This window comes from Bacillus cereus group sp. MYBK14-1 (assembly GCF_051916885.1).
Classification (GTDB): Bacteria; Bacillota; Bacilli; order Bacillales; family Bacillaceae_G; genus Bacillus_A; species Bacillus_A cereus.
This window is the reverse complement of sequence record NZ_JBQAHM010000002.1, coordinates 633,995-690,724: the sequence shown is the minus strand read 5'-3', so window position 1 is coordinate 690,724 and position 56,730 is coordinate 633,995. Positions and strand designations below refer to the sequence as shown.

Sequence of the window (56,730 nt, the reverse complement as noted above, 5' to 3'; positions counted from 1 at the left end):
ATTTTTAGAAGCTTTAAAAGAGGCGAAGAAAAACGTTGTTTCGTATCACGAAAAGCAAAAGAAGCACTCAATATTCGATTGTGAAAGTAAAGGGATAATTAGAGGGCAACTCATTCGGCCGTTAGAAAATGTAGGTGTATATGTACCGGGTGGGATAGCCTCATATCCTTCTTCAGTATTAATGAATGTATTGCCGGCGAAACTCGCAGGTGTGAAAAAGATTGTAATGGTAACACCGCCGAGGAAAGGAGGAATTGATCCACATATATTAGCTGCTGCAGATCTTGCGGGAGTAGATGAAATTTATACGATAGGTGGCGCACAAGCAATCGCTGCTTTAGCATACGGGACGGAATCGATTCCGAAAGTGGATAAAATAGTTGGACCGGGAAATTTGTACGTCGCTCTAGCGAAACGAGAAGTATACGGAATAGTAAATATCGATATGATTGCTGGTCCATCAGAAATTGTAGTTGTCGCGGATGAAACAGGTAATGCAAAATATATCGCAGCGGATTTATTATCGCAAGCAGAGCATGATGAGAGAGCAACGGCGATTTGTATTACAACGAATATGGAACTAGCTAAAGAAGTAGAAAAAGAGGTAGAAAGACAGTTAGAAACGTTACCAAGAAGTGAAATTGCACGTGAATCAATAAATAGAAATGGAGCCATCTTTATCGTTCCTTCTTTAGAGGAGGCGCTAAAGTTATCAAATGAAATTGCTCCAGAACATTTAGAGTTACATATAAAAGAACCAATGAATGCTCTAGATTATGTGAAACATGCAGGCTCTATTTTCCTTGGGCCATATTCACCTGAACCGCTCGGGGATTATTTAGCGGGACCGAATCATGTATTACCAACGAGCGGAACGGCAAGATTCTTTTCTCCGTTATCAGTCGATGATTTCGTGAAAAAATCAAGTTTTATTTCTTATACGGAGGAAGCATTAAAAAATGTACAGCATCATATTGTAGAGCTTGCAAATAAAGAAGGGTTACATGCACATGCGAGAGCAATCCAAATAAGGTTTGAGGAGGAAAAATAATGCGTCAGTCCAGTCAAGCACGTGAGACGACAGAAACAAAAATTAAATTAAATTTGCAGCTTGATGAAAGTACAAATGTATCTATTCAAACAGGGGTTGGTTTTTTCGATCATATGCTTACTTTATTTGCTAGACATGGAAGATTTGGATTGCAGGTTGAAGCAGAAGGTGATGTATTTGTCGATGCACATCACACCGTTGAAGATGTTGGAATTGTACTCGGAAATTGCTTGAAAGAAGCATTGCAAAACAAAGAGGGAATTAATCGTTACGGTTCTGCGTATGTACCGATGGATGAATCTTTAGGATTTGTCGCAATTGATATAAGTGGACGCTCATATTGTGTATTTCAAGGGGAATTAACAAATCCGAAGCTCGGGGATTTTGATACAGAATTGACGGAAGAATTTTTTAGAGCAGTTGCACATGCTGCCAATATTACATTACATGCGCGCGTTCTATACGGAAGTAATACACATCACAAAATTGAAGCATTATTTAAAGCTTTTGGTAGAGCGCTTAGAGAAGCGGTCGAAAAAAATGCCAACATTACTGGTGTAAATTCAACGAAAGGAATGTTGTAATTGATTGCCATTATAGATTATGGAATGGGGAATATTCGCAGTGTAGAGCAAGCATTAAAATATATTGGCGCAGAGTACATTGTAACGAGTGATAAAAAAGAGATATTGAGAAGCGATGGCGTGATTTTACCGGGAGTAGGTGCATTTCCGAAAGCGATGGACGTATTAGAAGAAAGAGATTTAGTGTGTGTACTAAAAGAGGTTTGTGATATAGGAAAACCACTCCTCGGTATATGTTTGGGCATGCAGCTTTTATTTGAACGAAGTGAGGAACTAAAAGATTGTAGCGGGTTAGGTTTACTACCAGGGGAAATTCGTAAGTTAAAAGTTTCGTATAAAATTCCTCATATGGGATGGAATGAATTAAGGAAGGAAAGAGAATTTCCGCTTTGGAATGGATTAGTGGATGGTTCTTTCGTGTATTATGTTCACTCATATTACGCGGATTGTCCAGATGAAATTGTATGCGGAGTAAGTGATTATGGCATGCAAGTACCAGGGTTTGTCGCGAAAGGAAATGTATTTGGTGCACAGTTTCATCCAGAAAAAAGTGGCGAAATTGGCATGCAAATATTAAAAAATTTTCAAGGGGTGGTAGAAGCATGGAAATCTTCCCAGCTATCGATTTAAAAGAAGGACGATGCGTTAGACTTTATCAAGGAGAGTTTAGTAAAGAAACGGTGATGAATGAAGATCCAGTAGCGCAGGCGATCATATTTGAAAAGCTTGGAGCGGAAATACTACACATTGTTGATTTAGACGGTGCAATTGCTGGCGAGTCTTTAAATTTGCCCGTCATTGAAAAAATCTGCAAGGCGGTACGTATTCCTGTGCAAGTGGGAGGAGGAATTCGTTCACTTGTAACGGTGGAGAAGTTATTGTCAGCAGGTGTAGAAAAAGTGATTTTAGGAACAGCAGCTCTTTATGATAAGTCATTTTTAGAGGAAGCAGTTCGTCTATATAAAGAGAAAATCATTGTTGGAATTGATGCGAAAAATGGTTTCGTAGCAACGAGAGGTTGGCTTGATCTATCTGAAATTTCTTACGTTAGTTTAGCGAAACAAATGGAAAGTTTAGGTGTTCAAACGATTGTGTTTACAGACATTTCGAAAGACGGGACGCTTGCAGGTCCAAATTTTGAACAATTAGCGATACTTCAAAAAAGTGTGGGCATTCGTCTCATCGCCTCTGGAGGAGTGGCATCTATTCAAGATGTGAAAAAGTTAAATGATATGAATATATATGGTGTCATAATTGGAAAGGCGCTTTACGAGAAAACGATTGATTTAGAAGAAGTATTACAGGTAACGAAGTTATGTTAGCGAAACGAATTATTCCATGTCTAGATGTGAAAGAAGGGCGAGTCGTAAAGGGTGTAAATTTTATAGGATTACAAGATGTCGGTGATCCGGTTGAAATAGCTGAAGCATATAACGAGGCAGGGGCAGATGAAATCGTATTTTTAGATATTACGGCGACTCATGAAGGAAGAAAAACGATTATAGATGTTGTAGAAAAAACAGCAGCAAAAGTATTTATTCCTCTTACGGTTGGCGGGGGGATATCAAGTGTGAAAGATATGTACAATTTACTAAGAGCTGGGGCAGACAAAGTTTCAATAAACTCAGCGGCAGTGCGAAACCCGAAGTTAATAGAAGAAGGGGCAGAACACTTTGGATCACAATGTATTGTCGTGGCAATTGATGCTAGAAAAGTAGCAGAAGGTAAATGGAACGTATATGTCAACGGCGGAAGAGTTGACACAGGAATGGATGCCATAGAATGGGCGAAGCGTGTTGTTAAACTTGGGGCAGGTGAAATTTTGTTAACGAGTATGGATGCAGATGGAACGAAAAGCGGATATGACCTTCGTTTAACAGAAGAAATTTCAAAAAGTGTTTCTATTCCAGTCATCGCATCAGGAGGCTGTGGTCATACGGATCATATTATAGAAGTTTTTCAAAAGACAACGGTTGATGCAGCGTTAGCGGCATCCATCTTTCATTATGGTGAGGCGACAGTGCAGAGTGTAAAGCGAAAATTAAGAGATGCAAATATTGAGGTGCGGTTATGAAACCTAATTTTTCAAAAGGATTAATACCGGCAATTGTCATCGAAGAAGGTACGAAAGACGTTTTAATGCTAGCTTATATGAATGAAGAAGCATATAAAAAAACGTTAGAGACGAAAAGAACATGGTTTTATTCTCGTTCGAGGCAGTCGTTATGGAATAAGGGGGAAACATCAGGGAATGTTCAATATGTGCAATCTTTATATTTAGATTGTGATCAAGATTCAATTGTTGTGAATGTGAAACAAGTAGGACCTGCTTGTCATACGGGAGAGAAGACATGTTTTCACTATCAAATTATATAGGGGGATACATATGGAAAATGCCTTTAAGTTGCTGTATAAAACAATTGAAGAACGAAAGGGAAGCCCACTTCCTGAATCGTATACAAATTATTTATTTTCAAAAGGAGAAGATAAAATTTTAAAGAAGATTGGTGAAGAGTGTGCTGAAGTAATTATCGCATGTAAAAATAATGATAAAGAAGAAGTAGTGAAAGAAATGGTTGATGTATTTTATCACTGTTTCGTTTTATTAGCTGAAAAAAATATTGCATTGGAAGATGTGATGCGAGAGGTGAAAGAACGAAATGGAAAGCTTTCGAGAGTTGGGGATAGAAGGGAAATAGATACATTATAAGGGGGAATGTATATGAAAGTAGATTATCATCTTCACTTAGAAGAAGGACCGTATTCAATAGGATGGCTTGCTAAAATAAATGAAGCGTTGGAATGTTATGAACCGCTTCAAGAAAGACATTCTATTAATTGGCTTATGAAAACACAAGAGCGTTTGCAAAAGCGTGTGAAGGAAGGGCCATTTACAACAGAATGGATAGATCTATATTTAGAAGAAGCTGTGCGAAAAGGAATAAAAGAAGTGGGAATTGTTGATCATCTATATCGTTTTCATGAAGCAAAAGGATATTATGAAAAATATGTAGATATTAGTGATTCTAAGCTCGGTCGTATACAGAAAGAATGGTTAGATCAAGTAAGGGTAGTTTCACTGTATGATTTTACAAAGGCAATTGAAGAGGCGAAAGAACGATGGGGGAAAAGAGGTGTCACACTTAAACTTGGAATTGAAGCGGATTATTTTATTGGTTGTGAAGGAGAGTTAAAAGAATTATTAGAGCTAGGAGACTTTGATTATGTAATTGGTTCCGTTCATTTTCTAAATGGCTGGGGATTTGATAATCCAGATACGAAAGAATATTTTGAGGTGCATGACCTATGCGCATTATATGATATGTTTTTTAAAACAGTTGAGAGTGCGATTCGTACCGAGTTATTTGATATTATCGCTCATCTTGATAATATAAAGGTATTTAATTATCGATTGGATGAGAATGAACAGCTTTCTTATTATGAGGAAATTGCCTGTGCATTAGTAGAAACGAATACGGCAACAGAAATAAATGCAGGATTATACTATCGTTATCCTGTTCGTGAAATGTGCCCAAGTCCACTATATTTACAAGTATTAGCTAAGTATGGTGTTCCAATTACGATTTCTTCGGATGCCCATTACCCAAATGATTTAGGGAATTATGTACAAGAAAATGTACAAACATTACGAGCTCACGGTGTTACTCAGGTTGCAACATTTACGAAGCGAGCAAGAGTAATGAGGTCGCTTGAAGAAGAAGTAACAAATTCAAAATGAAACGCAATTTTTTGATGAAAACTGTCCTTTTTGTTCAAAATAAGAAAGAATGAAAAGGAGGGTAAGAAATGGCGAAACAACAAAACAAACAAAATGTACAAGGTGCACAGCAACAAGCTTATACTTCTGAAACGAATGCTGCATCTCAATCGGTTATTGAGGAGCAAATTAGCGATACGGTTGCAGAAGGAACTATTGATGTGAAGCTTGGAAAAGAATCGCAGGAAAAAGCGTAAGAAGAGGGGAGAGTTGCATCTCCTCTTTTTTCATGGAAAAGTGTCGATTTTCAAAACTATAATCAAATTCCTTGGTTTTTATATGTGGATTTCTTACAATGAAATATAAGAGATGTCTTATTTTCTATAGAAGAGGTGTTAGTAGTGGCAAAAATATTAGTAGCGGGAAAAATTCCGGAAATTGGATTAGAACTATTAAAAGATCATAATGTAGAAATGTACAATAAAGAGGAGTTAATTTCTATAGATGAATTAACAGAGCGTGTAAAAGATAAAGATGCATTGTTAAGTTTACTTTCGACAAAGGTGCCAAAAGAAGTTATTGATGCAGCGCCTCATTTAAAGATTGTTGCAAACTATGGTGCTGGTTACGACAATATTGATTACACGTATGCGGGCGAAAAAGGAATTGCAGTTACGAATACACCGAAAGTATCAACGGAAGCGACTGCAGAATTAACATTTGCACTTCTTTTAGCAGCGGCGCGTAGAATTCCTGAAGGGGATACGTTATGTCGTACGACTGGATTTAACGGATGGGCACCGTTATTTTTCTTAGGACGAGAAGTCCATGGTAAGACAATCGGAATTATAGGTCTTGGAGAAATCGGGAAGGCTGTTGCAAAACGTGCGAAAGCATTTGGAATGGATGTTTTATATACAGGGCCAAATCGTAAGCTTGAAGCTGAAAGTGAACTGGGAGCAACGTATGTGACGTTGGAAGAATTATTACAAACAGCAGACTTTATTACAATTAACTGTGCTTATAATCCGAAATTACATCATATGATTGATGAAGAGCAGTTTAAAATGATGAAGAAAACAGCGTATATTGTAAATGCTTCACGTGGACCAATTATGAATGAAGCAGCACTTGCTCATGCATTAAAAACGAATGAAATTGAAGGAGCAGCTCTTGACGTGTTTGAATTTGAACCGAAAATTACAGAAGAGCTAAAAGAATTAAAGAATGTAGTACTTGCTCCACACGTAGGGAATGCAACATTTGAAACTCGTGATGCGATGGCTGAAATGGCTGTCAGAAATATTTTAGCTGTATTAAACGGCGAAGAGCCAGTAACACCTGTAAATCAAAAGGTATTAGTTACAAAATAAAAAGAAACCTTCCGGACTCGGAAGGTTTTCTTATTTTTCTTTATTGGCTTTTTTAGACGGTCTTTGTCTAATGAATTGAGATAACATGTACAAAATATATAGTGGAATGGCAATGAATAAGAAAACAGAAAAATTTCCAAATCCTGTTTGATACATTGTAATAATGATTCCAACTAAAAATAGTGTAATAATGATGCTATATCGTGGAATTGGTACATCTTTTAAACTTGGGATACGAATGCGGCTCACCATTAAAAATGCGAACGTTACAAATACGGTAATAAGAACGATTTTTGGAATGGTATGTGAAAATAATGTTAAGAAAGCAACAAGCCCTCCCGCTGCTGTAATCGGTACTCCAGTGAAATATTTCATTGAAGTAGAAGATGGTGTTACATTAAATCGTGCTAAACGATATGCTCCGAAAAGAGGGAATAATCCCGCTATGTATAATCCGATGATTCCGTAGTTTGAGAAAGATGTGTAATACATTAAAACAGCTGGTGCTGCACCAAATGTTACGACATCTGCAAGCGAGTCGAGCTCTTTTCCCATTTGTGAATCAACACGTAATAAACGAGCAACACGACCATCAAGACTATCTAACATCATCCCGATAAGTACTAAAATAGCAGCTGATTTATAATATCCTAAAGATGCATAGCCGATTGATAAAAATCCGCTATATAAATTTCCGAGCGTAAATAAGTTTGGAATAGCTGCTCTATACAAAATCTGATCCCTTGCTTTCTGTAATAAATTCTTAATTAGTGTATGAAAGTTTACTTATTTTATCATACCATAAATTTATTCCTCATACGAAAGAAATTACCAATTTGTGAAAGATTTCATAGAAGGATGGTTCGAAAATTAAGTGAAAATAAAAAGAGGAAGCAACTTGTATAAAGTTGCTTCCTTTACTATTCAAATTTCGTTGTCATCGTTCCGGTTTTATATCGATTATTAGGATCGAAGCGTAATAAATCTCCATAAATTAATTTATCGGAGAGTTTTAATTCTGTTTTTGCTTTTTCAATATACGGCTGACATAACGTCATGTCAGCTTCTTCACCCGTACTTCTTTTGTAGCACATATTTTTTGTATAAACATACTCTTCAGAAACAAAGCTACCATCACGCATTACCATAAGCGGGTCTTTCTCTTTAATAAATAAGTCAGTTCCAAATTCAACGGATTTATTTGTTTTAATACCAAGTAAATGAAGGAGCGTTGGCTTAATATCAATTTGACCGGATACTTTAGAAACAACTTTTCCTTCTTGGCCAGGCACATGAATAATAAGAGGGACTCGTTGTAATTGCATAGAATCGAATGGTGTAATAGTATCTTTTCCTAGGAACTGTGCCATAGCTGCGTTATGGTTTTCGGAAATACCGTAATGATCACCATAAATGACAATAACGGAATTATCATATAATCCTTCTTCTTTTAATTGTTGAATAAATAATTTAAGAGCTTCATCTGTGTAACGAACAGTTGGGAAGTAGCGGTTTACAACACCACTTTCCGAGTTGAATTCATCAACATATTGATCTTCCGGATTTAGAAGAAACGGAAAATGATTTGTTAATGTAATAAATTTTGTATAGAACGGTTGCGGTAAAGATTTTAACTTTGGAATAGATTGTTCAAAGAACTCTTTATCTTTTAATCCCCAACCGACAGACATTTGCTCCGTTCCTGCGTAATCATTTAAATTAAAATAACGATCATATCCAAGCGCAGGATACATTACATCCCGATTCCAAAACGTTTTATCGTTTGAATGGAAGACGGCAGAAGAATATCCGTATTTCTTTAATTGTTCTGGTGTCGCTGTGTATTCATTTGTTGCATGAGTAAAGAATACAGAACCACGATCTAGTGGATAAAGTGAGTTTTCAACGATAAATTCAGCATCAGAAGTTTTGCCTTGTCCAGTTTGATGATAGAAGTTATCGAAATAGAAACTATCCTTAATAAATTCATTTAAAAATGGTGTAATTTCTTTTCCATTTATTTTTTTATTAATAACAAAGTTTTGTGTAGATTCCATTGAAATTAAAATTACATTTTTACCTTTTGCAGCTCCAAATAAGTTCTTATCAACTTGTTTGTCTTTTGAGTCTGTATAGTTTTTAATTTCAGAAAACCCATCCCCACTTGCAAATACACGCTCAGCTGAAGACTTGGATTGAAGCGTAATGTCAAATAGATGGTATGTGTATAAACCTAAATTCTTCACGACAGTTTGACGGTCAAATGAGCGCGAGAACATTTGTGGTTTATAAATAACTGATACAACAATTTGTAGTGCTAATAAAGCTGTTACACCGCTAAAGAAAGTTCGCTTCTCTGAGCGGGAAAGTGGTGTTTTGTCGCCAAATGATGGGAATTTACGTGAAATAAACATTAAAATAATTGCATCTGCAAATAAAAGTAATGTTTTGTACGTAAAGAGTTCTTTTATACTTGTCCCTAAATCAGCCATATTGTTTGTTTGGAATAAAACCGGGAAAGTAACGAAATCGTTATAGAACCCATAAAACATTGCGTTTCCAAATAAAATAAATGACAGTATAAAACTGATTCCAATTATAATTCGGTTTCGGTGCTTAGATGCAAGTAAAGCTAAGCCGAAAAATAAAAGTAACGCAGCTAGTGGATTGATAAAAAGCATGAATTCTTCAAAGAAATTATCAATTTTAATATCAAATGCTAGCTTGTACACAATATATGTTTTAATCCATAGTAAAACGACTGCAACGAGTGCAAATCGCAGTTTTGGAAACAGATGTTGTAGCATAATATACTCCTCTCCTAAAAAGCATGACAGTTCTTGTGAGTCAGTTTGCTTAACGACTCATTTTATATATACGAACAGTCCTTTGTTATTATGATTATTATACTATGAGTATCATTATACGAAAATAAAAGAAGGTTGTGGGCTTTTTTATAATAATCGAGTAGAAAAAGAGTGGTGGGAGACAATAAAACAGAATTTCTATGTATGATAATTATCGTACGCAGAAAGAATCGCGTGATAATACGGAGGTTATAATGCGAAAATTATTATATTTTATAGCATGCAGTAGTGTTATACTTTTTACTTCACCGAGTGTGTCGGTAGCCCAATATGATGCACCTCTTATGGAAGATGCACTTTATTCTGTTTTATTTCCAAAAATAAATAAAGCAATTGAAAAACAATATGGAAGTTTGAAACCTTATCAATGTCCTAAAATTATTAGTTTAAAAAAAGTGTATAGCGGTACATATTTATTTCAAGCAAGTATTGAAGTGACAAAGTATGAACGTGTTGCTGGGAAAATTGCTCCACCATTTGAGAAGGTAACGATTACATTTAATAACGAAGAAGGCGAATGGGAAGTGACAAAGATTTCAGTAAAGCGCTTACCAAATGATACGAAACTAAACTGTAAAAAAACAATATAAAAAATTGTTTGACAAATAAAATGGTCCTTTGGTATTGTTAATAGCAACAATTAGATGTTTGAAAATTAAATAGACTTACCTCATCTAATCTCAAAGGTAGAGGCCGCGATAGGAAAGAGTAAGCTATGGGAGATTTAATGGAATCTGTGATCATAGGTTGAAAGGGACTATTGCCGAAATATAAGAATAACCATCTTATTCATATATTGGGACTGCATTGAATAAATGTAGTACTGTCATAAGATTTATTTTATGGAGAGCTATTTGGAGATGTTGATGCGGTTTCTTATTTTGAGGAGATAACAACTCGTTTATTTTTTCAATATATATTTTTCCTAATAAGAAACGCGTGTGAACATTGTTCCGCGCGTTTTTTGTCTATCTAAAAGCGTGCTGCAATGAATAGAAGATTGGGGTTATGAGTTTTAGAGGAAATAAGGGAGGAATTTAAATGTATTTACACGGCACAAGCCGAATTAATGGGCAAGGACACTTAGAAATTGGAGGGTGCGATACGACGCAGCTAGCAAAGCAATACGGAACACCACTTTATGTATACGATGAAGAGTCTATTCGAGGGAAATGCCGAGCATTTCATCGTGCTTTTAAAGAAAGTGGTTTCTCTTATCAAGTAGCATATGCAAGCAAGGCGTTCTTGTGCATGGAGATGTGCCGAGTAGCTCGTGAAGAGAATATGTCATTAGACGTTGTTTCTGGGGGAGAATTATATACTGCGCTCCAAGCAGGATTTCCGGCATCACGTATTCATTTTCATGGAAATAATAAAACAGAAGAAGAAATAGTGATGGCTCTTCAGGCGAATATCGGTTGTTTTGTCGTAGATAATTTCTTTGAATTAGAAGTTTTACACGATTTAGCGATGCAACATGGGAAATTTGTGAACATATTAATTCGTGTAACGCCTGGAGTAGAGGCGCACACACATGAATATATTACAACAGGTCAAGATGATTCGAAATTTGGATTTGGTGTTTCAAACGGTCAAGCGATGCAGGCAATTGGATTTGCTTTACAAAAATCAAATTATAATGTGCTAGGGATCCATTCACATATTGGGTCGCAAATATTTGAAACAGCTGGTTTTGTTCGAGCAATTGAAGTTCTTCGCCAATTTTTAGAAGAAGTGAGAGAGCAAACAAACTATGTAGTAAAAGTGTTAAATGTAGGCGGGGGATTTGGAATACGTTACACAGAGTCAGATACACCATTAACTCTTGAGACATATGTGCGAGCTGTAACAAGTGCAGTGAGAGAACAATTTACTGTATGTGAATATCCATTGCCAGAAATATGGATTGAGCCAGGCCGTAGCATTGTAGGTGATGCTGGGACAACAATTTATACAGTTGGATCTGTGAAAGATATTCCTGGTATTCGGAAATATGTATCAGTCGATGGTGGAATGACAGATAATTTAAGACCTGCTTTATATAATGCGCGTTATGAAGCGATGTTAGCGAATCGAGCGAATGATGAGAATGAGGAACTCGTTTCGATTGCCGGGAAATGCTGTGAGAGTGGAGACATGTTGATTTGGGATATTCATTTACCGAAAGTCGCTGCTTCTGATTTACTAGCAGTTTCCTGTACAGGAGCATACGGGTACTCGATGGCGAATAATTACAATCGGATTCGAAGACCAGCCGTTGTCTTTGCAAAAGGCGGAACATCGCAAGTAGTTGTGGAACGCGAAACATATGAAAATATTATTGGGAACGATCGCATACGTATTAAAGAGCTTGTCTAAATAGGAAAAGGAGTTGTTCGAATGGGCAATTCCTTTTTTATAAAATAAAATAATTAAAATATATCGGAAAACTAGGATTGAAAAAAATCAGAATTGTGATAAAATACAAATACAAAGCTTATCAAGAGAAGCGGAGGGAACTGGCCCGAAGAAGCTCGGCAACCTGCTTATAGAAAGCAAGGTGCTAAATCCAGCAAAATGGGATCCATTTTGAAAGATAAGGTAAAATATATTACCGAACAGTCTTTTCGAAATGGGAAAGATTTTTTTTATGAATAAAAAGGGGGGCTGTTCGCGTGAGTGTACGGGAACATTTTGATGAAGTATCCGAGAAGATTGAAGCGATGCTTGCTGATATGAAATATGGTTCAATTACAATTGTTGTGCAAGATGGGAAAGTAATTCAGTTAGAGAAAAGTGAAAAAGTACGTTTAAAGTGAAAAGCGCTGACTAGAAAAACTAGAGGCGGTTTTAACCTATTTTCATTAGGTTAAAACCGTCTTTTTGCTTTTACAGGGGGAAAAAACATGTTGACGTATGAAACGTGGGAAGAAAATGTTGTTTCGTTTTCGGAAGAAGATGAAACAAAAGGTGCGTTATCAGTATTAAATTGGGCTTATAAAGAATATAAAGATGAGGTTGTCTACGCATGTAGCTTTGGGGTGGAAGGTATGGTATTGCTGCACATTATAAACCAAGTAAATCCATCTGCTAAAGTTGTATTTTTGGATACAAATGTTCATTTTCAAGAAACGTATGAATTAATTCGAAAAGTGCGGGAACGATTTCCTTCATTGAATATTATAGAAAAACAGCCAGAACTTACACTTGATGAACAGGCGAAGTTGCATGGTGAAAAACTGTGGGAGAGCAATCCGAATCTTTGTTGTAAGATTAGAAAAATTTTACCTTTAGAAAAATCATTAGTCGTGGAAAAAGCATGGATATCGGGCTTAAGAAGGGAACAATCAGAAACACGTAAGCATACAAAGTTTATAAATCAAGATCATCGTTTTCAATCTATTAAAGTTTGTCCACTCATTCATTGGACGTGGAAAGAAGTTTGGCGATATGTATACAAACATAGCTTGCCGTATAACCCGTTGCATGATGTTGGCTATCCAAGTATTGGGTGTGAGAAATGTACGTTACCTGTAGGGGATGGTGGCGATTCAAGAGATGGTAGATGGGCTGGAAAAGTGAAAACTGAATGTGGTCTTCATTACCAATAAGATGAATCTTGAAATAAAGCTAAGAGAGGATATAGAAAAATGAGCATAGTAAACGAATTAGTAAACCGTATAGATGAGACATATGACGTATCACAAATTGAAAAAGAAATTAAATTAGACAATATTGCGTTAAGTGATTTAGAACTATTGGCGACAGGTGGATATAGCCCCCTTACTGGTTTTTTAGGGAAGGAAGATTATGATTCTGTTGTAGAAACGCTTCGTTTAGCAAATGGTAGTGTGTGGAGTATACCGATTACATTACCGGTAACAGAAAAAGTCGCAGAAAGCCTGAAGGCTGGAGAGGAAGTAAAGCTTGTCAACAATGGAAATATATACGGTGTCATTCAAATAGAAGATATTTTTGTACCAGATAAAGAAAAAGAAGCGTTACTTGTATATAAAACAACGGATGAGGCTCATCCAGGAGTGAAAAAATTATATGAACGACCAAACGTTTACGTTGGAGGAACTATTATTCTAACAAAACGCTTTGAAAATAATCAATTTCCTTCTTATCATTTAGACCCAATTGAAACGAGGGAAGCATTTAAAAAACGTGGGTGGAAAACAGTGGTCGGATTTCAAACGAGAAACCCGGTACATCGTGCCCATGAGTATATTCAAAAATCTGCTCTTGAAATTGTAGATGGTCTCTTTTTAAATCCGCTCGTTGGAGAAACGAAATCGGATGATATTCCTGCTGATGTAAGAATGGAAAGCTATGAAGTACTTCTTCAAAACTATTATCCGAAAAATCGTGTCTTTTTAAGTGTATTTCCTGCTGCCATGCGTTACGCAGGACCAAGGGAAGCGATATTTCATGCGTTAGTAAGAAAGAATTTTGGATGTACCCACTTTATAGTAGGGCGTGATCATGCTGGAGTAGGAGATTATTACGGAACGTATGAAGCGCAAGAAATCTTCACAAATTTTACGATAGAAGAGTTAGGAATTACACCACTATTCTTTGAGCATAGTTTTTACTGCACGAAATGTGAAGCGATGGCTTCAACGAAAACATGTCCGCACGGAAAAGAAGATCATGTTATTTTATCGGGTACGAAAGTAAGAGAATTATTAAGAAACGGTGAGATTCCGCCAAGTACATTTAGTCGTAAAGAAGTAGTGGAAGTGCTAATTAAAGGCTTGAAAAAAGAAGTAGTAACAGAATAGGGAGAGAACGAGATGGATACGAATATTACTTGGCATACAGCTTCGGTTTCAAAAGATGAGAGAAGAGTGAAGAATGGACATCATAGTTTTGTAATTTGGTTTACTGGTTTATCAGCTTCGGGTAAATCTACAGTAGCGAATGCGGTCGCTCGTAAACTGTTTGAAAAGAATATTGGAAATTATGTGCTGGATGGGGATAACATTCGCCACGGTTTAAATAAAGACTTAGGATTTTCTGAAAGTGATCGCATGGAAAATATAAGACGTATTGGCGAAGTGGCAAAGTTATTTGTAGACCAAGGAGCAGTTGTCCTTACAGCATTTATTTCACCATTTCGAGTAGACCGCAAACAAGTAAGAGATTTATTAGCGGCAGATGAATTTATTGAAATTTTTGTGAAGTGTCCGATTGAAGAGTGTGAGAAACGTGATCCGAAAGGACTTTATAAAAAGGCAAGAAAAGGTGATATTAAGGATTTCACAGGTATTGATTCGCCTTATGAAGAGCCAGAGCAAGCGGAATTAATTGTAGAAACGCACAAATATTCTATTGAAGAATGTGCAGAACAAATCGTGAAGTACTTACAAGAGCGTAGTTTTATATAGGGGGATAAACAATGAGTTATGAAAAAGTATGGGCTAACAATGAAAAATTAAATCAGACCGAGAAAAATAAATTAGAAAAAGATGGCTTAGAAATTTTTAATGATATTCCTTACTATGCGGAAAATGGTTTCGAATCTATTCCGAAAGAAGAGTGGGATGCCTTTAAATGGGCAGGCTTGTATTTACAAAGACCGAAAGAAGCTGGTTATTTTATGATGCGGGTAAATATTCCGTCAGGGATTATTACAAATGCACAGGCAGAAGTACTTGCTTCTATCGCTGAAGATTATGGACGTAATGTAATAGATATTACGACGAGACAGGCGATTCAGTTTCACTGGTTAGAAATTCAGCAAATTCCAGATATTTTTAAAAGATTAGCAAGAGTTGGGTTATCTTCAGCGGGGGCTTGTGGTGATATAACGCGGAATATTACAGGTAATCCGCTTGCTGGCATTGATGCAAATGAACTATTCGATACAACGCATATTGTAAAAGAAGTATATGATTACTTCCAACATAATGAAGAGTTTTCTAACTTGCCACGTAAATTTAAAATGTCTATTAGTTCTAATATTTATAATTCAGCAAACGCAGAAATTAACTGTGTTGCATTTACGCCTGCAACGAAAGAAATAGATGGTGAGAAAAAAGTTGGTTTTCATATAAAAGTAGGTGGAGGATTATCAGCTCGACCGTATTTAGCTGATGAATTAGATGTATTCGTTTTACCAGAAGAAGTGAAGGCGGTGGCGATTGCGATTGCTACTATATTCCGTGATTTTGGATATCGTGAAAAACGTCATTTAGCTCGGTTGAAATTTCTTGTTGCGGACTGGGGAGCAGAGAAATTTAAAGAGAAACTAATAGAGTATACAGGGCCTTTACAAAGTAAAGGGGAAAGTGCACTCAAAGGATGGAATGCAGGCTATTTTTATGGTGTTCAAGACCAAAAACAAAAGGGATTAAAATATGTAGGTTTTAATGTACCGGTAGGTCGTTTACATGCAGAAGAAATGTTTGAGATTGCAAGAATCGCAAAGCAATATGGAAATGGACAAATTCGTACATGTAACTCGCAAAACTTCATTATTCCGAACGTTCCTCCAGAAAATGTAAAAGGATTACTTAGTGAACCGCTGTTTGAAGCGATATCTGCTAGCCCGAAATCATTTATTGGTCATGCGGTTTCATGTACCGGTATTGAATATTGTAATCTTGCACTAGTAGAAACGAAAGAAAGATTACGAAAAATTGCAGAATACTTAGATACACAAATTGCACTCGATGTTCCAGTTCGAATTCATATGGTAGGCTGCCCGAATTCATGTGGTCAACGTCAAATTGCTGACATTGGGCTACAAGGGGTGAAAATGAAAACGAAGGAAAAAGGTATTGTTGAAGCGTTTGAAATATACGTAGGTGGAACATTGTTAGATGGCGGTGCCTACAATCAAAAGTTAAAAGGAAAAATAGATGGCGAGGATCTACCTGATGTACTCGCATCATTTATAAGTTATTTCAAAGAGAATAAATTACCAGCCGAAACATTTTATGATTTTGTAGGTCGTGTTGGTGTAGATACATTACAAATAGCGTTAAATAACGTGCTAGAAGAAGTAATAGCGTCTTAGGAGGGACGATATGGATTTATATCGATTTGAAGCTGTGTTAGTAAATAGTATTGTTCCGATTGTTGTTGTTGCTCAAAGTGAAGAACAGGCATTTAAGCTTGCGGAGATTGAGCTTGAAAAGCATTTTTTACCGTTGCCAGAGGTAAAAGAGATTTCTTTGTTTGAAAAAAAGAAGATTCGAAAAGGTGGGGCATTTGTTATCCATGAGTAGAGATCAGTAATACGAAAAAATAAAAACTTCCATTCTTATATACGAATGGAAGTTTCATTTTAATAGAAGAAATGAGGAGAGATGATGGGGAAGGTTTATATTGTTGGAGCGGGTCCTGGCGATCCAGGTTTAATTACTGTTAAAGGATTGAAATGTATTGAGAAGGCAGATGTTATTTTATACGACCGACTTGTGAATAAAGAGCTGCTTTCATACGCAAAGCCTGACGCGGATTTAATTTATTGTGGAAAACTCCCGAATTATCACACGATGAAGCAAGAGACAATTAACACGTTTCTTATTAAGTATGCGAAAAAAGGAAAAGTTGTAACGAGGCTTAAGGGCGGCGATCCATTTGTGTTTGGTAGAGGGGGAGAAGAAGCTGAAGCATTAGCAAAGCAAGGTGTACCATTTGAAATCATTCCTGGTATTTCAGCTGGAATAGCTGCTCCTGCTTATGCGGGCATTCCAGTGACGCACCGTGATGCAAGTGCAAGTTTTGCTATTGTGACTGGGCATAGGAAAGAAGGTGCTGAAGAAGAAGTGAAATGGGAAAGTTTAGCGAAAGGTGTAGAGACTTTAGCGGTATATATGGGGGTTAGTAATTTGCCCTACATATGTGAGCAACTTATGAAGCATGGAAAAGATAAAAGTACGCCAGCTGCTATTATTGAGCAGGGGACGACGTCTATGCAACGCACAGTTGTTGGAACGTTAGGGACAATTGTAGATGTTGCGAAAAAAGAGCAAATTCAAAATCCGAGTATGATTGTAATTGGAGAGGTTGTCCGTTTTAGAGAAAAAATTCATTGGTTTGAGAAGCAGACAGAAAATGCTTATCAAGTAAGTGGAGTGTTGTAAAATGAAAGCCGTCTTATATATATGTCATGGAAGTCGTTTGAAGACAGCGAAAGAAGAGGCGATTCAATTTATTACATCGTGCATGAGCCGTATAGAAGCGACTATTCAAGAAGTTTGTTTTTTAGAGTTAGCGAATCCTTCTATTGAAGATGGTTTTCGTACATGTGTGAAGCGTGGGGCCACTGAGATTATTGCTATCCCTGTTTTTTTATTAGCGGCAGGTCATGTAAAAAAAGATATCCCTTTTGAATTGGAAAAGTTAACTAATCAATTTTCGGATGTTAAAGTGACCTATGGTAATCCGTTTGGTGTATCAGAAACACTTGTTAAATCGGTGTATAGCGGAAGTGGCATCGAACAGGAAGATAAAAATGAAGTGACGTTACTTCTTGTTGCAAGAGGGAGCAGTGATCCTGAAGTATTAAGAGATATAAACTGGATTGCTTCTTTATTTCAAACAAAAGAGAAGGTTAAAAAAGTAGAAGTTTGTTATTTAGCGGCTGCAGAGCCAAAATTTGAGGAGAAGTTAAAGGAAGTTGTAGAACGAAAAGAAAAGAACATCGTTGTACTGCCTTACTTGTTATTTACAGGTTTACTTATGAAACATATTGAGAAAGAAGTGTGCCAATATGAAGTGGAAGAGATAAAAATCAGTCCATATTTAGGGAAGAATGAAGCGTTTCAAGATATGTTAATTCAGAAAACGACGGAGTTATTGAAAGGAGATCAGTATGTATCCACTTACAGTGCGAGTTAATGAGAAACGCGTTGTTGTTATTGGCGGGGGAAAAGTTGCAGGATTTAAAATTATTCCTTTACTCAAACAGGGTGCGGATATAGTTGTGATAAGTCCAGAATTAGATGCGAATTTAGTAAAACTTGTGGAAGAAAAGAAAATTCGTTGGTATCAAAGAGAATATGAAAAAAGTGATATTAAAAGTGCTTTTTTAGTTGTTGCAGCGAGTAGTGATTCAATATTAAATGAACAAGTTGCTGAAGATGCCGCTGAGAATCAATTAGTAAATGTTATTACAAATCCGGAAAGTGGTAATGTTCATTTTCCGGCAGCGATTCATCGTGGTTTACTTAATATAGCAGTTTCTACTGGGGGAGCGAGCCCGAAGCTCGCAAAAAAAATTCGAGATGATATTGCAAATAAATATGATGAGACATATGAATCGTATTTAGATTTTTTATATGAAGTAAGGTTGAAGTTAAAAGATTTACAGTTAGAAAAGAGGGAACGAAATATATTGCTCCAAGAAGTGTTGAAATCAGTATATGTGCAAAATGAGGGGAAAAGAGAAAGTTTTTTACGTGAGTTAGAGGAAAAGGTTTTAAAATAATAAAAGATAAAGTGCGCTTTACAAATATAAAAATATAATTTATAATCACAAGTAACTTCAATAGATGAAATCGATGAGCAAGAAGAGTACGTATATTTGATGCGTTCAGAGAGCTGGGGTTAGGTGGGAGCCCGGTACGATAAAATATACAGAATGGGCTTGCGAGAGGTATGTTGAACATTGTAGTAGGCAACCCGGGTTCCGCCGTTAAAAGGATAGAGTATCGGAATTATTCCTGTACTTGAACAAGTGGGATTTATCAATCCAATTGAGGTGGTACCACGGTATTTACATTACATATATCGTCCTCTACATGCATATTTGCGTGTAGGGGACTTTTTTATTTTCTAAAGGAGGTGTGCGAGTATGAAATGAAAGTGTATAATTAACAAAAGTTTAAATATTCAGAAAAGGAGAAATTATGATGAAAGAAACACAGCAATGGACGTCGAAAATAGGCTTTGTACTCGCAGCAGCCGGAGCCGCAGTAGGTCTTGGTGCGATATGGAAATTTCCATATGTTGCAGGTAATGGCGGGGGAGGCGCATTCTTCCTTGTATTTTTACTATTAACTTTATTTATAGGTATGCCTCTTCTAATAGCGGAGTTTGTTATTGGACGTAGCACGCAAAAAGAGGCGGTTACAGCTTATAAAGTACTAGTGCCAAATAGCAAATTATATCCTTGGATTGGTCGTATGGGAGTTGTTACTTGTTTTAGTGTACTATCTTTTTATAGTGTTGTAGGTGGATGGATTTTACTTTATTTATATTATAGTGTGACAGGAAATTTCTGGAATGGTGCAGCTGATTATGGACAATTGTTCGGTGAAACGATTTCAAATCCATTAAGTGCGATTGGAGCACAATTTATCTTTATGCTTTGTACGATTTTTGTTGTAAGTAAAGGTGTAGAGAAAGGTATAGAAAAGGCAAGTAAGTACATGATGCCGCTATTATTTATTTTATTTATTGCGATTATTGTTCGTGCGTTAACACTCGATGGTGCTTTTGCTGGAGTAGAGTTCTTCTTAAAACCAGATTTTTCAAAGCTTACAGCAGATACAATTTTATATGCGATGGGACAATCTTTCTTCTCGCTAACTGTAGGTGCCTCGGTAATGGTAACGTATAGTTCGTATTTAAAGAAAGAGGAACATTTAGCGAAATCGGCAACATCTATTGTAAGTTTAACTGTTTTTGTTACAGTACTTGCAGGATTAGCAATTTTCCCAGCGATTTTCGCATTAGGAGTTAAACCGACTGAAGGACCGGGATTACTGTTTATCGTCCTTCCAGCAGTATTTGCAAAAATACCATTTGGTCAATTTTTCTTTATTATGTTTTTAATTTTATTCTTCTTTGCGACTTTAACATCAGCAATTTCAATGCTTGAAATTGTAGTAGCATCTGTTGCGAAAGGTAATGAGAAGAAGCGTCCGTCAGCATCATTATTAATTGGTATTCTTATTTTTGCAGTCGGTATTCCATCAGCGTTATCATTTGGGATTATGAGTGACGTGAAAATATTTGGGAAAACATTCTTTGATTTAGTCGACTTTTCGGTAAGTAACGTATTGCTGCCGTTAGGAGTACTAGCTATTTCATTATTTGTACCAAATAAAATGAGTAAAGAGTTGTTGATGAAAGAATTAGAAGTGACGGAAACGAAAGGGAAAACGTTATTTAACATTTGGTTCTTCTTACTTCGTTATGTTATTCCGGTAACTGTAATAATTGTATTTTTAAATGCGATAGGTGTATTTAAAATGTTTGCATAAAAAAAGGCGGGGATCTCCCGTCTTTTTTTATGTTGATGAATGTAATAGACGATTATACGCTTTATAGGCTGTGGTGACTGCGAGGAATGAACCGATTAAAAATAAAACTGAGCCGCCAAATGTAAATATCCGGCCAATATACGTTTCTCTAGCTTCTTCTATTTTTTGTTGTAATTGCGTATTCATATGGATCACCTCGTAAACTATAGGCATTTAGTTATAGTCTATGTAGAATGCCTATATTGTGTGAAGTGTAAATAAAAAACCTCGGTAGGCACCGAGGTTTTTTATAATCCGATATAAGGAGATGGGTCAACTGCGTTTGTCTTGCCGACATTCCATTCTCCAAGATGAAGTTCGAAGTGTAAATGTTGTCCGTATGATTGGCCCGTATTCCCCATAAATCCAAGCTGATCGCCTTGTTTTACAGTTTGTCCATTCGATACAGAACGACTATTCATATGAGCATATACTGTCGTATATGTTTTTCCGTTTATACGGTGAGATAAATACACTACGTTTCCGTAACTAGATGATAATTCTGAGCGAATAACAACGCCATCTGCAGCAGCGATAATTGGAACCGTTCCCGAAGCAGCGATGTCAATTCCTTTATGGTTATCTAAAGAACGTACACCAAATCCAGAAGTTTTTGATCCAGCTGCTGGTTTGATAAAACCACCGATATTTGTATCATGTGGTGTTGGGGCCGCTTGAGCAGATTTAGTAGCTTGTTGTTTGCGAGCCTCTTCTGCCTGGCGGGCTTCTTCCGCTTTACGAGCTTCTTCCGCCCGTTTTTCTTCTTCAATTGCTTTTTGAACAGCTTGACGTTGATTTTCTAAAATGCCCTTGGATTCTTCTAATCCTTCAATCTCTGAATCTACTTTTGCTACTTTCGTATGTAGATCGTTAATAAGAGTTTGTTGCTGCTGTTGGTTATTTTGTAATTCTTGTTGTTTTTGTTCTAGTTTTTGTTCAGAGTCTTTCAGTTGTTGTTCTTTTTTCTCAACAGCCTCTTTTTCTGTCGTTACAGCATTTTGATCAGATGTTTGTTTTTTTACAATATCTGTATCGTTGTTTAATATTAAACTTACGGAGTACATATTATCAACAAGATCAGCAATGTTTGTAGAGTTTGTTAATACTTCTGTAATGATATTTGTACGCGGTTTTTCTTGCATAGATTGTAATCGTTGTTTAATAACTTCCTGACGTGTATCTATGTTTGTTTGTAATTGTTCTATATGTTTCTTTTTGTCAGTAATTACTTGTTGTGTTTTGCTAATTTCTTTTTTTGTATCGTTTAATTCAGTCTCATTTTTATTAATGGAAGTAGTTAATTCATCGATTTTCTTCTGTAATTCTTGAATTTCTTTTTCTATTTGTTCTTTCTCGACTGATTTATTTTGTAAGTCACTTTGTTTGCCTTCTAATTCAGATTGAATGTTAGATAATTTATCTTGATTCGTTTCAGCGTATACGGGTGAAAGTAACGGGGAAGCAAAAATCGTTCCTGCTGCTAAAACACTAAACGCTGCAAATTTCTTTTTCATTGTTGTCTGACTCCTTTCCCTATGAATGTTATATATCATAAGAAGAAGGGTGTCTATCGTTGTAATCATAATGTAAAGAAAATTTTATAAAATTGCTAAGTTTTGTCGGAATTTATCATTTTTCAACTGTAATTGTCATAGTGCTTACATTTTATTCATATGTGTAACAAAGGTATATTTTGGAATTTTCCTGTAAAATGAAGGAGGAAAGTAATCGTTTTTATGAGGTGAAATATTACTTGGAAAGCTAATAAAACACTAGTGAGGAATCGTTCTCATGTGAGGTTTTCTGACATGAGTCTGCTTTTTGTCAAGAAAATTATTTGCGTTCGGGCAAAGTTATTTTGTTGTCAGATTTAAATTTTTGATTTATGATTTTTAACAGGGACAAAATGTAGTGAATTGTCGAATAATATGTAATACTCTTAATTTCTTAGTTTTATAGAGATAGAATGAGAGATAGAGTGACACATCGAAGAGGGGGTTACAACAAATATGAAAAGAATAGGACTAGCATGGCAAATATTAATAGGACTTGCGCTTGGTATTGCGGTTGGGGCGATTTTCTTTGGCAATCCAGCAGTGGTGAGTTATTTACAACCAATTGGTGATATTTTCATCCGATTAATTAAAATGATCGTTGTGCCAATTGTTGTAGCAAGTATTGTTGTTGGGGTTGCTGGTGTTGGCGATGTTAAAAAATTAGGTCGACTAGGCGGAAAAACAATTATTTACTTTGAAATCATTACAACAATTGCAATTATTGTCGGTCTATTAATAGCGAATATTTTCCAACCAGGAAAAGGCGTAAATATGGAGCAGTTAACAAAGACAGATATTTCGAAATATACACATACGACAGAGCAAGTACAAAGTCATTCATTTGCAGATACATTTGTAAATATTGTTCCAACGAACATTATGAAGTCGTTAGCTGACGGAGATATGCTAGCTATTATCTTCTTCTCTGTACTATTTGGTTTAGGTGTAGCAGCAATTGGTGAAAGAGGAAGACCAGTTCTTCAATTTTTCCAAGGTGTGGCTGACGCAATGTTTTACGTAACAAACCAAGTTATGAAATTTGCACCATTTGGTGTATTTGCACTAATTGGTGTTACAGTTTCTACATTTGGTCTTGCTTCATTAATTCCATTAGGGAAATTACTAATTGTCGTATATGGAGCAATGATCTTCTTCGTCGTAGTTGTCTTAGGACTTACAGCGAAAATATTTGGAATTAACATTTTCCAATTCTTTAAGATTTTAAAAGACGAGCTGATTTTAGCGTATTCTACAGCAAGCTCAGAAACAGTTTTACCAAAAATCATGGAGAAAATGGAGAAATTCGGTTGTCCGAAAGCAATTACATCTTTCGTTATTCCGACAGGTTATTCATTTAACTTAGATGGATCAACTTTATATCAAGCAATTGCGGCTATTTTCTTAGCGCAAATGTACGGTATTGATTTATCTATTACACAACAAATTACATTGTTGCTTGTATTAATGGTTACATCAAAAGGGATCGCAGGTGTACCGGGCGTATCATTCGTTGTATTATTAGCGACACTTGGTACAGTAGGTATTCCACCTGAAGGCTTAGCGTTCATTGCTGGTATTGACCGTATTTTAGATATGGCTCGTACAGCAGTTAACGTTGTAGGAAACTCTTTAGCAGCTGTAGTTATGTCTAAGTGGGAAGGTCAATATGACGCTGAAAAAGGACAAGCTTATTTAAAAGAGATTTCTGAAAAGGGTCAAGCGGCTTAATTATAATATGAACAAGCTCTCACATAATATGTGGGAGCTTTTCTGTATATAGAAGAGGAGCAGACATAATGAAACGAAAATATGGTGACGGTTCTTCGTGGAAGAGACTAATAGAAAAGAGTTATACGGTTAAGCAAGTGGAAGAGGGAATGCTCGGAATACTGGATATAAAAAAGGTGAGAGAGCCTAGTTGTAAAGAATATGATGGTGAAGAACTTTGTATTGCAGCAGATCAGTATACGTGGATTCAATATTTCATAGACGGGAAAAACTTTGCGATTACCGCTATGTTAGATGATCAGAAAAAATTAGTGCAATATTATATCGATGTGGCGAAAGAATATAAAATAGACGATCGTGGTTTACCGTATTTTGATGATTTATATTTAGATGTAGTATTATTATCTAGCGGTAAGGTGTATGTATTAGATGAAGAGGAGCTAGAGGATGCTTATAAAAGTGGTGATGTCACGAAGGAAGAGTATGAGCTAGCTTGGCACACTACGAAATGGATATTAGCAACAATAAAAAATAGTGAATTTTATTGGATTTCAATATTGGAAGAAGAAATCGAAAAGTTAAAATGATTGTTGTATTCAAATTTTTGTATAATTACCAAAAAAATCTATACAAAAAATAATTGACTTTTGTTTTGTAAGCGAGTAAAGTTAGGGAAGAAATTATTATTAAAAAATAAATATGAAACCTTCTTATAAAGAGAGGCGGAGGGACTGGCCCTACGATGCCTCGGCAGCGGACTCGATTTCAGAGTGCTGTGCCAAATCCAGCAAGCGTGTGCTTGAAAGATGAGAAGAGTGTTTCTTATAGATGTATAAGACCTCTTCTCATCGGAAGAGGTCTTTTGTTATTCATTAGAAAAAGGTTGAAACTAGGGAGAGATGGTACTTTGAAAGAAACGAGAGGAAATGGTTTAGCTTTATTACCACTTGGAATATTTTTGGCGCTATTTATTGGTTCTGGAATTATTACAGGTGATTTCTATAAATTGCCGATACTTGTAGCGATTTCAATTGCTGTAGGAGTCGCTTTAGTGATGAATCGTAAAGAAAGTTTTAATGTGAAAGTAGAGCGGTTCGCTAAAGGTGCAGGAAATCCGGATATTATGATTATGGTATTAATTTTTGTGCTTGCAGGTGCGTTTTCTGAAACTGCTAAAGGAATGGGCGGAGTAGACTCAACTGTTAATTTAGCGTTAACTATTTTACCGCCAGGATTTATCGTAGCTGGAATCTTTGTTATTGGTGCATTTATTTCATTAGCGATGGGAACTTCAATGGGAACAATTGCAGCATTAGCGCCGATTGCTGTAGGTATTAGTGGTCAAACTGATATCTCAATTGCGCTTGCAATGGCTACTGTTGTTGGCGGAGCGATGTTTGGTGATAATTTATCATTTATTTCAGATACAACAATCGCAGCTGTTCGTTCACAAGGAACAGAAATGAAAGATAAGTTTAAAACGAACTTTTTAATTGTGTTACCAGCGGCTATTATTACAATTGTACTATTAGTAATAGTTACTTCAGGAAGTGACACGCAGATTAAAGCACATAGCTTTGATTGGATAAAGATTTTACCGTACGCAGGAGTACTTATTACAGCGCTACTTGGCTGGAATGTACTTATTGTATTAACTGGTGGAACTGTACTATCTGGTGTTATCGGCCTTATAGATGGAAGTTACACGTTAGAAAGTTTCTTTAAAAGTGTAACGACTGGAATGGGCGGTATGATGGAGTTAGTATTACTTGCTATATTAATTGGCGGTATGGTTGAATTAATCCAATATAATGGTGGTATTCAATATTTAATGAATGTATTAACACGTAATATTCGTTCGAAAAAAGGAGCGGAATTTGGTATTGCTGGTTTAGTGAGTATGACGAATATGTGTACAGCGAATAATACGATTTCAATTATCTTTACAGGCCCGCTTGCAAAAAATATTGCAGATCAATATGAAATAGATCCTCGTAAATCAGCGAGTGTATTAGATCTTTTCTCATGTTGTGTGCAAGGATTAATTCCGTACGGTGCCCAAATGTTAACGGCAGCAGGATTTGCAGCGTTATCTCCGGTTGAATTGTTGCCATATGCATTTTATCCAATCTTAGTTGGAGTATGTGGGATTGTTTCTATTTTAATTGGGTTTCCAAGGTTTTCGAAAGTAGCTGAGAAAAAAGAGTATCATAAAACAGCTTAATTTAATATGAATGTTAGTAATTAAAAAACGTGCAGAGAATAGACTCTGCACGTTTTTTTGCGTAAAGGGCTGAATATGACTCGGTCTTAAGTCTGAGTTAAAAACGGTTCTTAAGCTCGTTATGGAAAGATGAAAAAATAGTTAAGATAAGAGTATCAAATCGAAGGGAGGCAAGCACAAGATGAAACAATTTCTAGCGTTTATCGCAGCCGGTATTTTGGCTTTAATTGCTCTTGGTAGTCTTGCTGGTATTGTAGGATTCGCAATCGGAGCAGGAGTTGTATATTGGAGCTATAAATCATTTGTGCGAGCTAAATCATTTTTTGGAAAGTTAGCTTGGGGTATTGTGGGTTTAATCGGTTTATCCATTGCACTTTCTCATTCGCCAGCATTAATCGGTATCGCTGCTTTAGTGGTTTTATACTACGGATACCGTGAGTGGAAAAAAGAAAAAGATGTAGTTGTTGAATCTGCTCCAGAAAGTTCTAAACCATATAGTAACTTTGAAGATGAGTGGAACAAATTAATGAAAAACTAAAACAATAAATCAAATTATAAATAAAGTAGAAGAGAGGAAGATTTATAATGAAACAATCTTTATTCGGACGTGTACGCGATGCAATTTTAGCTGATTTTCATAACGTGTTAGATGAGAAGGAAAGAAAAAATCCAATTGCGATGTTAAACCAATATTTACGTGATAGTGAGCGTGAAATAACAAAAATTGAGAAGTTAATTGAGCGTCATAAAACATTAAAATCTAATTTTGCTCGTGAGCTTGAGCAAGCACGTTATTTCGTTAATAAAAGATCAAAGCAAGCTATCATTGCTCAAGAAGCAGACGAATTACAATTGCACGAACGTGCGTTAGAAGAGGTAGCTTATTATGAAGGGCAAGTAACTCGATTAGAAGAAATGTATGCAGGTGTTGTAGAGCAAATTGATGAGTTAGAGCGTCGTCTTTCTGAAATGAAAAATAAATTAAAAGAAATGCACGCAAAGCGCATGGAACTAATGGCACGTGAAAATATGGCACATGCAAATCGTCGTATGAATACTGCGATGCATAAAATGGATGAAAATAATCCGTTCTTACGATTTGAAGAGATTGAAGATCATATTCGTGACTTAGAAACTCGTATGAATGAAGAGCATGAGCGTGACACGTTTGATATGAAAATTGCAAAACTTGAGCGTGAAATGAAAGAAAAGAATGATGTATCGTTAACGAAAGAGTTAACAAAATAATAGTAGTATATTATAAAACAGGCTTATGATATAGTGATAGGAGAAAAGGTGTTGGAAAGCAATGCCTTTTCTTCTATGTATATGTGACAAGAAGGGGGGAGCTGAAATGAAGAAACATTTTTCAAAGACACAATTAATGGGGATGCTCCTCATCATATTTGGATTCGGTCTTTTTCTTGATATGATACTTGGACATTTTGAACCAGGTGGTCTCATTTTTGCATTTATTATGCTTATGTTTGGAAGGCATTATCGTAAAAAGAATCGTTATGTACGGGGAAATGTATTTTTATTTGTTGGTGGTATCGTATTTTTATTTTTCTTATTTTCATCAGCAGCATTTGTTCTTGTCGTATTTGCTTGTTTAGCTTTAATTGGTTATCAATTGATTCAACAAGGGCATCAGCAAAAAGCAATGAAGGTTGAAATTAAAGAAAAAGGGATTATAGACGAAGAGAAGCAAATATATCGTACAGAAACATATTTGAAAAATATGTTTGTAGGCAATGTACGAATGATGGATCATATTTATGAACTTGAGGATATTAATGTTCAATATGGTGCTTGTGATGTGGAAATAGATTTAACAACTGCTATGATTCCAGAAGGGGAAACGGTAATTGTTATTCGGGGTGTCGTTGGTAATATTCGTTTATATGTGCCATATGATATTGAACTTTCTTTAAATCATTCTGTTATTGTCGGACGTGTGCTCTTGCCAGGTCATGAAGAGACAGGGTTTAACCGCAATGTTACATTTAGAACAGAGCAGTATAAAGAGGCTCCTCGTCGTATTAAAATTATTTCTTCGCTTGTCGTAGGCGACACGGAAGTGAGGAAAGTATAATGAAGAAACAAAAAAATATTTCGTGGATGTATATTCGTTATTCTATGTTGTCCTCTGTTAGTATCGCACTCATTTGTACAATTGTATATGTATGGAAAAGCGAGCAACAAGTGTATGATTTATTATGGAAGGAATCCATCGCTTCTGTTCCAATTGGCTTGTTTATTATGACTACAAGTTTACTTATCGGGGGAATTGTAGGATATGCAATCGGTTATTATATAGAGCAGCGTATACAAGGATTAAATACTTTTCTATTTGAAGTAGAGCGAGGGAATTTTCCGAGCGATGTTTCGTTTACTGCAGATGATGAATTTCATGAAGTGGAACGAAAAGTAATCGTTCTGGCTCGTCGATTAGAGGAGCAAGCTGGACTCTTTCAAAAAGTAACGAATGAACGAGCTCATTGGAATGAAGAGATGAGACAAGAAGCGATTTCTCAAGAAAGGCATCGTTTAGCAAGGGAGTTGCATGATTCAGTAAGTCAGCAGCTTTTCGCAATGTCGATGATGATGTCAGCGATTAATGAACAAATAACTGAATTTCCAGATGTGACAAAAAAACAATTGCAACTTGTTGAAAATATGGTTGTAAATGCTCAATCAGAAATGAGAGCATTGCTCCTTCATTTACGTCCTGTACAATTGGAAGGTAAGAAACTGACAGAAGGTATAGAGGAATTATTAACGGAATTATCGCGAAAACAACATATGAAAATTGAATGGCTTATTGAGCCAATAGAATTAAAAAAAGGTGTAGAAGATCATTTATTCCGTATTGTGCAAGAAGCGCTATCAAACACGTTGCGACACGCGAAGGCAAAGAAAACAGAAGTGCGCCTTCGAAAAATTGATCAATATGCGATTTTAAAAATCATTGATGACGGCGTTGGGTTTGAAGTAGGGGTTAATAAGGCTGGTTCATATGGCCTAAGATCGATGCAAGAGCGTGTTCATGAAATTGGTGGGACACTTAAGGTACTTAGTTTCCCGGCCAAAGGTACACAAATAGAAGTAAAAGTACCGATCATGATTGAGAGAGGGGGAGAAGTATGATAAAAGTATTGCTTGTCGATGATCATGAAATGGTTCGTATGGGTGTATCGGCATATTTATCTACACAGCCAGATATTGAAGTAGTAGGGGAAGCTGAGAATGGAAGAAAAGGATCAGAATTAGCATTGCAATTAAGGCCGGATATTATTTTAATGGACCTTGTTATGGATGAGATGGATGGTGTCGAAGCAACACGTGCTATTATTCAAGAATGGCCAGAAGCAAAAATTGTAGTTGTAACAAGCTTTTTAGATGACGAAAAATTGTATCCTGTTATTGAGGCTGGGGCGACCAGTTACTTATTAAAAACATCAAGAGCAAGTGATATTGCTGATGCTGTACGAGCTACTTATGATGGAGAAACAGTATTAGAGCCGAAAGTTACCGGGAAAATGATGTCCCGTATGCGTCAAAAGAAAGAGCAACCTTTGCATGATGATTTAACGGAAAGAGAGTTTGAGATTTTGTTATTAATTGCAGAGGGAAAAAGTAATCAAGAGATTGCGGACGAGTTATTTATTGCACTGAAAACGGTAAAGACACATGTGAGTAATATATTAAATAAATTGAATGTAAGTGACCGTACTCAGGCGGTTATTTATGCATTTAGGCATCAATTAACGAAGTGATAAAGTGAAACTTTAATCAGTGGGGAGGTTGTTCCTCTCCCACTGATTATCAGCCCTCACCAATCGGGCTTTTACGGGCAGTTAATGCGGGATAAAGTAAAACTTTAATTGGTGGGGAATTCCTCGCTGATTATTGGCTCGATACAATATAGATTTGGCGTTAAAACAATTGAATGTTTTTATTGACGATAAATGATGTAAGCGTTATCATTGAGGTGTTAACAGTACATATAAAGGGGAGAATGTATATGTTAGTTCAAACTATATTCGGAATGGATAAGTCTAAAAAATTAGGGGATTATGTGAACGCATTACAAGCGCTTTGTGAACAATATAATATTGAAACAGATAAAATTGCGATTATTGAGGCAACAGAGGAATACTATTTATTTTTAGTAAAGCAAGAAGAGCGCTATGATGTTGTCAAGGTAGAAACAGTTGATACAAATATTGAATATTATACGAAGGCTTATAAAATAAGCAGTTTTAATCATGCTGCGTATCAAATGTAAAAAAACTCCCTTTTGGGAGTTTTTTTAGGAGGCTTTTACTTCGTGAGATTCGGTTACTAATGGAACTTTTTTCGTACCGCTTAACCTAGCCGTTGCAAGACCAATAAGACCTCCTACTAATGCTGGTATTAGCCAGCCGATTCCTTCATTATATAAAGGGATAAATTCAAAATATGGTGTGATAAATGAAACTGAAATACCACCTTGTTTTAATCCATCAAATACGCTCACTACAGCTGCTCCAATTAAAGCACCTACATAAACAGAGCGATATCCACCGAAGTATTTATGAAGTAATGATAGTAGTACGAGTACAATCGCAATTGGATACACAACAAGTAGAATTGGAACAGAGATTGCGATAATTTTCGTTAAACCTAAGTTGGCAACTAGTAATCCTAATGCGCAAATGATACTCGCGAACGTTTTGTATGAAAATGTAGTCAATAATGTTGAAAAATATTGGCTGCACGCAGATACGAGTCCAACGCATGTCGTTAAACAAGCGAGTGTAACGATAAGAGATAATAGGAGCAAACCGTATGGACCGAATAATTGTTGTACGATAACAGTAAGTAGCTGTCCGCCATTTTTTGCATATCCGAGCGAGACGCTAGTTGCCCCAAGCCAGCCGAGTGCACCGTATACAAGTACGAGCCCTGTAGCGGCAATAAGCCCTGCTTTTGCTGTGGCGATGGCAATGGACTTACGATCATTCACACCTTTAGAGCGAATTGCATTTACAACGATAATTCCGAATGCAAGTGCTGAAATAGTGTCCATTGTTAAGTAGCCTTCCATAAAGCCTTTGAAGATTGGAGAAGTTTGATACTCTTGCATCGCTGGTCCTGATTGCCCAAGTGGTGTAAATACACTTTTAACAAATAATAAGAAAATAGAGAGTAATAAAATAGGTGTTAATACATTCCCAATACGATCAACAAGTTTAGATGGATTCAAACTCAGCCAAAATACGATAGTAAAGAAGATGATTGTATATACAAATAGCACTAGGCTGCTAGAGCGGATTGTTTCTGGCAAGAAAGAACTAACCCCCATTTCATAAGCGACATTTGCAACACGTGGGATGCCCATGGATGGACCGATGGCAATGTATACAACTACTGTAAAGAAAATTCCGAATAATGGATGGGCATGACTTGCAAGTTGCTGCATTCCATTTCCTGATAGAGAAATTGCGATAACAGTAAGTAGTGGTAAGCCAACTCCTGTTAGTAAAAATCCAATCATTGCTGGCCAAAAGTTTTCACCTGCGTTTTGCCCAAGCATGGGAGGGAAAATTAAATTACCTGCCCCAAAAAATAAAGAAAATAGCATAAGACCCGTGAAAAAAATATGTTTTTTTGATACAGTGTTCATTGTTTTTCCTCCTTTTTCATTCATTTGTAAGAACACAAAAAACTCGTCCCTAAAGAAAGGGACGAGTTATATTTACCCGCGATACCACCCTAATTTACACATGTAGAAATAAATCTATATGTATACGGCTTTGCAACGTACAACATGATACGTGTTCCTTGTAACGGGGGACGGCCGGTAAGAACTTACTGTAACATTCGGTTCTACTTCTCGGAGATGATTTTCGGTTACGCACTGAACGTTGGCTTTCAGCAAATCGCCAACTCTCTGGGGAACAGTTCTATAACGTACTCGTTCTCGTCAATGAATTTTTATTCAAGTATTCTGACAGTATTGTTGCATGTTTTTTTTAGAAAGTCAATATGTTTTTTGGAAGATATATTTATATATGGAAATATCGAAAGTGATATTCGTTGTTGCAAAAGGAATAATGAATTGTAAAATAGGAGTAAAAATTTGCGGAGAATTGTAAAATTTATAGAGAAAGTTGATATTTATAGGAGTAAAGAAGGGATTTTTTGAATTTACAGAGAATAATACAACAATCCACTTGCTGGAAAGAACAAACCAAAAGAGGTGACTGAAATGCTTGCGATGGGAGTATTATTTGGCATTATTGCTATAATTGGTTTTATGTGGTTATATTATTCGCGTTCGTTTAAACAAGCAGAAGTTTTACTCTTTCAAAAAGGTAGTTTATTGACAAATCAGTCTAGATATTTAGTATGTCCGAAGTGTGGAAGTGCACAGGCCAGAAGTGGAGGATATCAAGAGTGTTGCAAAATTAGATTATGAAAGAAAGGAAGCCTCACATTATTTTGTGAGGCTTCCTTCCTTACAACTTCATGGCGCTCCAAATTGTCCATCGATCTCTTTCAATAATAGGAGAGACGTTTTGTAATGCGGTCTGTATATGTTGTAGAAGTTGAGAAAGTTCATCATCTGTTAACTCATATAGAATGGATCGACCTGTTCGAGGAGATAAATCTTGCAATAATGCTTCTACAGAATCATGTATTTTTCGTATTTCCCATTGTGTTTGTGCGGGAAGTACATGAAGAGAATGTTTTTGTAATTCTGTCTGTATAGTGTTGGTTTTTGGACGTCTTTTTGACTCTATTTCAATAAGTTTTGGAAATAGAGAGAAAAAATATCCGCGAATGTGTTCGGGACTTCCTGGAATTGTACAATCTTCAATTGTTCGATCTTGTAAAATAAGTACACCGTTTTTATTTAATATACGAGAAGCTTCACGTAAAAATGTAGGAATGTCTTGTAAATGATGAATAACTGCACGCGAAATAACTATGTCGAATGTTTCATTAGGGTATGGGATATTATGTGCATCACCGTGGATGAATGAAATGTTTGAAAAGTTGTTACAATTTTCTTTTGCAGCTTGTAATATTTCTTTTGAAAAATCAAGTCCCACAACATTTTTGGCTCCCATAAGAGCGAGTTCTTTCGTATAAATCCCACCACCACAGCCGATATCAATTATTTGCTTGTTTTGTATTTCTGTAATGTTTTTTACCATTTCAGCCCAAGAAATATGAGCGTTTCTTGTTGCATATGTGTACTTATTATTTTCATCATGAAAATTAATGGACATGATAAAGACCTCCTTTCAATGATTAGTATAGCGTATTTAATAGGATGTCACGTTTTTGTTTTATGTATGAAGATTATAAGGATTTCTTATCGTAAGAGGAGGATTAATTTGAAAGGGAAATATGTATTGGTGTTGTTGTTTGTTATGTTACTAGCAGCTTGTGGTCAAGTTGAGCCGAAAAAAGAAACAAAAAAAGTAGAAGAGACGGTGAATGAAGTGAAAGAAACAATAGGGGTAACCGTTATACAAAAAAAACATAAAGAGAAAAAGTTGCAGGAATCAGAAGCGAAGTTAGTAATAGACATTTTGAATAAAGCTGAGAAACAAGAAATAACAGGAAGCTTCGGTGAACCTGAATATGAAATACAAATTAGTAGAGATGGGAAAAAAGAAACTTATTATGCATGGTTAAGAGGAGAAGATAGACGAGGATGGGTGCAATATAAGAAAGCTATGTATATGTTGCATGAAAAAGATACGGAAAAGCTTTTGGATATATTTCCAAATGTCTCAGAACAAAAAGAAGATGAGATGCAGGTAAGCCCTTTAACAGAAGTAACAAAAAAAGATTTACAGATTACCGCATTTCATATTAAAACAGGCGATCAAAACGTGAATTATACGGTACGGTATACGATTTCACAATCACTATACAATAAGTTAGTGAAGGAGCAAGAATATTATTTGCAACTCAATTTTCCAGAAAAAGTTCAAAAATTAATTGGAGCAAAAGAGAGTGAAATAATTTTAGGTGAAAAAGTAAAGGAAGGGTATAAGCAATATGAATTGCATGCTACTGTTCTGATAAAAAGCGCTTCACAATCACAATTAAAATCATTAGAAACATATTACGAAAATTATGATTTGAAAATATTAAACAGTGAAAAAGAAAAAATAGGTGTGTTTCAAAATATAATTCAGATTGTTAAAGATTATGGTGAAAAAATGAATTTTCAAAGATAAAGTGAGACTTTAATTAGCCCTTACGGATTGGAATGAATGTAAACTCGTCAAATCTATATGGCCTTTCCTAGGAAATGATAATAGAGAGGGGAAAGCACCCCTCTCTATTACTTTGCTTTTGCAGATGGCTCATTCATTGATTTTCGTGTAATAAGAAAAGAAATCATAAGAGCGGAAAGGATGACAAGGGCAATAAATACGTGATTGGGCAACAAATCTAATAATAATACGTAACTAACGGTATAAAAAATAAGAGTTGAAGCTAAAAACGATAGAGCACCTATTATAAGAGATTGTAAATTCATTTGTGTACACCTCCTTTTATTTATATTTTTGGCTGAAAATGGATTATATAAACATTATTTCTAACAATAGAAAAAAATATGTCATAATAGAGAAAAGAACAAGCTTTGATGAATGAATATGATTCATTAATGAGAGATAAAGGAGAGGAATATGAAAAATAATAAAAAAGGATTATGGGGAATTATTGTTGCGGTAGGTCTATTTTTACTGTCTAAGTTAAAGTGGGTATTTGCAATTTTTAAATTAGCAAAGTTTTCAACGGTATTTAGTATGTTTCTATCGCTTGGCGCATACGCAGTTCTATATGGTTGGAAATTTGGAGTAGCGCTCATTTATTTGTTGTTTGTTCATGAAATGGGCCATTTATGGGCTGCGAAAAGAAAGGGGATCCCGACATCGCCAGCAATCTTTATTCCATTTATGGGGGCCCTTATTGGAATGAAAGAGATGCCGAAAAATGCGAAAGATGAAGCTTACATTGCCTATATGGGGCCGCTTTTCGGACTTCTGTCATTTTTACCGGCGATACCGCTTTATATAATGACGAAAGAGCCATTTTGGGCGCTTGTTATTTTGCTTGGAAGTATGATTAATTTCTTTAATTTAATTCCCGTTTCGCCGCTAGATGGTGGGAGAATTATTTCAGTTGTCAGTACTAAAATTTGGGGAGCAGGCCTTATTTTATTACTTGGCTATTCAATTTACTTTAAAAGTATTTTGGGAGGATTTATTGTTATTATCGGTTGTATGGAGTTATATAGAGTAATAAAGAGAGATGAGCCGATTAAGGAATTAGGGCATAAAATTGATGGGATGAAAGAATATATTACTAGGCTTGAAGAGGAATTAAAAGAAACGGGTGCTGTACATCGGACTATATACGTGATGCATCATGAGATGAATGCATTAAGACAAAGAGAACGGGAAAAAGAGTTACAAATAGGTGAACTTCAAAAAATGGAAGTGTTAGAGTATCTTTTACCGAAGTTCGAACCGTTAGATTATGTTCCATATGAAGATGAAAAAGATGAGTATACAATTCACATAAGGGAAGCATTTGAAGCGTCAGAAAGAAAATTAAATGAATGGAAAACAGAAAAGGAACAACAAGAAAACTATTATAAAGTGGATGCGAAAACGAAATGGACAGTATTTGCTTGTTATATCGGATTAATGGCTATACTCGGTTACACAGCTTATGAAGGATATATTGTTTTACAAGAACATTTGCCAACGAGAAATGTATAGAAAAATATTGTCGAAATGATAGGAAGAATTTATACAGGAATTATATTTCTACGAGAGAAAGTTACAAGTATAGTCATACATTGTAATATTTTTAGTAGAGAAGGAGTTCTGTATATGAAGAAATTGTTAAGTGTATTCGGGATTATTATCGTGATGATCATTGCGAGTTATAGTCTTATGAAAGTGCTGTTACATTATGCGAATAAGCCTGCTGAGGTAAATACAATAGCTCAAATAGAAGATGTGCAAGAAGAGACAAAAGTGCTAAATTTTATTCGAATGACACATGAAAGCTATAATAATTTCTTAAATTACGGTAAAGCAGAGAATTATACAGACGGGGATTGGAATCAATTTAAGCAATGGTTTCAACAACAAGAATCATCGTTAAAAAATATACATACAGAAATAAAGAATGAAAAAATAAAACGCGATGTAAATAGAAGCTATGAAATTGTAAAAAAAGGTGTGGAACTTCAAAATATTGAGTATGTAGTGTATGCCCACCGTGTATATCATGACTTGGATATTATCGTAAATAAATATAGAGGTGAAACGAATATCTGGGGATATACGGAGTTTGGCGATGGGAAAGATATAAAAGTAATTGAACAAGCTATACAAACAAAATAATAAGCTAGCTAGAATTCTAGTTAGCTTATTTTCTTTTGTAAATGCAATGTTCATATATTATTCACAAAAACACCGTGTTAATAGTGATTAAAATCACAATCTGCATTATAAGATTCAGTTAAACTAAAAACAGTTAAGGAAATAGAGGAGTGGGATACAATGTTAAGTGCAAAAACAATTGAAATCGTAAAGTCAACAGTACCATTATTACAAGAAAAAGGCGTTGAAATTACAACGAGATTTTATGAAATTTTATTTTCGGAACATCCGGAGTTATTGAATATTTTCAACCATACAAATCAGAAAAAGGGAAGACAACAACAAGCGTTAGCGAATGCTGTTTATGCAGCTGCAACGTACATTGATAATTTAGAAGCTATTATTCCAGTTGTAAAACAAATTGGTCATAAGCATAGAAGTTTAGGTATTAAAGCAGAGCATTACCCGATTGTAGGTACATGTTTACTACGTGCCATTAAAGAGATCGCAGGTGCACCTGATGAAGTTTTAAATGCATGGGGAGAAGCATATGGTGTCATTGCTGATGCATTCATTAGCATTGAAGCAGAGATGTATGAAGAAGCTGCACATAAAGAAGGTGGATGGAAAGACTTCCGCAACTTTGTGATTGTTAAAAAAGTGAAGGAAAGCGATGTTATTACGTCATTTTATTTGAAACCTGAAGATGGAGGGAAAGTTTCTTCATTCATCCCAGGTCAATATGTAACGATTCAAATCAATATTGAAGGTGAGACATATACACATAATCGTCAATATAGTTTATCCGATGCTCCTGGGAAAGAATATTATCGTATTAGTGTAAAAAAAGAAAAAGGTGTAGATACACCAGACGGTAAAGTGTCTAATTACTTACATGAACATGTAAAAGAAGGAGATGTTTTACCAGTAAGTGCACCAGCGGGAGATTTCGTGTTAAATATGGATTCAACATTACCAGTTGTACTAATTAGTGGTGGAGTAGGGATTACACCGATGATGAGTATGTTAAATACGTTAATTGAACAAGATTCAAAACGTAATGTATATTTTGTTCATGCAGCAATAAATAGTAATACACATGCAATGAAAGAACACGTTAAGGCAGTAGAAAATGAATATGAACAAGTTAAAGCATATACTTGTTATTCTGCACCGACTGAAAAAGATTTAGAAATGAAGAACTTTGATAAAGAAGGTTTCATTGAAAGTGAATGGTTAAAAACTATTATTCCGATAACTGAAGCAGAGTTCTATTTCTGTGGTCCAGTAGCATTTATGAAGCATATAAATGCTGCACTAACTGATTTAAGTGTGAAACAAGAGCATATTCATTATGAATTTTTCGGCCCAGCAACAAGCTTACAATAAGCAAAAAAACGAGGTATTTATTTTACCTCGTTTTTTATTTGTTCTCGTAATAAACGGTTTACTGTTTCACGGCGTATACCTATCAGTTGGCCAATTTCGGTTTGTGTTAATATTTCATATATAGGAATGTCACCTAAATATAGGGTGAACCATTCTTGTAAACGATGAAGACGTTCTTTCGGGGAGACGGTTGTCAATTGATCAATTCGTTGTTGCATCATTCTTAATTTAGATTGCAATTGCATAGCAATGTTAGCATACGATTCGGGATTTGCTTGAAGTCTCTCATACCATTCACTACTAGTGATCGGTTCCACTTCTGTTTTTATTAAAGCGATAGCTGTACCGTGGTATTCTTTCGGTGAAATTAAAGAATGATGAGGTATCGTTTCACCTGGAACGATAATGTTGAATAAAAATGGTGTTCCGTTTTCTTCTAGCCGAACTACTTTTAATAAGCCTGTTTTTATAAAGTATAAAGGACCGTCCTCGCCTTGACGGAATAGTACATCTCCTTTGTGTAGAATCAATGTTAGCCCCCCATTAATATGTTTCTATTTCTTCTATTTTAGCGTATATGTATATAGACAATATGCTATTTCAACAGCAATTTCATTGACGAAATGTATGCTATTACAGTAGTATACTATTTAGTGTGTAATAGTACTAGCAATGAATACGCTGTAGGGGGGTTAGTATATTGTTAGATGCGATGAGAATGACGGATATGAGAATTCCGGCGAATGCTATCATTCATGTAGAAGAGATGAAAGGTGGAGTCGTTTTATCCGTTGAAGTAGACGGCCAAATTATTTATACGATGGCTTATGATGAAGAAACAGATAGTTATGCTGAATTATATGATCGAAAGGATAAGAGGGCGTGCCAAGTACATGAAGACTTCATGGGATGGTCACTTCTTCACTAAAAAAGATGTCAATATGACATCTTTTTTTATTAAATCGATAGAATATACAAAGAAATGAAATATAAGGATAAAATTTGTAATAATTGATTTTGCATTGTTAGCACTCTGTAACTGCAAGTGAACTATTTTTTCGCTATCATAAAGATAACAGTCGCAGTTATAGGAGTGGTCAACTTGAAGAAAGTACATATTTCAAATTATATGTTATTATGTGTTTGTTTAATTTTATTTGTTCTCCTCGGAGGATTTTTATATTCATGTGTATAAGAAAAACGCATTCTAAAAAGAATACGTTATAAAAGGGAAATAATGATTAATCTAGTTCCAAGAATAATTAACGTAATACGCAATAAATTAATTACGGCGTTACCACTTAGTTTTGTATTAATGTAAGCCCCGATTTTTCCGCCAATCCATGCACCCGGAATCAGGATTAATGCATAAATCCAGCTGACATTTCCAAGTGAGATGTGAGTTGCAGAACTTACAATTGCTGATAGAAATACGATGAACATTGAAGTTGCTACTGCAATATGTGCTGGGAATGCAAAAAGAAGCATCATTGCTGGAACAAGTAAGGCACCGCCACCAATTCCAAATAATCCAGATATAAACCCAACTATAAAAGCGATAAAGATAGCAAGAAACGGTGGGAATTGGTAGTGTACAGTATTTCCATCATTATCTGTAAAAGAACGCTTAATTACAGACGTATTTGAGAGGGAAAGAGGTTTTAATTTGTCTCGAAGCATAAGTAGAATTGAGACGAATATAAGGAAAATCCCAAAGTATAAAGAAAATGTGTCTTGGTTTAAAAATTTATTTGCCCATGATCCGATAATACCACCAGGGCCGCTTCCGATAAATAAAATAAGTCCACTTTTATAATCTACTCGCTTATGCTTCATGTAAGTAAGGGTGGAAGATAGTCCTGTGAAAACGACTGTTACCATAGAAGTCCCTACTGCAAGTTGTGGTGATAAACTGTGTAATCCAATTAATAACGGAACAATAATAATTCCGCCTCCAAGCCCAACTAGGCTGCCGACTGTTCCGGCGATTAGTCCGATGAAAAGTAACATGATGTATTCCAAAATTGCCAACTCCTCTAAATAACTTATCCATCAATTATTATACACGCTTTTTAATGAGAAATAGGCTTGTTCACAAAAAAGTCGTCTTCCTAGAAAAATAAGGAAGACGACTTTTGATTAGAAAACAAAATGTAATAGATAGTAAAACAGAGCAGCTAAAGAAGCTGAAATAGGAAGTGTAATAACCCATGTAATTAACATACGTTTTGCAGTTCCCCATTTTACCCCTTTCACACGGTGAGAAGCACCAACCCCTAAAATAGAAGAAGAGATAACGTGCGTCGTACTAACCGGTAAGTGAATGAATGTTGCACCGAAAATAACAAGTGATGATGATAAATCGGCAGCTACACCATTTACAGGACGAATTTTCATAATTTGTCCACCGACAGTTTTAATAATTTTCCATCCACCGACAGAAGTACCAAGCCCCATTGCGATAGCACAAGATAATTGTACCCAGAACGGGATATCGCTAGAAGTATGATAGTTATTAGCCATAAGAGCCATCGTAATGATTCCCATTGCTTTTTGTGCATCATTCGTACCGTGTGTGTAGGCTTGTAATGCTGCAGTGAAAATCTGGAATATACGGAAGTTCTTATTCGTTTTTGTTAAGTTAAAGTTTTTAAATACTACTTTAAAAATACTGTATACGATATAACCAATAACGAAAGCGATAATCGGTGAAATGATTAAAGCTTCAATAATTTTAATAAATCCTTTAAGATTTAGCGAGCTAATCCCAGCGGCCGCAATTGCTGCACCTGCGATTGATCCGATAATTGCATGCGAAGAACTACTTGGAATACCGTAGTACCAAGTAATTAAGTTCCAAGCTATCGCCGCAAGCAAAGCAGCTAAAATTACAAGAGAACCATTTTGTAAGGCGAATGGATCAACGATATCTTTTGTAATCGTTTTTGCTACACCTGTAAATGTCATTGCGCCTAAAAAGTTCATAATAGCCGCCATAATAATGGCATGTCTAGGCTTTAGAGCTTTCGTTGAAACAGCCGTTGCAATAGCGTTTGCTGTATCGTGAAATCCATTGATAAAGTCAAAAGCTAAAGCGCAAATGACTACTAAAACGGTCAGTATCAAGAGTGTATCCATGATCAAACTCCTTACGCGTTCTTCATAATAATTGTTTCTAATACGTTTGCAACGCTTTGACAGCTATCAGCTACTTCTTCAAGCTCTTCGTAAATCTCTTTAAATTGAATAATCTTAATCGGATCTTTTTCACGAGAGAATAAGTTCTTAATCGCATGACGGCGAATATCATCACACTGTGATTCATAATCCTTAATTTTAATCGCATTTGTACGAATGTCGACTAATTTTTTGTTAGACATTAATTCAACAGAGTTTGCAATCTCAATCGCACATTGATTAATTGCTTCTACGAATTTAATCATGTATTCATCAGCTTCTGTAATAGAATACATTTCGAACAGACCAGCACTGTGATCTAATCCGTCTAATACATCATCCATACTCATTGCAAGTTGTAGGATGTCCTCACGCTCAATCGGAGTGATAAACGCTTTGTTTAACTCCATAATGATTTCGTGAATAAATGAGTCACCTTTTGACTCATACTCTTTCATGCGCATAGAAAACTCTTTTAAATCGCTAGCATTTTTAATTTTATACTCCACGAAAAACTGCGCGCCTTCTTTTAAATTTTCGGAAACATTCATTAACATTTCAGAAAATTTATCTTTTTTTGATTTAAAGACCATTATTGTTACCCCCACAAAAGTAATATATGTAAAATATATTGGCTAATCAATTCTAACAAAAAACTGTCGTTTTTTAAAACATTTTATCGAAAAGTTTACAAAAACTTAACATAACTCTCGTTGTTCTATTAATAATATTAATATCCAATAGTGAATATCTTACTTGTAGAATGTCCTTTTCTTGCAAAAAGTATGAATGCAAAAGAAAAGCTTTACACTATAGGAATGACTACGTTATTATAATAAATTTAAAAGGCGGTATATTCTTCCTTTTAAAAAGAAGAGTGTAAATAAATGAAGGAAGTGAACGAATGAAATTGAAGAACACTCATTTTAAAAAAATGCTTGAGTGGTTCAATAAGAGGAAGAAACTTCGTAATTCATTAATTGTATTGGGAAGTGTATTCGTTACTCTATTTATTGCTGTAAATATAATAATTTCCATTCAAGACATATCTGAATTAAAACAAGCTGTTCCACAACCGACTTTAATTTATGATGCAAATAATGAGGTCGCAACTAAATTAGCTTCTTCGAAAACAGAAGGCGTTAAAAGAAAAGATATTCCTGATATTATGGTTCAGGCAATTGTTGCAGTAGAAGATAAGGAATTTTTTAACCATCATGGTATTTATTATAGTGGAATTATAAGTGCGGTTTTTAAAAATATTACAGCAGGAGAAGTTGTAGCAGGGGGAAGTACAATAACACAACAACTTGCGAAAAATGTATTTCTGACACAAGACCGCACATACTCCCGAAAAATAAAGGAATATTTTTTAACGAAAAAAATAGAGCGCACGTATACGAAAGATGAAATCATTGAAATGTATATGAACCAAATTTATTTTGGTGAAGGTGCTTGGGGTATAAAAAGGGCAGCTAAATCTTATTTTGATAAAGATGTAAAAGATTTAACAATTTCAGAAGCTGCAACGATTGCGGGCTTGATTAAAGCACCATCTGCGTATTCACCTTATAAAAACTTTAACAAGTCAATTGAAAGACGTAATGTCGTATTAAGTTTAATGAAAGAGCAAGGGTATATTTCTGACGAACAGTATAATAAAGAAAAAGAGAGCGGACTTGTGTTAAAACGTGGCGTTGATGATAAATACAAGGGAAAATACTCTCAATATGTAGACTATATTGTTAGAGAAGCGATGGAAAAGTACGAATTAACACAAAATGAAATTTTAGCGGGTGGTTATCGTATTTATACAGAGCTTGACCCGAAAAAACAACAAGCTGTAGAAGATGTTGTGAATAATGATAGTTATTTCAAAGATAGTGGCTCAGATCAACTTATGCAAACGGGTGTAGTCCTTATAAATCCCAAAACAGGCGGTGTTCCAGCTTTAGTTGGTGGTAGAGGACCATATCAGTTTTTACAATTTAATCATGCTACGCAATTAAAAAGACAGCCAGGTTCAACGTTAAAGCCTCTAGCTGTATATGTACCCGCTTTAGAACAAGGGTATGAAGTATACGATATATTAAAGGATGAACCATTTCATATTAAAGAATATGAACCGAAAAATAGTGATCAGGCTTTTCATGGTAATGTGACAATGTATGAAGCGGTAGCAAAGTCGTATAATGTTTCCGCTGTGTGGCTATTAGAACAAATAGGATTAGATAAAGGATTGAAATCTTTAGAGCGATTTGGTATTCCATTAGTACCAGAAGACCGTACGTATCCAATTGCTTTAGGTGGGATGCATGTAGGGACATCACCATTTGTAATGGCCCAAGCATATAGTACATTTGCTAATGATGGGGTTCAAGTAGAGGCTCATGCAATTAGAGAAGTTCAAAATGCTGAAGGAGAAATAATAGGGAAATGGTATAAGAAAGAGACACGAGTGACGAGTGAGAAAATTGCTCAAAAGATGACGTATTTATTAAAAGGTGTTGTAGAAAAGGGAACAGGTGGAAAAGCGAAAGTTACTAATGTTGATACAGCAGGAAAGACAGGGACTACTCAACTTGTAAATGGTCCGAGCGTAGGGGCAAAGGACTCGTGGTTTGTAGGATACACACCAGATTTAGTAGGTGCGATTTGGGTAGGATATGACAAAACAGATAGCGAGCATTATGTTCCAGGTGGTAGTCAAATTACAACGACGATGTTCCGGGATATCATGAAAAAAGCAAATGCAAACCCAGCCCAAAAAGCGTTCCAATTGTCGTTAATATCTGAAGCGGACTATAAAAAACAATTGCAAACAATTGAAGAAGAAAAGCGAAGAAAAGAAGAAGAAAAGAAAAGGCAAGAAGAAGAACAACAAAGGAAAAAAGAACAGCAAGAGTGGTTTAATAAAGTGAAAGAGTGGATTCCATCATTATGGTAAAAAAAGAGGCGAATTTCGTTATTCGCCTCTTTCTCATGTGAAAAATAAAGTTTGCTCATAATTTGTGAGGTAAATGCTACTATTCATTAAGAGTAATGTTCGTACTGCCAAAGGATTGGGAATCGTATGTGATGATTATTGTTCCTTTACTAATCGGTTCGTATAGTAATTCTTCTTCATAACTACCATTATTTTCATTATGGATAGACAGCGTGATTTCATCAATTCCTTTATTTGTATATTGATTTTTAATCGTTTCAGCAATTTGAAGTAGAGTTTCGTAACTAGGAGCTTCCGTAATAAGCATTCCTTTTATAACTTTTTTTTCATTATTTGTGGAATTGGAATAAAGGATGTTGTTTTGTTTCGTATACAAAAGTGTGTATGGAACTGTTTTTCTCTCTGCTTTTGAAATAGTGGAATATTTTAGAGTTAAAAAAAATCCTACACATAAAATAATGCATATCATAAGAGCAATCCAAATGCGTATCGGTGACATAACTCTCATTTTTCATCCCTCTTTCATATCTTTGACTTCATTATTTATCATACAAAATGAGGATTAAGATAGAGTAAATTTGAGGTAAAGAAACGTAAAGAAGGAGCACTTATCCTCCCAAACAAGTGCTCCTTTTTATTAAAAGAGAGATTTAATAGTCAATCAAAATCACATCTATTACTTATAAATGTGCTTAGTCCTCCCAAAATATTTTCGGAAATTGTGGTTAGTAAATTCGGAAGACAGATAGTGTCGCAGTTGTATCGCCCGCAGGTCCTTGTTGAGGCCCTTGAGCACCAGTAGTCCCCGTAGTTCCTCCGCCTAGGCAACCAGATCCATATTGAACTAGAATAGCTTGACCAAGAGTTTGAAGAAGTCTAACAAATTCTGTAAGTTCTGACTTAGGGATGTTAATATGGCTACATGCTCTTACTTCGCAACAATCATTACCATAAAATACTTTTCCTTTATTTTTATTGTTCATCTTTTCATTCCTTTCTTTCATAGAATCAATAGTCATTACTATATATTAAAATGAAATTTCTATTAAATCCGTGCTGGACAAACTACCATTTCTAAAAAAATAAGAAATCGGCCCAGCTAGCAAAAAATAAGTAAAATATAGAGAAGGTTTTATATAATGTAAAGAAGAAAAGTTCAACATAAAAACTGCATGTCAATTGTGGAAGGATGTAACAATTGACATGCAGTTCGTGGATTTGATTTTATTTGTATTGATTTAATCTTTCAAGGGCTGTTTTAGGTAAGATTGGAATTGAAATAGTAAAAGTAGTACCATCTTCATTACTAGTCATTTTTAATGTACCGTTATGATTTTGAATAATTTTTTTCGTTACTGACAAGCCCAAACCTGTGCCGGAATCTTTTGTTGAGAAGAATGGATCAAAGATATAGTCTTGAATCGCTGGTGGAATACCAGTCCCATTATCAGTGAAAGTAATACGAACAAAATTATCTAGGCGGTAACTAGTGATTTGGATAGAAAGTTTTTTTTCTCCTTGAGCATCTACAGCGTTCTGGAATAAGTTTAAAAAAACTTGCACAAGTTCATGACGATCAATATGAACTAATATATCATCTAATTCGGTAGAAAAATTATAATCAATTGAAATGTTATGTAAAAAGACTTCGCTAGCTAGTAACTGTTGAATATACTCACGTAAAAATGTATTAATGGGAAAGGGTTCTCTTTTAAATTCACGTGTTTTTGAAAGAGATAAAAATTTTGTAATGATACTATTTGCTCGATCTAATTCAGGAATAAGTAAATTTTTAAATAGTTCTTTATTAGATGGAGAAACACTTTCTTGTAAAAATTGTAAGTATCCGCGTACTGTTGTAAGAGGATTTCGTACTTCGTGTGCAATTCCAGCTGCGATTCGGCCTGCTAACGAAAACTTCTCTGCATCACGTTCTGTATTTAAATAATGAAAGACACTAATAACTCTAAAAATCTCCCCGTTATAATCACGAATAATTCGGTTATTTATAATGCCATAGTTTTTGTCTAAAACTTCTTCATTATATATTTCTGTTCCCGTTTTTAATGTTTCAATCGCTTTAATTTTTTCTTCCGGCAAGTTTAGTAATTGTTGAATCGGTTTTCCGATAATATCATTTCGTATTACACCGAAATCATCTGCAGCAACTTGATTACATAAAGTAATATTCCCTTTATTATCGACAAAGGTTACATGATGTGAAAAGGCATCAAAAATATGTACAAAGTGTTTTTCGAGTTGTTCAAATAAAAATAATGAATCACAAGTAAGTTGAAAATGAGCCTCTTTATTCTCTTTTGGTATTTCTTGAATGGAATGGGTTGTTCTAGTTTTCTTTATTCGTAAACCAATATGTGGATTTTTGTATGTGAAATGATGTGGTAATTGATTCACAAGTTCTTCATAAAAACGTACTTTATTTTCTAGTTCTTCAATTCGTTTTTCATGAGATACAGTAGCATCGTTTGGAAGCATAAATAAATAACCCCTCATTTTAAAAATTCTTCCATATAGTATATCATATTTTTATAAGGATACTCTTAAAGAAAAGGCTACATGATGCAAAGTGTTTGGAAAGTGAATAGAAGATGAAGTTAAAAAGGGAGGGGTATATGTGCTGTTTATTGGAGTGACAGGATGGGGAGATCATGATTCTTTATACATAAATCCCTATGAAAATAGAAATAAATTACGAACATACAGCGAGTATTTTCCTATAGTAGAAGTGGATAGCTCATTTTATGCGATGCAACCTGCACGAAACTATACAAAATGGGCAATGGAAACACCGAAAGATTTTTCTTTTATCGTAAAAGCATATCAAGGAATGACAGGACATATGAAAGGTGAAATTCCTTTTTCTACGTTCGATGAGATGTTTGATGTATATAAACAATCTATTCTTCCTTTAATTGAAGCTGGTAAATTAAAAACGATTTTATTTCAATATCCACCATGGTTTGATTGTAAAAAGAAAAATGTAGATTTTCTTCGATATACGAAAGAAAAAATGGAAGGTTTACCATGTGCAATAGAATTTCGAAATCAAACATGGTTTTATCCAGAAATGAGAGATAGGACGTTACAGTTTCTAGAACAAGAGAAATGGATTCATACAATTTGTGATGAACCACAGGCTGGGATAGGTTCTGTGCCACTCGTGTTAGAGGTTACGAATTCAGACATGGCATTAATACGTTTTCACGGTCGAAATGTTCATGGTTGGCTTGATAAAGGGGAAAACTGGAGAGCAGTTCGCTGTTTATATCGCTACAACAATAAAGAACTGGAAGAATGGGTTGAACGATTAGAGCAATTAAAAAAGAAAACAAAGGATATATACGTACTGTTTAACAACAATTCAGGTGGGGATGCAGCAGATAATGCGAAACAGCTTATGAAAATGATGAACATTACATATGGTGAGCCGAAGCCGGAGCAATTAAATTTTTTTGAATGATAATAAACAAGAAAGGCACTGTACAAACAGGGGGAATGTACAGTGCCTTTCTATATGAAAAAGAGGGGTAACAATGTTACTGAGCGTTTGGTTGATTCATCAATTGTTGGCTTCATAATAAATGATAATGGTTATCATTATCATTGTCAATGGTTTTTCTAAAAATATATAAAAAACTTTGTATATTTTAAATAGAGATAAAAAAAGAACAGCATTAATGCTGTTCTTTTCCGTTGACGAATTGTTGTAAATCAAAAGGAGTTATCGCCTGGATAAATTCTTTTGAGATAAGTGTTTGAACGAGAGTGCTCTCAGAGATAGAAGCACCTGTTTTCTTTTCATAAGCTTGTTTTAATAAATCAAGTTTTTCAGCCGTTTCTTTTGGTAATTCAATTGTAAGTGTGTTCATAATTTCTCCCCCTTATTATTAGAGTACCACTACAATATAGGAGAGACAAGAAAAGAGAATATGAAATATAAAAAAGGTTACCAAATTTTCAAATGGTAACCTTTTTTATGTATAAGAGTTATTAAGCAATACCGATATACTTTAAAGTTTTTGATGGAGTACTGTGATCAAAGAAGTGTTGTAAAAATGCAATATCAACACCTGATTTGTATGCACAATAACCCCAAGTTTTTCGAAGTGTATGTGAGCTAATCCCTTCTAATCCAACTTCTTTTGCAGCTTTGTTTAAAATGTACCATGCATGTTGTCTCGTAATAGATTTTGTTCCTTTTTGAGATTTTAACAATGGTTCATTACGTTTCCAAGTTTTACGTTCTTTCATGTAGTCTTCGATTGCGTGCTGTAAGTCTTCATTTACAGCAAACCATTTATGTTTCTTCACTTTTTCATTGTAAAATAAAATGGAATGGCGAACATTTTCATTTTCATCGATTACATCACTAACTTTTAATTGTAAGATTTCACTTACTTTTAAGCCAGAATTTACAGCTAATACGAATAATAAGCCATCACGTTTCGAAGATTGTAAAAGTATATTTTTGATAGTTTCTAATTGTTTTTCATTTTGAATAGGTTGTCCTGCTTGTTTCATTTCACGCACTCTCCTCTTTTATATGTGTAAAGGAAAGGATTAACTTGTTTCTTACTATAAAGGGAGAGTGTGAATTTCATGTGAACTCCTAGTGAAATTAAGACAAATTATTTGACTTCTTTTACTTTTTGTAAATTGAAATAGAATACAACACTGTTAGTCGTATTATACACACCGTATTCGGCATGATGGAGGTCTAAAATGTTTTTTACAATAGATAATCCGAGACCGGTACCTCCAGTGTGACGGCTACGTGATGCATCTAGACGATAGAAGCGATCCCAAATTTTTTCAAGACTTTCTTCAGGGATAGGGTTTCCTGTATTCTCGATTTCGACTTTTACGGTATCTTCTGCTTCTATAATGGAGACTTGTATTTTTTCTCCCTCTGGCGTATAACGGATTGCATTACTTAGTAAGTTCACAACTACTTGCTCAATGCGACTGCGATTTGCTTTAACAAGTATAGAAGGGTCTGCATCGATGTTCACTTGTAAATGTTTTTCTTCCATGCTAAATAATAATTTTGTGTAGACTTGTTGCGTTAATTCACCGATTGAGAACGTCGTCATATCTAGTTTGTAAGTACCAGATTCCAACTTTGCTAATTCTAACATTTCAACAATCAGCCTGTTCATATTTTCTGTTTCTTCTAAAATAACATCAGTATAATACGAAGTATCCTTACTAACACCATCTTTAATTCCTTCTGCAAAACTTCTAATTACACTTAGCGGTGTTTTTAATTCGTGTGATACGCCAGAAATGAATTCTTTTCTTGTTTTTTCTAATTGACGTTCACGTTCAATATCTTGTTGTAACTTTGTATTAGCAACATTTAATCGATCGATTCGATCTTTTAAATTTACAGATAATGTATTGATACTGCCAGAAAGCCCGCCAATTTCATCGTCAGCTGTAACAGGTAATTTCTCGCTGAAATCAAAATTAGCCATTTTCTTTGTAACACGATTTATTTTAATTAATGGCTTAACAATGATTTTTGAGTAGTAGAAGGATAACAAAATAATTACGAGAAACACGATGATTAAGGCATAGACATAATAATCTTTTAAAACGAGCATCGCTTCATTAACAGGCTGCAAAGATGCTATCGCAAAAGCGTATTCTGTAATCCTTCCATTTTCTATAATCGGTTTTACAAAGATACTATTTTTTATATTTTCTCCGCCATCTAATATGAAAGTACTTAATTGGTTCGAGTTAGAAGTTCCCTCTCTAATCATATCTGCAAAATATTGAACGGCTTGTAATGTTTCAATATCATTTGCAAGACGAACCTCCGCTTTGGATGGGAGCTGTAACTTAGTTATAACACCTGTAAAGACGATTCGAGTTGTAGATTTGTATCGGCTTGCAAGTCTGTTCTTAGAAGGGTTACCATTAATTGACTGAAAATCCGAATAGAAATGTTCGTTCTGCCATTGATTATAATTCGTTCCTAATTTTTGTGGTGTGATTATATTATTCTCTTGTACGACTCCATCAACATTGATTATTACATCTTTTTTTAAACCTAAATTTTCGAATTTATTATATTCTTCTGGTGTTAAAAGATTGTTGAGTGGAATGGAATACTGTTTATTATTGTTGGGATTAAATACATCGATATAGTAATTGTTATCACTTTTAATAATACCGTTAGAATCCAAAAACTGCATATCGGCATTTGTTTTATCATGAAATTCTTGTTTTAGTTTTCTAACCTGCTCATAACTTTTATCACTTTTATCATAATTATCTACGAATTTTTCAAAAGCAGTTTGGACTGTTTTTACTTTCTTATTAATATAAAATTTCTCTAAAAATAGAGATTGTCCTAGGAAAAAAAGTAGGAATATGATTGTAAATAAAGTGGATGTTAATAAAAATAGTTTAAAGACGATACTTCTGTTTTTCACTGCGTCACCTCTTATGAGAAATACTGTAAATGATTTCTTTATCCCGTAAAATCCGATTGGTTCAACTAATAATCAGTGGGGGATGGAAAAAACCTCCACTGATTAAAGTTTCACTTCATTATAACAAACGTTACAAGAAAGTAGAGGGGAGAAATCTGTCTCTTTATAAAGTAGTTATTTATAAAAAGTCACATAAAAAGAACTCGCCAGACGTATGACGAGTTCTTTAGTGTATTATTGTTGAATTGCTGCATCTAAAGCGATTTCAATCATTTCGTTAAATGTAGTTTGACGCTCTTCAGATGTTGTTTCTTCGCCAGTGAAGATGTGATCGCTAACTGTTAATACAGATAATGCATTTACACCGTATTTCGCTGCTAATGTGTAAAGAGCAGTTGTTTCCATTTCTACTGCTAATACACCGTAATCTCCAAGTTTTTTAACCATGTCCATGCTTTCACGATAAAACACATCTGCTGTTAAAACGTTACCGACACGAACGTGTAATCCTTTTTCAGTTCCAGCATCATAAGCTTTCTTTAAAAGGTCAAAGTTTGCAGCTGGTGCAAAATCAAATCCTGGGAATGTTAAACGGTTCATATTAGAATCAGTACAAGCCGTCATTGCGATAATAACATCACGAACTTTTACATCTTTTTGAATTGCACCGCAAGTTCCAACGCGAATTAAATTTTTAACTCCGTAGCTTTGGATTAATTCGTTTACATAAATAGAAATAGAAGGAACACCCATACCTGTACCTTGAACAGATACACGTTTTCCTTTATAAGTTCCAGTGAAACCTAACATACCACGCACATTATTATAGCAAGTAACGTCCTCTAGAAATGTTTCAGCGATATATTTTGCACGTAATGGATCACCAGGTAATAGAATAGATTCAGCGATTTCGCCTTGTTTTGCTTCGATATGTACACTCATAAAAAAGTCCTCCTTATAATGTATTGATAGAAATCAATATCATTTGCATTATACACTACGAATCCTTTCAATTAAAATCTTTTTATTATTTGTAATATGTGCAAAATAGGAGGATTTCATAAATCATAATCTAGAATATATATCTTAAGAAGTTTTGTATGAATAGAGACAATAAAAATGGTAGGTGATGTTTTGAAAAATCTTGTCATTGGGCTTATTGCGTTAGTACTTATTGTGGCAGGAGGATTTTACATAAAAAAATATCAAGAAAACGAAGAGACTGTAGGAGATGTTCAGGAAGTAAAGTGGGATGTTTCAAATGGAAAGGGAAATGAGAAAGTAGATATTGTATTTCAGTTGTTAAACAACAAGAATAATGAAATTCGTGGTGTAAATGATCAAATGCGGGCAGTGATTGTAGATGGACAGTTAAAAAACATACAACAAATTAAACCCACATTTGCAGGGAACGGGTCATATAAGTTATCTTCCAAAATAGCGAAAGACGAAGAATATACAATATTTTTATACGAAGACAAAAATAAGTCCGTAGAGTCATTCGCTAGGAAGAATTTTGGTAGAACGAAAGAGGAGAACAATAAGAAAAAAGTGAAATTTCCAATCGACAGTGTACTTACAAAAAAAATAGGAGAGTATGAAGTTTCTCTTTTATTTGGCGCATTACATCCGAATGAACCAGTTACGTTAACATTTCAGTTTCAAGCGAAAAAGGGTGAAAAATTGAAATTGCATTCAGAGAGAGGAGAAGTAGAGTCACTCTATATAGTGGATGAAACGAAGGAGAATTTTTTATACGCTATGCCTGTAGATACGGATGAGCAATTACAATACCGAATTACATTTCCTGCCGAGGGCACGTATAAAATGTGGGGGAATTTCTATATAAATGGTAAGAAGTATGAAAAAGAATTTATTGTACAAGTTCAAAAAAGAAAAAACAGCTAAGAATTTAGCTGTTTTTTCTTTTTCCTATTAATTTTGTTACAGAGAGCATTGTAATTGGTAAAGAATGATTCTTCCTAAATGCTAAATATTTACCGCTCCATGCTGGTTTATATTTTTCTTTAAAATGTCGTAATCCGCTGAAACTATACGTATAACGAACGTTATTAAAGATTGCAGCAGCCACTCGTTCAGACCAGAAAGACTGTGTGGATAAACCAACATTTGAAAGTGGTGCCATACCGATATTAAAGGAGTGGTATTCATTTTCTTTTGCCCACTGGAATAAGTGGATGAAAATTGCGTCCATAATGCCGCTAGGCGCATCTGGATAATATCGCATTAAATCGACAGATAATGATCCGTTTTGATATACAGGCATGAATGTTGTGAATGCAATAATTTTTCCATCCGCATCAGATAATGTTGCGATAGGAGCGCGACTAATATATTCACGATCGAAGTATCCGAGTGAAAAACCTTTCTCTTTTTTTCCACCAAGCCATGCATCTGAAACTTTTCTTAACTCTTCATATAATTCGTCGGAGAAAGGTGGCTCATGAATAGAGAATGTATAGCCTTCTCTTTCAAAACGGTTGAAAGTAGCTCGCATGCCAGCGCGTTTCTTTCCTGTTATTGTAAAGGTATTTAAATCAACAACAGCTTCTTCACCAAGCTTAAAGAAGTTATAACCAAAATCGTGGTATAAACTCATCCATTTACTTTCAATTTGATAGAATACACAAATGTATCCAAATCGATCAGCCTCAGCTAAAAATTCTTGCAATACAGTACGATAGGAGGAAGGGTCCCCAATTGGATCACCCAGTACAATAAGTCGTTTTCCAGTTATTGAGAAGAGAATGAGTGCTTTTCCATCACTACTGAAAAAGAACTGTTTATCTCCTAAAAAACCTAAATGACTAAGTACATTTCCACCATGTTCATCTAAGAAGTTTTGTAATCGTTTATCATTAGCTGGTTGCCCGGGAAATTCATTTCGATAACGATTTGCAATGAGTGAACCAATTAGTAAAAAAGTAGGAACAAAAAAGGCAGCTGCTAATGCACTTCGTTTTACTTGTGTAATATTACGAACGACAAAATCAGGTTTGAAAGCTTCTTTTGCACCTGCAAATAAAATGCCTAAGTTTTTATATAAATATAACGTTACAAGTAGGAATATAAAAACTTTTACGATATCGGAAAGTGAGACTTCCATTTTCTCACGTACAAACCTTTTACGAAGCATATACAATACAGCGAGTACGATTAATAAAATAAAAGTTTCTTCAACATCAATTCCTTTTAGTGTGTTAAAAATAGCCGCTCCAATTAAAGAAACAATCGTCATATAATAAGAACGTTTTGTTCCGTAATATATCCCCCGCGAAAGAATGAGGAGGAGAATACCGAATGTTAGCGATAAGCTAAAAGAAAATTGAATAAGATGTTTTGGAGCTAGAATATGTAAGGCGTGTGCCCGATTTATACTTGTCGGTAGAATGGTTGATAAAATAACCATTAAGCCAGCAAATACTGTTAAAGCAGCAGATGCCCAAGAACCTAACTTTCCTAGAAAGTCACGCTGCAAAGTCCATATAACACCAGTTGTCTCTAATGCAGGCGCAATAAAAGGTTTATCTTCAAACTTTTTAATGGCTACTCCTGTCATTTCAAAAGCTGCAAAAATGAGACCAAGGCAGAAGGGCAAGATGTAATAGACGAGACGATATAATAACATAGCAGGGAGTAAAACACCTGTATCGATGCCGTATTGCCCAAGCCCAGTTAAGAAGACAAGATCAAATGATCCAAGGCCACCAGGAACAAGACTAACGACACCAGCTAAAGCAGCAATAACATATACGCCTAAAAACTTTTGGAATTCGATTTCAATGCCAAATAATAGTAATATGACGTACATAACAATACCAGCAGATACCCATTCGACTAATGAAACTAATGAGTATAAAACAGTTGGGTTTTTCTCCTCTTCTTCTTGTTCCTCTGTTTGCGTCGCTTTTCTATTTTTTAATTTAGAAAATCCGATATATATAGGGACGAAAAGAGCGAAGAAGATAAGAACAGGCCATAGCCATGGTTTTTCATGCAAAATAAATCTCGTGTCTAATATTCCGATAAGACCAAGAAATGAAAGAATGGCTAATCCATTAATAAAGGCAGTTGTCATCCAAGCGATACTTTTAATAAGTTTTCCATTTTCTTTTATATATGGACGATAAAGCATTGTGCGTACGCCGGCTCCAACAAGACCACCAAACCCGATAAATCCATTTAAAGTATTAGCAATCCACGAGATACGGAAAATCTTTTGGACAGGAATATCAGCTTTTAAGTAACGAAGCATAACATAGTCATAAAAGAACATTGTTGATACAGCGAATGCACCAAGTGTAATTGCTAAAAAGACTCCTCCAGTTGGAATGTTTTTAATTGTATCAATCGCTTCTAAAAAAGAAATGCCCGCTAATTCTTTTTTTGCTTGAAAGAATACAATTGTTAATACAACAAATGGGAAGATAATTTTCCCGATTTGTAAGAAACGTTTCCATGAAAACGACATAAATACAACTCTCCTTGTATAAGAAAACTGAGACAATAATATTATTATGACAAACTTCAAGAAAAATAAAAAGGTAATTTCCTGTATAGGGGAGCTATTTTTTATATAGGTATATTTAAAAGAATATTTTGTTTATCGGAAAATTAAGTTAGAATAAGGTGAAAGAAGGGTGAGGGGGGAGTATATGATTATAAAAGGTTACGTAGGATATGAGTTAGAAAAAGAGAAACCTAATACATCAGAAGATTTTTTTAACAGATCTGAAGTGACATATATATTAAATGGTAAAGAGAAAACTTTTTCGGTTTTATACGTTCGATATTTTGAAGAAGTTTTACAAGAAATTACTCCTTTTGAAGGAAATCCAGTGTATAAAGTAGAAGAACAAAACATATATTTGCGCGATATTGTAGCGATATGTTGTTTAATGAAAGATAAGGAGCTTCGTGCGCAAAAACGTTTGTATTTAAATAATATGGAAGAATTTCAACAATATTTTGATGAGGGAACGGTGTCGAAAGTACAAGAAATATTGGCTGAATTACATAAAAATAAAAGAGTAGAAATAGCGTGAAATGGCAAAGGAGAGAGAAAAAATGTCTAATTTGATGGTTGAAAATCAAACAGAACAAGTTTCTATATTTTTAGAAGATGCTATTAATTTGATAACCAATTATGTAAATTATCATACGTTACCTTCTTTATTAGAGGAAACACCAGCAGGGAATGAGCGATATTATAAAGGGTTATTAGCATCAATGAGACGACTTCTCGTTTTTTGCGAAGAAGGACAGGATGCATGTTTTGTTTTGTTGAATAGCCAGCCATTTCGAAAAACAGCAGCTGAAAAAATTTTATATAAGATTTACCATCAAGTAATTGCAGAGTTTTTTTCACCGAAGAGTGATCATTGGTATGAAAATAGTCGGTCTGCATATACAGGGAAAAATTCTATCGTTTTTCAACAAACACCACCTGCATCTTTAGAGCAAGTGATGAAGAGTTTAGAAGGTAAATTTCAATTGATGCGTGAAGAACTAGAATATTATGAGACGGATTATCAGACAAAGATGTTACACAAATATTGATTGAGGAAAAGAAGCTAAGGTGACTTAGCTTCTTTTCCTTTTATACAGTTATATAAGGGATTTTCATTGAATATAGTTAAGTGGATAGCATTAGGGAGGTGCAACATGAATCAGCAAGGTGTATTTACAGATTACTTTCATGAAGTAGAAAATTGGTGTGAAAGTGTTCTTCACGTATTAGATAGTCGCGCAATGGAAGTGTATGATGTCCATATGCTTGCTTATAAAATTCAGACGTTATTAGAGCGTATGAAAGAGCATGAGTATGAAACAGATGCAGAGTTTATGTATGAAATAAGCGATGATGTAGAACATATTCAGCATCACTTGCAGGAAGTATTTATGCAAGAAGAAGAGGAATATGAATTATATGAAAGAGGGGATAGTGAACGAGCTGTCCCAATTGGAGGACATACA

The 56,730-nt window shown here is 35.1% G+C and carries 62 protein-coding genes, 3 riboswitches and 2 other annotated features (2 of these 67 only partly in view); of the genes, 43 read left to right on the top strand and 19 right to left on the bottom strand.

Going from position 1 to position 56,730, the window contains the following annotated elements; genetic code table 11:
- The 10 genes from hisD to ACTFR3_RS09520 form a co-directional block, all read left to right on the top strand.
- Positions 1-1,051: the 3' portion of a histidinol dehydrogenase gene (hisD, locus tag ACTFR3_RS09565; protein ID WP_440044375.1), read on the top strand. The gene continues 239 nt to the left of window position 1, outside the view; 1,051 of the gene's 1,290 nt are visible here — the last part of the coding sequence; the start codon falls outside the window, past its left edge; the stop codon is at positions 1,049-1,051.
- Positions 1,051-1,635, top strand: a complete 585-nt coding sequence (hisB, locus tag ACTFR3_RS09560; protein ID WP_001249949.1) for an imidazoleglycerol-phosphate dehydratase HisB — start codon at positions 1,051-1,053, stop codon at positions 1,633-1,635. The genes hisD and hisB overlap by 1 nt, the downstream gene beginning before the upstream one ends.
- Positions 1,636-2,265, top strand: coding sequence for an imidazole glycerol phosphate synthase subunit HisH (gene hisH, locus ACTFR3_RS09555; RefSeq protein WP_000560360.1), 630 nt, complete (start codon positions 1,636-1,638; stop codon positions 2,263-2,265).
- Positions 2,238-2,957 (top strand): 1-(5-phosphoribosyl)-5-[(5-phosphoribosylamino)methylideneamino]imidazole-4-carboxamide isomerase, encoded by a 720-nt coding sequence (hisA, locus tag ACTFR3_RS09550; protein ID WP_000402298.1) that lies wholly within the window; start codon positions 2,238-2,240, stop codon positions 2,955-2,957. Before hisH ends, hisA begins: the two co-directional genes overlap by 28 nt.
- Positions 2,951-3,709 (top strand): imidazoleglycerol phosphate synthase cyclase subunit, encoded by a 759-nt coding sequence (gene hisF / locus ACTFR3_RS09545; protein ID WP_000880108.1) that lies wholly within the window; start codon positions 2,951-2,953, stop codon positions 3,707-3,709. Before hisA ends, hisF begins: the two co-directional genes overlap by 7 nt.
- Complete coding sequence (gene hisI / locus ACTFR3_RS09540; RefSeq protein ID WP_000803956.1) at positions 3,706-4,011, top strand: phosphoribosyl-AMP cyclohydrolase; 306 nt, start codon at positions 3,706-3,708, stop codon at positions 4,009-4,011. Before hisF ends, hisI begins: the two co-directional genes overlap by 4 nt.
- A gap of 10 nt (positions 4,012-4,021) precedes the next feature.
- The gene (gene hisE, locus ACTFR3_RS09535; RefSeq protein ID WP_000426358.1) at positions 4,022-4,345 is read left to right on the top strand and encodes a phosphoribosyl-ATP diphosphatase; all 324 of its coding nucleotides are present in this window, start codon (positions 4,022-4,024) and stop codon (positions 4,343-4,345) included.
- Positions 4,346-4,357: 12 nt separating this feature from the next.
- A complete protein-coding gene (locus ACTFR3_RS09530) occupies positions 4,358-5,374 on the top strand; it encodes a histidinol phosphate phosphatase domain-containing protein (protein WP_440044374.1) in 1,017 nt (338 codons plus the stop codon).
- 68 nt (positions 5,375-5,442) lie between these two features.
- Complete coding sequence (locus ACTFR3_RS09525; protein ID WP_001118878.1) at positions 5,443-5,610, top strand: YozQ family protein; 168 nt, start codon at positions 5,443-5,445, stop codon at positions 5,608-5,610.
- 144 nt (positions 5,611-5,754) lie between these two features.
- The gene (locus tag ACTFR3_RS09520) at positions 5,755-6,726 is read left to right on the top strand and encodes an NAD(P)-dependent oxidoreductase (protein ID WP_001062858.1); all 972 of its coding nucleotides are present in this window, start codon (positions 5,755-5,757) and stop codon (positions 6,724-6,726) included.
- 30 nt (positions 6,727-6,756) lie between these two features.
- Here the strand turns inward: ACTFR3_RS09520 and pssA are convergent, their stop codons facing one another.
- Complete coding sequence (gene pssA, locus ACTFR3_RS09515) at positions 6,757-7,458, bottom strand: CDP-diacylglycerol--serine O-phosphatidyltransferase (protein WP_000285417.1); 702 nt, start codon at positions 7,456-7,458, stop codon at positions 6,757-6,759.
- Positions 7,459-7,646: 188 nt separating this feature from the next.
- A complete protein-coding gene (locus tag ACTFR3_RS09510) occupies positions 7,647-9,533 on the bottom strand; it encodes an LTA synthase family protein (RefSeq protein WP_000939078.1) in 1,887 nt (628 codons plus the stop codon).
- A 254-nt stretch (positions 9,534-9,787) separates the two neighbouring features.
- Here ACTFR3_RS09510 and ACTFR3_RS09505 point away from each other — a divergent pair, with 254 nt between their 5' ends.
- The 12 genes from ACTFR3_RS09505 (at position 9,788) to ACTFR3_RS09450 (ending at position 20,797) form a co-directional block, all read left to right on the top strand.
- Positions 9,788-10,183, top strand: a complete 396-nt coding sequence (locus ACTFR3_RS09505) for a DUF3888 domain-containing protein (protein WP_001228823.1) — start codon at positions 9,788-9,790, stop codon at positions 10,181-10,183.
- A gap of 89 nt (positions 10,184-10,272) precedes the next feature.
- Positions 10,273-10,454, top strand: a riboswitch (Lysine riboswitch).
- Between the two features lie 180 nt (positions 10,455-10,634).
- Positions 10,635-11,951, top strand: coding sequence for a diaminopimelate decarboxylase (lysA, locus tag ACTFR3_RS09500; RefSeq protein ID WP_000280642.1), 1,317 nt, complete (start codon positions 10,635-10,637; stop codon positions 11,949-11,951).
- A gap of 115 nt (positions 11,952-12,066) precedes the next feature.
- Positions 12,067-12,175: riboswitch (SAM riboswitch) on the top strand.
- 72 nt (positions 12,176-12,247) lie between these two features.
- Complete coding sequence (locus ACTFR3_RS09495; protein WP_000116158.1) at positions 12,248-12,391, top strand: YezD family protein; 144 nt, start codon at positions 12,248-12,250, stop codon at positions 12,389-12,391.
- 87 nt (positions 12,392-12,478) lie between these two features.
- Entirely contained in the window at positions 12,479-13,183 is a 705-nt protein-coding gene (locus tag ACTFR3_RS09490; RefSeq protein ID WP_000959022.1) for a phosphoadenylyl-sulfate reductase, read from the top strand.
- Positions 13,184-13,222: 39 nt separating this feature from the next.
- Complete coding sequence (gene sat, locus ACTFR3_RS09485; RefSeq protein WP_000029491.1) at positions 13,223-14,359, top strand: sulfate adenylyltransferase; 1,137 nt, start codon at positions 13,223-13,225, stop codon at positions 14,357-14,359.
- Between the two features lie 12 nt (positions 14,360-14,371).
- Positions 14,372-14,965, top strand: a complete 594-nt coding sequence (cysC, locus tag ACTFR3_RS09480; protein ID WP_000380499.1) for an adenylyl-sulfate kinase — start codon at positions 14,372-14,374, stop codon at positions 14,963-14,965.
- A gap of 11 nt (positions 14,966-14,976) precedes the next feature.
- Complete coding sequence (locus tag ACTFR3_RS09475; RefSeq protein WP_000119621.1) at positions 14,977-16,599, top strand: nitrite/sulfite reductase; 1,623 nt, start codon at positions 14,977-14,979, stop codon at positions 16,597-16,599.
- A gap of 10 nt (positions 16,600-16,609) precedes the next feature.
- Positions 16,610-16,810 (top strand): DUF3906 family protein, encoded by a 201-nt coding sequence (locus ACTFR3_RS09470; RefSeq protein ID WP_000366914.1) that lies wholly within the window; start codon positions 16,610-16,612, stop codon positions 16,808-16,810.
- An 84-nt stretch (positions 16,811-16,894) separates the two neighbouring features.
- Positions 16,895-17,671 (top strand): uroporphyrinogen-III C-methyltransferase, encoded by a 777-nt coding sequence (gene cobA / locus ACTFR3_RS09465; protein WP_440044373.1) that lies wholly within the window; start codon positions 16,895-16,897, stop codon positions 17,669-17,671.
- 1 nt (position 17,672) lies between these two features.
- Entirely contained in the window at positions 17,673-18,428 is a 756-nt protein-coding gene (locus ACTFR3_RS09460; RefSeq protein WP_048538177.1) for a sirohydrochlorin chelatase, read from the top strand.
- Positions 18,403-19,017 carry an NAD(P)-binding protein gene (locus ACTFR3_RS09455; RefSeq protein ID WP_000283356.1) on the top strand — a complete coding sequence of 205 codons (615 nt, stop codon included), beginning with the start codon at positions 18,403-18,405 and terminating at the stop codon, positions 19,015-19,017. The genes ACTFR3_RS09460 and ACTFR3_RS09455 overlap by 26 nt, the downstream gene beginning before the upstream one ends.
- 64 nt (positions 19,018-19,081) lie before the next feature.
- Positions 19,082-19,330, top strand: a binding site (T-box leader).
- A 111-nt stretch (positions 19,331-19,441) separates the two neighbouring features.
- Positions 19,442-20,797 carry a sodium-dependent transporter gene (locus tag ACTFR3_RS09450; protein WP_440044372.1) on the top strand — a complete coding sequence of 452 codons (1,356 nt, stop codon included), beginning with the start codon at positions 19,442-19,444 and terminating at the stop codon, positions 20,795-20,797.
- Between the two features lie 27 nt (positions 20,798-20,824).
- Here ACTFR3_RS09450 and ACTFR3_RS09445 read toward each other — a convergent pair whose 3' ends face one another.
- Together ACTFR3_RS09445 and ACTFR3_RS09440 are read right to left on the bottom strand one after the other, a co-directional pair.
- Complete coding sequence (locus ACTFR3_RS09445; RefSeq protein WP_001096001.1) at positions 20,825-20,983, bottom strand: hypothetical protein; 159 nt, start codon at positions 20,981-20,983, stop codon at positions 20,825-20,827.
- 101 nt (positions 20,984-21,084) lie between these two features.
- Positions 21,085-22,350, bottom strand: coding sequence for a murein hydrolase activator EnvC family protein (locus ACTFR3_RS09440; protein ID WP_000726086.1), 1,266 nt, complete (start codon positions 22,348-22,350; stop codon positions 21,085-21,087).
- A 495-nt stretch (positions 22,351-22,845) separates the two neighbouring features.
- On the opposite strand from ACTFR3_RS09440, the gene gltP reads away from it, so the two are divergent.
- From gltP to ACTFR3_RS09395, 9 genes are all read left to right on the top strand, one after another.
- Positions 22,846-24,120: a glutamate/aspartate:proton symporter GltP gene (gene gltP / locus ACTFR3_RS09435; RefSeq protein WP_000821134.1), complete on the top strand. Its 1,275-nt coding sequence runs from the start codon at positions 22,846-22,848 to the stop codon at positions 24,118-24,120.
- Positions 24,121-24,188: 68 nt separating this feature from the next.
- The gene (locus ACTFR3_RS09430; RefSeq protein ID WP_000824664.1) at positions 24,189-24,707 is read left to right on the top strand and encodes a DUF402 domain-containing protein; all 519 of its coding nucleotides are present in this window, start codon (positions 24,189-24,191) and stop codon (positions 24,705-24,707) included.
- Positions 24,708-24,827: 120 nt separating this feature from the next.
- A riboswitch (SAM riboswitch) is annotated at positions 24,828-24,933 on the top strand.
- A gap of 94 nt (positions 24,934-25,027) precedes the next feature.
- The gene (locus ACTFR3_RS09425) at positions 25,028-26,344 is read left to right on the top strand and encodes a Na+/H+ antiporter NhaC family protein (RefSeq protein ID WP_000665496.1); all 1,317 of its coding nucleotides are present in this window, start codon (positions 25,028-25,030) and stop codon (positions 26,342-26,344) included.
- A 181-nt stretch (positions 26,345-26,525) separates the two neighbouring features.
- The gene (locus ACTFR3_RS09420) at positions 26,526-26,882 is read left to right on the top strand and encodes a lmo0954 family membrane protein (protein WP_000808640.1); all 357 of its coding nucleotides are present in this window, start codon (positions 26,526-26,528) and stop codon (positions 26,880-26,882) included.
- A gap of 47 nt (positions 26,883-26,929) precedes the next feature.
- Complete coding sequence (locus ACTFR3_RS09415) at positions 26,930-27,592, top strand: PspA/IM30 family protein (RefSeq protein ID WP_000814124.1); 663 nt, start codon at positions 26,930-26,932, stop codon at positions 27,590-27,592.
- Between the two features lie 106 nt (positions 27,593-27,698).
- A complete protein-coding gene (gene liaF / locus ACTFR3_RS09410; RefSeq protein WP_000716095.1) occupies positions 27,699-28,439 on the top strand; it encodes a cell wall-active antibiotics response protein LiaF in 741 nt (246 codons plus the stop codon).
- Entirely contained in the window at positions 28,439-29,494 is a 1,056-nt protein-coding gene (locus ACTFR3_RS09405) for a sensor histidine kinase (RefSeq protein ID WP_000744326.1), read from the top strand. The genes liaF and ACTFR3_RS09405 overlap by 1 nt, the downstream gene beginning before the upstream one ends.
- Entirely contained in the window at positions 29,491-30,123 is a 633-nt protein-coding gene (locus ACTFR3_RS09400; RefSeq protein ID WP_000598707.1) for a response regulator, read from the top strand. The genes ACTFR3_RS09405 and ACTFR3_RS09400 overlap by 4 nt, the downstream gene beginning before the upstream one ends.
- Positions 30,124-30,296: 173 nt before the next feature.
- Positions 30,297-30,635 (top strand): DUF3922 domain-containing protein, encoded by a 339-nt coding sequence (locus tag ACTFR3_RS09395; RefSeq protein ID WP_440044371.1) that lies wholly within the window; start codon positions 30,297-30,299, stop codon positions 30,633-30,635.
- 24 nt (positions 30,636-30,659) lie between these two features.
- Here the strand turns inward: ACTFR3_RS09395 and brnQ3 are convergent, their stop codons facing one another.
- Positions 30,660-32,015, bottom strand: coding sequence for a branched-chain amino acid transport system II carrier protein BrnQ3 (gene brnQ3 / locus ACTFR3_RS09390; RefSeq protein WP_001099135.1), 1,356 nt, complete (start codon positions 32,013-32,015; stop codon positions 30,660-30,662).
- A gap of 54 nt (positions 32,016-32,069) precedes the next feature.
- Positions 32,070-32,328, bottom strand: a binding site (T-box leader).
- Between the two features lie 272 nt (positions 32,329-32,600).
- Between brnQ3 and ACTFR3_RS09385 the strand changes: the two genes are divergently transcribed.
- Positions 32,601-32,810, top strand: coding sequence for a hypothetical protein (locus ACTFR3_RS09385; RefSeq protein ID WP_000880630.1), 210 nt, complete (start codon positions 32,601-32,603; stop codon positions 32,808-32,810).
- 40 nt (positions 32,811-32,850) lie between these two features.
- Here ACTFR3_RS09385 and ACTFR3_RS09380 read toward each other — a convergent pair whose 3' ends face one another.
- Positions 32,851-33,627 (bottom strand): class I SAM-dependent methyltransferase, encoded by a 777-nt coding sequence (locus tag ACTFR3_RS09380; protein ID WP_000026281.1) that lies wholly within the window; start codon positions 33,625-33,627, stop codon positions 32,851-32,853.
- A gap of 108 nt (positions 33,628-33,735) precedes the next feature.
- Between ACTFR3_RS09380 and ACTFR3_RS09375 the strand changes: the two genes are divergently transcribed.
- The gene (locus ACTFR3_RS09375; protein WP_000677060.1) at positions 33,736-34,590 is read left to right on the top strand and encodes a hypothetical protein; all 855 of its coding nucleotides are present in this window, start codon (positions 33,736-33,738) and stop codon (positions 34,588-34,590) included.
- 107 nt (positions 34,591-34,697) lie between these two features.
- On the opposite strand, the gene ACTFR3_RS09370 is transcribed toward ACTFR3_RS09375, so the two are convergent.
- Complete coding sequence (locus tag ACTFR3_RS09370; RefSeq protein ID WP_001053356.1) at positions 34,698-34,895, bottom strand: hypothetical protein; 198 nt, start codon at positions 34,893-34,895, stop codon at positions 34,698-34,700.
- Between the two features lie 151 nt (positions 34,896-35,046).
- On the opposite strand from ACTFR3_RS09370, the gene ACTFR3_RS09365 reads away from it, so the two are divergent.
- The 3 genes from ACTFR3_RS09365 (at position 35,047) to hmpA (ending at position 38,145) form a co-directional block, all read left to right on the top strand.
- Positions 35,047-36,144: a site-2 protease family protein gene (locus ACTFR3_RS09365; protein ID WP_440044370.1), complete on the top strand. Its 1,098-nt coding sequence runs from the start codon at positions 35,047-35,049 to the stop codon at positions 36,142-36,144.
- Between the two features lie 114 nt (positions 36,145-36,258).
- Positions 36,259-36,777: a hypothetical protein gene (locus ACTFR3_RS09360; RefSeq protein WP_000735526.1), complete on the top strand. Its 519-nt coding sequence runs from the start codon at positions 36,259-36,261 to the stop codon at positions 36,775-36,777.
- 159 nt (positions 36,778-36,936) lie between these two features.
- The gene (hmpA, locus tag ACTFR3_RS09355) at positions 36,937-38,145 is read left to right on the top strand and encodes an NO-inducible flavohemoprotein (RefSeq protein ID WP_259590866.1); all 1,209 of its coding nucleotides are present in this window, start codon (positions 36,937-36,939) and stop codon (positions 38,143-38,145) included.
- Between the two features lie 17 nt (positions 38,146-38,162).
- Here hmpA and ACTFR3_RS09350 read toward each other — a convergent pair whose 3' ends face one another.
- Positions 38,163-38,675, bottom strand: coding sequence for a Crp/Fnr family transcriptional regulator (locus tag ACTFR3_RS09350; RefSeq protein ID WP_000600589.1), 513 nt, complete (start codon positions 38,673-38,675; stop codon positions 38,163-38,165).
- A 170-nt stretch (positions 38,676-38,845) separates the two neighbouring features.
- Between ACTFR3_RS09350 and ACTFR3_RS09345 the strand changes: the two genes are divergently transcribed.
- Positions 38,846-39,073: a hypothetical protein gene (locus tag ACTFR3_RS09345; RefSeq protein WP_000883008.1), complete on the top strand. Its 228-nt coding sequence runs from the start codon at positions 38,846-38,848 to the stop codon at positions 39,071-39,073.
- 293 nt (positions 39,074-39,366) lie between these two features.
- Here the strand turns inward: ACTFR3_RS09345 and ACTFR3_RS09340 are convergent, their stop codons facing one another.
- From ACTFR3_RS09340 to ACTFR3_RS09330, 3 genes are all read right to left on the bottom strand, one after another.
- Positions 39,367-40,167 (bottom strand): sulfite exporter TauE/SafE family protein, encoded by an 801-nt coding sequence (locus ACTFR3_RS09340; protein WP_000455762.1) that lies wholly within the window; start codon positions 40,165-40,167, stop codon positions 39,367-39,369.
- 117 nt (positions 40,168-40,284) lie between these two features.
- Positions 40,285-41,283 (bottom strand): inorganic phosphate transporter, encoded by a 999-nt coding sequence (locus ACTFR3_RS09335; protein WP_000380272.1) that lies wholly within the window; start codon positions 41,281-41,283, stop codon positions 40,285-40,287.
- An 11-nt stretch (positions 41,284-41,294) separates the two neighbouring features.
- Positions 41,295-41,915 carry a DUF47 domain-containing protein gene (locus tag ACTFR3_RS09330; protein WP_000231449.1) on the bottom strand — a complete coding sequence of 207 codons (621 nt, stop codon included), beginning with the start codon at positions 41,913-41,915 and terminating at the stop codon, positions 41,295-41,297.
- A gap of 311 nt (positions 41,916-42,226) precedes the next feature.
- Here ACTFR3_RS09330 and ACTFR3_RS09325 point away from each other — a divergent pair, with 311 nt between their 5' ends.
- A complete protein-coding gene (locus ACTFR3_RS09325; RefSeq protein WP_006915465.1) occupies positions 42,227-44,269 on the top strand; it encodes a transglycosylase domain-containing protein in 2,043 nt (680 codons plus the stop codon).
- Between the two features lie 79 nt (positions 44,270-44,348).
- Here the strand turns inward: ACTFR3_RS09325 and ACTFR3_RS09320 are convergent, their stop codons facing one another.
- The 3 genes from ACTFR3_RS09320 to ACTFR3_RS09310 form a co-directional block, all read right to left on the bottom strand.
- Positions 44,349-44,777 (bottom strand): hypothetical protein, encoded by a 429-nt coding sequence (locus tag ACTFR3_RS09320; protein ID WP_006915455.1) that lies wholly within the window; start codon positions 44,775-44,777, stop codon positions 44,349-44,351.
- A gap of 217 nt (positions 44,778-44,994) precedes the next feature.
- The gene (locus ACTFR3_RS09315) at positions 44,995-45,273 is read right to left on the bottom strand and encodes a hypothetical protein (protein ID WP_139849145.1); all 279 of its coding nucleotides are present in this window, start codon (positions 45,271-45,273) and stop codon (positions 44,995-44,997) included.
- Between the two features lie 220 nt (positions 45,274-45,493).
- Positions 45,494-46,765, bottom strand: coding sequence for an ATP-binding protein (locus ACTFR3_RS09310; protein ID WP_000937244.1), 1,272 nt, complete (start codon positions 46,763-46,765; stop codon positions 45,494-45,496).
- A 139-nt stretch (positions 46,766-46,904) separates the two neighbouring features.
- Here ACTFR3_RS09310 and ACTFR3_RS09305 point away from each other — a divergent pair, with 139 nt between their 5' ends.
- Positions 46,905-47,750 (top strand): DUF72 domain-containing protein, encoded by an 846-nt coding sequence (locus ACTFR3_RS09305; protein ID WP_000897361.1) that lies wholly within the window; start codon positions 46,905-46,907, stop codon positions 47,748-47,750.
- A 214-nt stretch (positions 47,751-47,964) separates the two neighbouring features.
- Here the strand turns inward: ACTFR3_RS09305 and ACTFR3_RS09300 are convergent, their stop codons facing one another.
- The 4 genes from ACTFR3_RS09300 to deoD form a co-directional block, all read right to left on the bottom strand.
- Positions 47,965-48,159 carry a DUF3924 domain-containing protein gene (locus ACTFR3_RS09300; RefSeq protein ID WP_001094860.1) on the bottom strand — a complete coding sequence of 65 codons (195 nt, stop codon included), beginning with the start codon at positions 48,157-48,159 and terminating at the stop codon, positions 47,965-47,967.
- A gap of 121 nt (positions 48,160-48,280) precedes the next feature.
- Positions 48,281-48,811 (bottom strand): tyrosine-type recombinase/integrase, encoded by a 531-nt coding sequence (locus ACTFR3_RS09295; RefSeq protein ID WP_000806236.1) that lies wholly within the window; start codon positions 48,809-48,811, stop codon positions 48,281-48,283.
- A 107-nt stretch (positions 48,812-48,918) separates the two neighbouring features.
- Positions 48,919-50,733 (bottom strand): sensor histidine kinase, encoded by a 1,815-nt coding sequence (locus tag ACTFR3_RS09290; RefSeq protein ID WP_000797516.1) that lies wholly within the window; start codon positions 50,731-50,733, stop codon positions 48,919-48,921.
- 234 nt (positions 50,734-50,967) lie between these two features.
- Positions 50,968-51,675, bottom strand: a complete 708-nt coding sequence (gene deoD / locus ACTFR3_RS09285; protein ID WP_000110707.1) for a purine-nucleoside phosphorylase — start codon at positions 51,673-51,675, stop codon at positions 50,968-50,970.
- 177 nt (positions 51,676-51,852) lie between these two features.
- On the opposite strand from deoD, the gene ACTFR3_RS09280 reads away from it, so the two are divergent.
- The gene (locus ACTFR3_RS09280; protein ID WP_000232610.1) at positions 51,853-52,641 is read left to right on the top strand and encodes a hypothetical protein; all 789 of its coding nucleotides are present in this window, start codon (positions 51,853-51,855) and stop codon (positions 52,639-52,641) included.
- A gap of 4 nt (positions 52,642-52,645) precedes the next feature.
- Here the strand turns inward: ACTFR3_RS09280 and mprF are convergent, their stop codons facing one another.
- Entirely contained in the window at positions 52,646-55,225 is a 2,580-nt protein-coding gene (mprF, locus tag ACTFR3_RS09275; protein WP_000010848.1) for a bifunctional lysylphosphatidylglycerol flippase/synthetase MprF, read from the bottom strand.
- 184 nt (positions 55,226-55,409) lie between these two features.
- Here mprF and ACTFR3_RS09270 point away from each other — a divergent pair, with 184 nt between their 5' ends.
- The 3 genes from ACTFR3_RS09270 to ACTFR3_RS09260 all read left to right on the top strand — a co-directional run.
- On the top strand, positions 55,410-55,799 hold the full coding sequence (locus tag ACTFR3_RS09270; protein WP_000584367.1) for a hypothetical protein: 390 nt from the start codon (positions 55,410-55,412) through the stop codon (positions 55,797-55,799).
- Positions 55,800-55,821: 22 nt separating this feature from the next.
- A complete protein-coding gene (locus ACTFR3_RS09265; protein WP_000067557.1) occupies positions 55,822-56,313 on the top strand; it encodes a YpuI family protein in 492 nt (163 codons plus the stop codon).
- Positions 56,314-56,418: 105 nt separating this feature from the next.
- Positions 56,419-56,730 carry the start of a superoxide dismutase gene (locus ACTFR3_RS09260; protein WP_001075741.1) on the top strand. The gene runs 603 nt beyond the window's last position, so only the first 312 of its 915 coding nucleotides appear in the window; it begins with the start codon at positions 56,419-56,421; its stop codon lies beyond the right edge, outside the window.

Bases quoted from the DNA above. Each gene is read 5' to 3' on its own strand.
- ACTFR3_RS09295 (WP_000806236.1), bottom strand. From the start codon at position 48,811: ATGAAACAAGCAGGACAACCTATTCAAAATGAAAAACAATTAGAAACT.
- ACTFR3_RS09510 (WP_000939078.1), bottom strand. From the start codon at position 9,533: ATGCTACAACATCTGTTTCCAAAACTGCGATTTGCACTCGTTGCAGTC.
- ACTFR3_RS09400 (WP_000598707.1), top strand. From the start codon at position 29,491: ATGATAAAAGTATTGCTTGTCGATGATCATGAAATGGTTCGTATGGGT.
- ACTFR3_RS09330 (WP_000231449.1), bottom strand. From the start codon at position 41,915: ATGGTCTTTAAATCAAAAAAAGATAAATTTTCTGAAATGTTAATGAAT.
- ACTFR3_RS09490 (WP_000959022.1), top strand. From the start codon at position 12,479: ATGTTGACGTATGAAACGTGGGAAGAAAATGTTGTTTCGTTTTCGGAA.
- ACTFR3_RS09320 (WP_006915455.1), bottom strand. From the start codon at position 44,777: ATGAGAGTTATGTCACCGATACGCATTTGGATTGCTCTTATGATATGC.
- ACTFR3_RS09445 (WP_001096001.1), bottom strand. From the start codon at position 20,983: ATGAATACGCAATTACAACAAAAAATAGAAGAAGCTAGAGAAACGTAT.
- ACTFR3_RS09300 (WP_001094860.1), bottom strand. From the start codon at position 48,159: ATGAACACACTTACAATTGAATTACCAAAAGAAACGGCTGAAAAACTT.
- ACTFR3_RS09470 (WP_000366914.1), top strand. From the start codon at position 16,610: ATGGATTTATATCGATTTGAAGCTGTGTTAGTAAATAGTATTGTTCCG.
- ACTFR3_RS09430 (WP_000824664.1), top strand. From the start codon at position 24,189: ATGAAACGAAAATATGGTGACGGTTCTTCGTGGAAGAGACTAATAGAA.
- hisB (WP_001249949.1), top strand. From the start codon at position 1,051: ATGCGTCAGTCCAGTCAAGCACGTGAGACGACAGAAACAAAAATTAAA.
- hisF (WP_000880108.1), top strand. From the start codon at position 2,951: ATGTTAGCGAAACGAATTATTCCATGTCTAGATGTGAAAGAAGGGCGA.
- ACTFR3_RS09505 (WP_001228823.1), top strand. From the start codon at position 9,788: ATGCGAAAATTATTATATTTTATAGCATGCAGTAGTGTTATACTTTTT.
- hmpA (WP_259590866.1), top strand. From the start codon at position 36,937: ATGTTAAGTGCAAAAACAATTGAAATCGTAAAGTCAACAGTACCATTA.
- mprF (WP_000010848.1), bottom strand. From the start codon at position 55,225: ATGTCGTTTTCATGGAAACGTTTCTTACAAATCGGGAAAATTATCTTC.
- hisA (WP_000402298.1), top strand. From the start codon at position 2,238: ATGGAAATCTTCCCAGCTATCGATTTAAAAGAAGGACGATGCGTTAGA.
- ACTFR3_RS09365 (WP_440044370.1), top strand. From the start codon at position 35,047: ATGAAAAATAATAAAAAAGGATTATGGGGAATTATTGTTGCGGTAGGT.
- ACTFR3_RS09405 (WP_000744326.1), top strand. From the start codon at position 28,439: ATGAAGAAACAAAAAAATATTTCGTGGATGTATATTCGTTATTCTATG.
- sat (WP_000029491.1), top strand. From the start codon at position 13,223: ATGAGCATAGTAAACGAATTAGTAAACCGTATAGATGAGACATATGAC.
- ACTFR3_RS09420 (WP_000808640.1), top strand. From the start codon at position 26,526: ATGAAACAATTTCTAGCGTTTATCGCAGCCGGTATTTTGGCTTTAATT.
- ACTFR3_RS09385 (WP_000880630.1), top strand. From the start codon at position 32,601: ATGCTTGCGATGGGAGTATTATTTGGCATTATTGCTATAATTGGTTTT.
- ACTFR3_RS09325 (WP_006915465.1), top strand. From the start codon at position 42,227: ATGAAATTGAAGAACACTCATTTTAAAAAAATGCTTGAGTGGTTCAAT.
- cobA (WP_440044373.1), top strand. From the start codon at position 16,895: ATGGGGAAGGTTTATATTGTTGGAGCGGGTCCTGGCGATCCAGGTTTA.
- ACTFR3_RS09530 (WP_440044374.1), top strand. From the start codon at position 4,358: ATGAAAGTAGATTATCATCTTCACTTAGAAGAAGGACCGTATTCAATA.
- hisI (WP_000803956.1), top strand. From the start codon at position 3,706: ATGAAACCTAATTTTTCAAAAGGATTAATACCGGCAATTGTCATCGAA.
- ACTFR3_RS09280 (WP_000232610.1), top strand. From the start codon at position 51,853: ATGGTAGGTGATGTTTTGAAAAATCTTGTCATTGGGCTTATTGCGTTA.
- liaF (WP_000716095.1), top strand. From the start codon at position 27,699: ATGAAGAAACATTTTTCAAAGACACAATTAATGGGGATGCTCCTCATC.
- ACTFR3_RS09380 (WP_000026281.1), bottom strand. From the start codon at position 33,627: ATGTCCATTAATTTTCATGATGAAAATAATAAGTACACATATGCAACA.
- hisE (WP_000426358.1), top strand. From the start codon at position 4,022: ATGGAAAATGCCTTTAAGTTGCTGTATAAAACAATTGAAGAACGAAAG.
- ACTFR3_RS09455 (WP_000283356.1), top strand. From the start codon at position 18,403: ATGTATCCACTTACAGTGCGAGTTAATGAGAAACGCGTTGTTGTTATT.
- ACTFR3_RS09265 (WP_000067557.1), top strand. From the start codon at position 55,822: ATGTCTAATTTGATGGTTGAAAATCAAACAGAACAAGTTTCTATATTT.
- cysC (WP_000380499.1), top strand. From the start codon at position 14,372: ATGGATACGAATATTACTTGGCATACAGCTTCGGTTTCAAAAGATGAG.
- gltP (WP_000821134.1), top strand. From the start codon at position 22,846: ATGAAAAGAATAGGACTAGCATGGCAAATATTAATAGGACTTGCGCTT.
- ACTFR3_RS09450 (WP_440044372.1), top strand. From the start codon at position 19,442: ATGAAAGAAACACAGCAATGGACGTCGAAAATAGGCTTTGTACTCGCA.
- brnQ3 (WP_001099135.1), bottom strand. From the start codon at position 32,015: ATGAACACTGTATCAAAAAAACATATTTTTTTCACGGGTCTTATGCTA.
- ACTFR3_RS09475 (WP_000119621.1), top strand. From the start codon at position 14,977: ATGAGTTATGAAAAAGTATGGGCTAACAATGAAAAATTAAATCAGACC.
- ACTFR3_RS09460 (WP_048538177.1), top strand. From the start codon at position 17,673: ATGAAAGCCGTCTTATATATATGTCATGGAAGTCGTTTGAAGACAGCG.
- ACTFR3_RS09270 (WP_000584367.1), top strand. From the start codon at position 55,410: ATGATTATAAAAGGTTACGTAGGATATGAGTTAGAAAAAGAGAAACCT.
- lysA (WP_000280642.1), top strand. From the start codon at position 10,635: ATGTATTTACACGGCACAAGCCGAATTAATGGGCAAGGACACTTAGAA.
- ACTFR3_RS09310 (WP_000937244.1), bottom strand. From the start codon at position 46,765: ATGCTTCCAAACGATGCTACTGTATCTCATGAAAAACGAATTGAAGAA.
- ACTFR3_RS09370 (WP_001053356.1), bottom strand. From the start codon at position 34,895: ATGAATTTACAATCTCTTATAATAGGTGCTCTATCGTTTTTAGCTTCA.
- ACTFR3_RS09415 (WP_000814124.1), top strand. From the start codon at position 26,930: ATGAAACAATCTTTATTCGGACGTGTACGCGATGCAATTTTAGCTGAT.
- ACTFR3_RS09395 (WP_440044371.1), top strand. From the start codon at position 30,297: ATGTTTTTATTGACGATAAATGATGTAAGCGTTATCATTGAGGTGTTA.
- ACTFR3_RS09440 (WP_000726086.1), bottom strand. From the start codon at position 22,350: ATGAAAAAGAAATTTGCAGCGTTTAGTGTTTTAGCAGCAGGAACGATT.
- deoD (WP_000110707.1), bottom strand. From the start codon at position 51,675: ATGAGTGTACATATCGAAGCAAAACAAGGCGAAATCGCTGAATCTATT.
- ACTFR3_RS09315 (WP_139849145.1), bottom strand. From the start codon at position 45,273: ATGAAAGAAAGGAATGAAAAGATGAACAATAAAAATAAAGGAAAAGTA.
- ACTFR3_RS09335 (WP_000380272.1), bottom strand. From the start codon at position 41,283: ATGGATACACTCTTGATACTGACCGTTTTAGTAGTCATTTGCGCTTTA.
- ACTFR3_RS09525 (WP_001118878.1), top strand. From the start codon at position 5,443: ATGGCGAAACAACAAAACAAACAAAATGTACAAGGTGCACAGCAACAA.
- ACTFR3_RS09360 (WP_000735526.1), top strand. From the start codon at position 36,259: ATGAAGAAATTGTTAAGTGTATTCGGGATTATTATCGTGATGATCATT.